35 protein-coding genes are annotated in these 40579 nt (G+C 64.1%); 23 read left to right on the top strand and 12 right to left on the bottom strand.

The genetic code is table 11. From position 1 onward, the window contains the following. Positions 1–8 precede the first annotated feature (8 nt). Positions 9–842, bottom strand: a complete 834-nt coding sequence (locus tag RCH06_RS15595; RefSeq protein ID WP_327082383.1) for an enoyl-CoA hydratase — start codon at positions 840–842, stop codon at positions 9–11. Positions 843–952: 110 nt separating this feature from the next. Between RCH06_RS15595 and RCH06_RS15590 the strand changes: the two genes are divergently transcribed. The 15 genes from RCH06_RS15590 (at position 953) to RCH06_RS15520 (ending at position 18001) form a co-directional block, all read left to right on the top strand. Then, the gene (locus tag RCH06_RS15590; RefSeq protein ID WP_327082382.1) at positions 953–1459 is read left to right on the top strand and encodes a MaoC/PaaZ C-terminal domain-containing protein; all 507 of its coding nucleotides are present in this window, start codon (positions 953–955) and stop codon (positions 1457–1459) included. Between the two features lie 90 nt (positions 1460–1549). Then, positions 1550–2329 carry an SDR family oxidoreductase gene (locus RCH06_RS15585; protein WP_327082381.1) on the top strand — a complete coding sequence of 260 codons (780 nt, stop codon included), beginning with the start codon at positions 1550–1552 and terminating at the stop codon, positions 2327–2329. 53 nt (positions 2330–2382) lie between these two features. Next, positions 2383–3378 carry a Zn-ribbon domain-containing OB-fold protein gene (locus RCH06_RS15580; protein WP_327082380.1) on the top strand — a complete coding sequence of 332 codons (996 nt, stop codon included), beginning with the start codon at positions 2383–2385 and terminating at the stop codon, positions 3376–3378. Beyond that, positions 3375–4544, top strand: a complete 1170-nt coding sequence (locus tag RCH06_RS15575; protein ID WP_327082379.1) for an acyl-CoA dehydrogenase family protein — start codon at positions 3375–3377, stop codon at positions 4542–4544. The genes RCH06_RS15580 and RCH06_RS15575 overlap by 4 nt, the downstream gene beginning before the upstream one ends. Beyond that, the gene (locus tag RCH06_RS15570; protein ID WP_327082378.1) at positions 4531–4935 is read left to right on the top strand and encodes a MaoC family dehydratase; all 405 of its coding nucleotides are present in this window, start codon (positions 4531–4533) and stop codon (positions 4933–4935) included. The genes RCH06_RS15575 and RCH06_RS15570 overlap by 14 nt, the downstream gene beginning before the upstream one ends. 28 nt (positions 4936–4963) lie before the next feature. After that, entirely contained in the window at positions 4964–6142 is a 1179-nt protein-coding gene (locus tag RCH06_RS15565) for a lipid-transfer protein (protein ID WP_327082377.1), read from the top strand. 23 nt (positions 6143–6165) lie between these two features. Further along, complete coding sequence (locus tag RCH06_RS15560; protein WP_327082376.1) at positions 6166–7347, top strand: acyl-CoA dehydrogenase family protein; 1182 nt, start codon at positions 6166–6168, stop codon at positions 7345–7347. 44 nt (positions 7348–7391) lie between these two features. Next, positions 7392–9230, top strand: a complete 1839-nt coding sequence (locus RCH06_RS15555) for a long-chain-acyl-CoA synthetase (protein WP_327082375.1) — start codon at positions 7392–7394, stop codon at positions 9228–9230. After that, positions 9227–10348 carry an MBL fold metallo-hydrolase gene (locus RCH06_RS15550; protein WP_327082374.1) on the top strand — a complete coding sequence of 374 codons (1122 nt, stop codon included), beginning with the start codon at positions 9227–9229 and terminating at the stop codon, positions 10346–10348. The genes RCH06_RS15555 and RCH06_RS15550 overlap by 4 nt, the downstream gene beginning before the upstream one ends. Beyond that, complete coding sequence (locus RCH06_RS15545) at positions 10335–11522, top strand: acyl-CoA dehydrogenase family protein (protein ID WP_327082373.1); 1188 nt, start codon at positions 10335–10337, stop codon at positions 11520–11522. Before RCH06_RS15550 ends, RCH06_RS15545 begins: the two co-directional genes overlap by 14 nt. Positions 11523–11566: 44 nt before the next feature. Then, the gene (locus RCH06_RS15540) at positions 11567–12712 is read left to right on the top strand and encodes an acyl-CoA dehydrogenase family protein (RefSeq protein ID WP_327082372.1); all 1146 of its coding nucleotides are present in this window, start codon (positions 11567–11569) and stop codon (positions 12710–12712) included. Between the two features lie 5 nt (positions 12713–12717). Then, on the top strand, positions 12718–14454 hold the full coding sequence (locus RCH06_RS15535) for a class I adenylate-forming enzyme family protein (RefSeq protein ID WP_327082371.1): 1737 nt from the start codon (positions 12718–12720) through the stop codon (positions 14452–14454). A gap of 240 nt (positions 14455–14694) precedes the next feature. Continuing rightward, on the top strand, positions 14695–14946 hold the full coding sequence (locus tag RCH06_RS15530; RefSeq protein WP_327082370.1) for a hypothetical protein: 252 nt from the start codon (positions 14695–14697) through the stop codon (positions 14944–14946). A gap of 124 nt (positions 14947–15070) precedes the next feature. Next, positions 15071–16444, top strand: coding sequence for a DUF1329 domain-containing protein (locus RCH06_RS15525; RefSeq protein WP_327082369.1), 1374 nt, complete (start codon positions 15071–15073; stop codon positions 16442–16444). A 30-nt stretch (positions 16445–16474) separates the two neighbouring features. Next, the gene (locus RCH06_RS15520) at positions 16475–18001 is read left to right on the top strand and encodes a DUF1302 domain-containing protein (RefSeq protein WP_327082368.1); all 1527 of its coding nucleotides are present in this window, start codon (positions 16475–16477) and stop codon (positions 17999–18001) included. Between the two features lie 305 nt (positions 18002–18306). Here the strand turns inward: RCH06_RS15520 and RCH06_RS15515 are convergent, their stop codons facing one another. Beyond that, positions 18307–18681, bottom strand: a complete 375-nt coding sequence (locus tag RCH06_RS15515) for a nuclear transport factor 2 family protein (protein ID WP_327082367.1) — start codon at positions 18679–18681, stop codon at positions 18307–18309. Between the two features lie 16 nt (positions 18682–18697). Beyond that, positions 18698–19471, bottom strand: coding sequence for an SDR family oxidoreductase (locus RCH06_RS15510; protein ID WP_327082366.1), 774 nt, complete (start codon positions 19469–19471; stop codon positions 18698–18700). Positions 19472–19950: 479 nt separating this feature from the next. Here RCH06_RS15510 and RCH06_RS15505 point away from each other — a divergent pair, with 479 nt between their 5' ends. The 3 genes from RCH06_RS15505 to RCH06_RS15495 all read left to right on the top strand — a co-directional run bounded on the left by RCH06_RS15505 (position 19951) and on the right by RCH06_RS15495 (position 25195). Further along, a complete protein-coding gene (locus RCH06_RS15505) occupies positions 19951–21396 on the top strand; it encodes a DUF1254 domain-containing protein (protein ID WP_327082365.1) in 1446 nt (481 codons plus the stop codon). Between the two features lie 139 nt (positions 21397–21535). Next, on the top strand, positions 21536–23005 hold the full coding sequence (locus RCH06_RS15500) for an MBL fold metallo-hydrolase (RefSeq protein WP_327082364.1): 1470 nt from the start codon (positions 21536–21538) through the stop codon (positions 23003–23005). A gap of 93 nt (positions 23006–23098) precedes the next feature. Next, the gene (locus RCH06_RS15495) at positions 23099–25195 is read left to right on the top strand and encodes a PQQ-dependent dehydrogenase, methanol/ethanol family (protein ID WP_327082363.1); all 2097 of its coding nucleotides are present in this window, start codon (positions 23099–23101) and stop codon (positions 25193–25195) included. A gap of 184 nt (positions 25196–25379) precedes the next feature. Here RCH06_RS15495 and RCH06_RS15490 read toward each other — a convergent pair whose 3' ends face one another. Then, the gene (locus RCH06_RS15490; protein ID WP_327082362.1) at positions 25380–26324 is read right to left on the bottom strand and encodes an electron transfer flavoprotein subunit alpha/FixB family protein; all 945 of its coding nucleotides are present in this window, start codon (positions 26322–26324) and stop codon (positions 25380–25382) included. Between the two features lie 33 nt (positions 26325–26357). Then, the gene (locus tag RCH06_RS15485) at positions 26358–27107 is read right to left on the bottom strand and encodes an electron transfer flavoprotein subunit beta/FixA family protein (RefSeq protein ID WP_327082361.1); all 750 of its coding nucleotides are present in this window, start codon (positions 27105–27107) and stop codon (positions 26358–26360) included. A gap of 170 nt (positions 27108–27277) precedes the next feature. On the opposite strand from RCH06_RS15485, the gene RCH06_RS15480 reads away from it, so the two are divergent. Further along, positions 27278–29398: an oxidoreductase gene (locus RCH06_RS15480; RefSeq protein WP_327082360.1), complete on the top strand. Its 2121-nt coding sequence runs from the start codon at positions 27278–27280 to the stop codon at positions 29396–29398. A gap of 384 nt (positions 29399–29782) precedes the next feature. Here RCH06_RS15480 and RCH06_RS15475 read toward each other — a convergent pair whose 3' ends face one another. Together RCH06_RS15475 and RCH06_RS15470 are read right to left on the bottom strand one after the other, a co-directional pair. Further along, entirely contained in the window at positions 29783–30553 is a 771-nt protein-coding gene (locus RCH06_RS15475) for an SDR family NAD(P)-dependent oxidoreductase (protein WP_327082359.1), read from the bottom strand. Positions 30554–30620: 67 nt separating this feature from the next. Beyond that, positions 30621–32054, bottom strand: coding sequence for a coniferyl aldehyde dehydrogenase (locus RCH06_RS15470; protein WP_327082358.1), 1434 nt, complete (start codon positions 32052–32054; stop codon positions 30621–30623). A gap of 121 nt (positions 32055–32175) precedes the next feature. Between RCH06_RS15470 and RCH06_RS15465 the strand changes: the two genes are divergently transcribed. The 4 genes from RCH06_RS15465 to RCH06_RS15450 all read left to right on the top strand — a co-directional run bounded on the left by RCH06_RS15465 (position 32176) and on the right by RCH06_RS15450 (position 36082). Continuing rightward, complete coding sequence (locus RCH06_RS15465) at positions 32176–33516, top strand: spinster family MFS transporter (protein WP_327082357.1); 1341 nt, start codon at positions 32176–32178, stop codon at positions 33514–33516. Between the two features lie 21 nt (positions 33517–33537). Further along, complete coding sequence (locus RCH06_RS15460; protein WP_327082356.1) at positions 33538–34377, top strand: SDR family NAD(P)-dependent oxidoreductase; 840 nt, start codon at positions 33538–33540, stop codon at positions 34375–34377. Continuing rightward, entirely contained in the window at positions 34374–34667 is a 294-nt protein-coding gene (locus RCH06_RS15455; RefSeq protein ID WP_327082355.1) for a hypothetical protein, read from the top strand. The genes RCH06_RS15460 and RCH06_RS15455 overlap by 4 nt, the downstream gene beginning before the upstream one ends. Before the next feature lie 308 nt (positions 34668–34975). After that, positions 34976–36082 (top strand): Rieske 2Fe-2S domain-containing protein, encoded by a 1107-nt coding sequence (locus RCH06_RS15450; RefSeq protein ID WP_327082354.1) that lies wholly within the window; start codon positions 34976–34978, stop codon positions 36080–36082. A gap of 88 nt (positions 36083–36170) precedes the next feature. Here the strand turns inward: RCH06_RS15450 and RCH06_RS15445 are convergent, their stop codons facing one another. The 5 genes from RCH06_RS15445 to RCH06_RS15425 all read right to left on the bottom strand — a co-directional run bounded on the left by RCH06_RS15445 (position 36171) and on the right by RCH06_RS15425 (position 40474). Next, positions 36171–36890: an EthD domain-containing protein gene (locus tag RCH06_RS15445; RefSeq protein WP_327082353.1), complete on the bottom strand. Its 720-nt coding sequence runs from the start codon at positions 36888–36890 to the stop codon at positions 36171–36173. A gap of 141 nt (positions 36891–37031) precedes the next feature. Further along, positions 37032–37913, bottom strand: a complete 882-nt coding sequence (locus tag RCH06_RS15440; RefSeq protein ID WP_327082352.1) for an SDR family NAD(P)-dependent oxidoreductase — start codon at positions 37911–37913, stop codon at positions 37032–37034. Next, positions 37910–39214, bottom strand: a complete 1305-nt coding sequence (locus RCH06_RS15435; RefSeq protein WP_327082351.1) for an MFS transporter — start codon at positions 39212–39214, stop codon at positions 37910–37912. The genes RCH06_RS15440 and RCH06_RS15435 overlap by 4 nt, the downstream gene beginning before the upstream one ends. Beyond that, a complete protein-coding gene (locus RCH06_RS15430) occupies positions 39211–39552 on the bottom strand; it encodes a hypothetical protein (RefSeq protein ID WP_327082350.1) in 342 nt (113 codons plus the stop codon). The genes RCH06_RS15435 and RCH06_RS15430 overlap by 4 nt, the downstream gene beginning before the upstream one ends. 436 nt (positions 39553–39988) lie before the next feature. Next, complete coding sequence (locus RCH06_RS15425; RefSeq protein ID WP_327082384.1) at positions 39989–40474, bottom strand: SDR family NAD(P)-dependent oxidoreductase; 486 nt, start codon at positions 40472–40474, stop codon at positions 39989–39991. Positions 40475–40579 lie beyond the last annotated feature (105 nt).

Genomic DNA, 40579 nt, shown 5'->3' with positions numbered 1-40579 from the left:
TTGGGCTTTCAGCGCCCCTCAAACTTCGGCTTGCGCTTTTCAATAAAGGCCTGCATGCCTTCCTTCTGGTCGCGGGTGGCGAACAGCAACTGGTTCGCCTTGCGTTCCAGCATCAATGCGGTTTCTAGCGAGGCATCGACGCCGGCCAGCACGACTTCCTTGATTTGCATCACGGCCAGCGGCGGCATGGCGGCGATCAGGCTGGCCATTTTTAGCGCCTCGGGCAGCACCTGGTCGTCGGCAAAAACCTGGCTGACCAGGCCCATGGTGTGTGCTTCCGTGCTGCTCACGGGTTTGCCGGTCAACAGCATGCGCATGGCGTTGAACTTGCCCACGGCGCGCACCAGGCGCTGCGTGCCGCCGATGCCGGGCATGATGCCGATGCGGATTTCGGGCTGCGAAAAGCTGGCGCTTTCGCCGGCCAGGATGATGTCGCAGTGCATCGCCAGCTCGGCACCGCCGCCAAAGGCGTAGCCGCAAACCGCCGCAATAATGGGCTTGGGGCAGCGCTCGATCGGTGCCCAGACGCGCTCGGTGTGGCGCTGCATGATTTCAATCGGGCCGGCACCTTCCAGGCTTTTGATGTCGCCGCCGGCGGCAAACACTTTTTCGCCGCCCGTCAGCACGATGACGCGCACTTGCGGGTCAGCCGTCAGTTGCGTGAAGGCGCTTGACAGCAGCGCTTGCAGGTTCAGGCTGAGCGCGTTGGTGGCCTGCGGGCGGTTCATGCGCACCACGGCCACGCCGTCGCCGGGGTAGTCAATCAGCAGTTCGCTGGCGGCTGCCTCCGTGGCGTGGGCGGGTGAAGCTGGGGCAGTGGGCAAAGAAGGTTCGAGACGCATGCGCAAATCCTGCAAGTGATGAAGCTGTCCGATGATGGTTTTGCCAGCGCGGCGTTACATCGTCTCTTTGGACGTATCTGGCGGGCCTGCCGGTGCCTAAATTGGACGGCATGAACCCTCAAAGCGAATCAACCCAATACGCTCCGCCGGTCAACGGCACCTCTATCCACTACTGGGAAGACATTGCGCTGGGCCAGCCCAAGGAATCAACCCAGACTTTTTTATTGACGGCGCAGGCCATCAAGGAGTTTGCCCTGGTGTGGGATCCGTTCGGGCCGCACATCGACGAGGCGGCCGCTGCGCGCTCGCCCATCGGCGAATTGTTTGCCGCTGGCGTGCATCTGCTGTCGATTTTGATTCGTCTGAGCCACACCGTTCCGCATGAAGAAAGCGCGTCGATTGCGGCGCGTGGCTGGGACGAGGTTCGCTTTCACCGGCCTGCGGTGGCGGGCGACATCTTGCGCGCGCGTGTCACGCAACTGGAGCGCCGGGACGACCGCCGCCCTGAACGCGGGCTGATGGTGGCGCGCTTCGAGCTGCTGAACCAGCGCGATGAAGTGGTCGTTAGCCTTTTGAATAACGTCGTCATGCTGCGCCGGCCTGTGGTCAATGGCTAGTCACCCGCTTTGCAGTCGCCCTAGCCGCAGCAGCCGGTATCGTCCTTTTGGACGTATCTGCGTCGGGTGCCAATCCGTAAATTTGCACCCATGAACCAGAACAACGAATTTGACAAACGCGTGGTGCTCGTCACCGGCGGCACCAAGGGCATAGGGCGCGGCATTGCCGAGGGCTTTTTGGCCGAAGGCGCGACGGTGGTGGTGTGCGCCCGCAGCGCGCCCGACGCCTTGCCCACTGCCGGCGGGCGCAGCGCCGAATTTTTGCCGTGCGACGTACGCGAAGCCACGGCCGTGCAGGCGCTGGTGGCCGACATCGTGCAGCGCCACGGCCAGCTCGATGTGCTGGTGCACAACGCTGGCGGCAGCCCGCCGGTCGACTCGGCCACCGTGTCGCCGCGCTTTCATGAAGGCGTGATCCGGCTGAACTTCACGGCGGCGCTGCACATGGCGCAAGCCGCCAACGCCGCCATGCAGACGCAGGACGCGGGCGGCGTGGTTGTTTTTATCGGCAGCGTCAGCGCGCTGCGGCCTTCGCCCGGCACGGCGGCCTATGGCGCGGCCAAGGCGGCGGTGCTGAGTCTGGCGTCGTCGCTGGCCGTTGAGTGGGCACCCAAGGTGCGCGTGGTGGCGGTCAGCCCCGGCCTGGTGCGCACCGAGCAGTCGCATTTGCATTTTGGCGACGACGCGGGCATTGCCGCCGTCGGCGCGACGATTCCGGCTGGCCGCATGGCCGAGCCTTCTGATATTGCCCAGGCTTGCGTGTTCGTGGCGTCGCCGCGCGCTGCCTACCTGAGCGGAACCAATTTGCTGCTGCATGGCGGCGGCGAAAAGCCGGCTTTTTTGGCAGCGGCCAACGCGGGTAATCCCTGATGGCGACGGCAACGACGCCTGCGGGAACAACACAGATCAATCAACAAAGGAGCATGGCCTTGGCTGAAAACGAGTGGATGAAGGACGTACTGGCCCTGGTGGGCAAGGAATACGGGCGTATCTACGCCTGGGACAAAGTCAACGCGCCCATGATTCGCCAGTGGTGCGAAGTGATGGGCGTGGACGCCGCGCGCTACACCGCTGAAGGCGCCGTCACTGCGCCGCCGGCGATGCTGCAGGTCTGGTGCATGGAGGGCTTGACGCCCAACAACTACCCGCCCGGCTCGACCACTGAAAACCCCTACGAGGTGCTCAAGCTGCTGGAAGCGCAGGGCATGGCGTCGGTGGTGGCGGTGAATTCCGAACTCACCTTTGCACGCGATGTGACCGAGGGCGAGCGGCTGTACTACAGCACGCTCTTTGACGCCATCAGCCTTGAGAAAACCACGGCGCTGGGCACCGGCCACTTCGTCACGCTGGTGATGAGTTTCTTCTCGCAAAAACCCGAGGGCGACGAGCAAGTCGGTCAGCTGCTGTTTCGCGTTTTCAAGTTCAAGCCGGCCAACCCGGTCAAGAAGCCTGACGACGCCGCTGACAAGGCCAAAGCCGCAACGCCAGCACCGGCCAAGCGCCCCCTGCCCGGCATCAGCGACGACACGCGCTTTTTCTGGGAAGGCGCGCGCGCCGGCAAGCTGCTGATCCAGCGTTGCAAAGGCTGCGCAACCTTGCGCCATCCGCCCGGCCCGGTCTGCCCGAGCTGCCATTCGTTTGAGTGGGACACGGTCGAGGCCTCCGGGCGCGGCACGGTGTATTCCTTTGTGGTCATGCATTACCCCGAAGTCGCGCCGTTTGACCACCCGAACCCGATTGTGCTGGTCGAGCTGGAAGAGGGCACACGGCTGATTTCGCAAATCGTCGGCATTGCGCCCGGCGACGTGAAGATCGGCCAGGCGGTGCAGGTCGAGTTCAACACCTTCAACGACGGCGAGCTGGTGCTGCCGCAATTCAGGCCTGTGGCGAACGCTGCAGCCGAAGGAGTGACAGCATGAATTTTGATCTGACCGAAGACCAACGCGCTTTTGCCGACATGGCCCAAGGCCTGTTTGCCGACTTTTGCAGCGACGACCAGCTGCGCGACCACGATGCGTCCAGCTCGCCGTACATGCAGGAGTTGTGGCAGCAATGTGTGGCTGCTGGCCTGAACACCGTGATGGTTCCTGAAGCGCAGGGCGGTTTGGGACTGGGCATGACCGAGCTGATGGCGGTGCTGGAGCAGCAAGGTCGCGCCTTGGCGCTGGTGCCGCTGTGGGAGCCGCAGCTGACCGTGGCGGCACTGGCCAAGTTTGCACCGGCTGCTTTGCCGCAGGTGCTGGACGATGCGCTGTCAGGAGAAGCGCCGGTGGTGCTGTCGCTGCAATCGCTGTCGCAGTCACGCGGCCCGTCGCTGCAACTGGTGCGTGCCGCTGAAGGCTGGACTTTGAGTGGCCAGGCCAGCGCCGTGCCGCTGGGCGCGCAGGCCCGCCAGGCGTTGCTGGCGGCTGACGCCGAAGGCCAGATGCGCCTGGTGTTGGTGGACTTGACGCAAGCCGGCGTGCAGCGCACTGAAGGCCTCGACCAGCACCACCTCTCGGTGGCTGATCTGGAATTTGACGGCGTGGGTATTGCTGACGGTAACGTGCTGCCGGTCGAAGCCACGGGCTGGACTGAGCAGCGGGCGATTGCCTGCGTAGCCGCGCTGCAACTGGGCGTGACCGGGCAGCAACTGCTGCGCACCGTCGACTACATCAGCGAGCGCCAGCAGTTTGGCCGCGCCATTGGCACGTTCCAGTTGGTGGCCGGGCAGATGGCCGACGGCTACATCGCCCTTGAGGCGCTGCGCACCTCGGTGTGGCAGCTGGTCTACCGGGTTGATGCCAATCTGGGCGCTGCGCCGCAGGCCTGGGCCACGCGCGCGCTGGCCAACGACACCGGCCACCGCGCCGGCCACATGGCGCAGCACGTCCACGGCGGCATCGGTGTGGACATCACCTACCCGATTCACCGCTTTCTTTTCTGGAGCCGCGCCCTGAACGTGCTGCTGGGCGGCACTGAACACCATCTGGCCCGGCTGGGCGACTGGCTGGCCGACAACGACACCCTGGGATGGAAATATGACGCTGCCGAAGACGACAACCAAAACAACACCCGCAAGGAGCACAGCCATGCCGAAGTTTGACGACATTGCCGTGGGCACCGCGTTGCCCGCCCTGAGCGTGCCGGTCACGGTGGCGCTGATCAACGGCGGGGCGATTGCCACGCGCGACTACTTTCCCGGCCACCACGACCTGGACGCGGCGCGCGCGCTGGGCTCGCCGCACATCTTCATGAACATCCTGACCACCAACGGCCTGGTGCAGCGCTTCATCGACGACTGGAGCGGCCCCGAGGCGCGCATGCATAACCTGAAAATCAAGCTGGGCGCGCCCAACTATCCGGGCGACAGCATGACGATCAACGGCGCCGTCACCGACAAGCGCGACTCCGACCGTACGGTCGAAGTCACGCTCAAGGGCGCCAATTCCATGGGCAACCACGTCACCGGTACGGTGCGCGTTTCCCTGCCTTGATGCCGCATAGCCAGGAGCACACATTTTTATGAACGATCTCTCAATTTCCGGCCGCGCGTCCATCGTCGGCCTGGGCACCACCGAGTTTTCCAAGAACTCTGGCCGCACCGAACTGCGCCTGGCGATGGAAGCGACGCTGGCCGCGCTGGCCGACGCCGGCATCGACCCGAGCGAAGTCGATGGTTTCTCGTCCTACACCGTGGACAAGGTGCCTGAGTACGAAATCGCCCGCCTGCTGGGTGCCAAGGACGTGAAGTTCTTCTCGCAAGTGCCGCACGGCGGCGGCGCGGCCTGCGCGCCGGTGCTGCATGCGGCGATGGCCGTGGCCACCGGCATTGCCAAGACGGTGGTGGTGTACCGCGCCATGAACGAGCGCAGCTGGTACCGCTTTGGCAATGGCAACTACGGCTTTGGCTCGTCGCCGATCTTTGAAAATATCAACTACGGCTGGTACATGCCCTACGGCTTTCACACGCCGGCCTCCTGGGTCGGCATGTTTGCCCAGCGCTACATGCACACCTACGGCGCGACCAGCGAAGACTTTGGCCGCGTGGCCGTGGCGGCGCGCGACTTTGCCGCGACCAATCCGGCAGCGTTTTTCCACGGCAAGCCGATCACGCTCGAAGAGCACCAGGCGTCGCGCTGGATTTGCGAGCCGCTGCACCTGCTCGACTGCTGCCAGGAATCTGACGGCGCGGTGGCGATGATCATCACGTCCAGCGAGCGGGCGCGTGACCTCAAGCAAAAGCCCGTCATCATCAAGGGCGCGGCGCAGGGCATCAGCGACGGCCAGCAGATCATGACCTCGTACTTTCGCGACGACATCACCGGCCTGCCGGAAATGGGGCTGGTCGCCCAGCAGCTGTGGCAACAAAGTGGCCTGTCGGCGGAAGACATCCAGACGGCGGTGATCTATGACCACTTCACGCCGTTTGTCTTGCCGCAGCTCGAAGAGTTCGGTTTCGTCAAGCGTGGCGAGGCGAAAGACTTCATTCGCGCCGGCCACCATGCACGTGGCGGAAAGCTGCCCATCAATACCCACGGCGGTCAACTGGGCGAAGCCTACATCCACGGCATGAACGGCATTGCCGAGGGCGTGCGTCAGGTGCGCGGCAGCGCGGTCAACCAGGTTAACGACGTTCACAACGTGCTGGTCACAGCCGGCACCGGCGTGCCCACCAGCGGCCTGATTCTGGGCGAAGCCTGAAGCCAAGCAAGGAAAAACACACCATGTTCATTGATCTCACCCCCGAACAGCACGCCCTTCGCCTGAAGGTACGCGACTATTTCAACGACCTCATGACGCCCGAGTTGCGCATGGAGCTGCGTGGCGCTGAAGGCGGCGACACCTATCGCAACACCATTCGCCAGATGGGCCGCGACGGCTGGCTGGCCGTCGGCTGGCCCAAAGAGCACGGCGGCCAGGGCCTGAGCGCCACCGAGCAGCTGATCTTTTTTGAAGAAGCCAACATTGCCGGCGCGCCGCTGCCCTTCGTGACCATCAGCACCGTCGGCCCGGCGCTGATGGAAAACGGCACCGCCAAGCAAAAAGAGCAGTTTTTGCCGGGCATTGCTTCTGGCGAAACCATCTTTGCCATTGGTTACTCCGAGCAGCAGGCCGGCTCCGACCTGGCCACGCTCAAAACACAGGCGCGCCTGGAAGGCGACCTGGAAACGGGTCACTTCGTGGTCAACGGTGCCAAGCTGTGGACGTCCGGTATCGAAGCTGCCGACCACGTCTGGCTGGCGGCCCGGACCAGCCCCGATCTGGAGCGCCACAGGGGCATCTCGATCATGATTCTCGACACCGACGCGCCGGGCTTTTCGCACACGCTGATCAAGACCGTGGGCAACTTCACGTCGGCTACCTACTACGACAACGTCGAAGTGCCTGCCGACCGGCTGGTGGGCCAGCTGAACGGCGGCTGGAAACTCATCACCGCGCAGCTCAACCACGAGCGGCTAGGCCTGGGCTCCTGGTCTGACAAGGTGTTTGGCCCCTTCACCCGCGTGCTGCAGTGGGCCAAGGCGCGCGACGAGCAGGGCCGCCGCGCCATTGACCAGCCCTGGGTGCGGCGCTCGCTGGCCGAGTGTTACGCGCGCATGGAAGCCATGCGGCTGATCAACTTTCGCATTGCTTCTGACCTGGAAGCGGGCGGCATGGACGTGGCGCTGGCCTCGACCACCAAGGTCTATGGCTCGGAAAGCGTGCTGGAGATTTTGCGCAAGCTGATCGACATCGTCGGCGCCAGTGCCCTGGTGCGCGCCGGCTCCAGCGCCGCGCTGATGCTGGGCGAGCTGGAATACGAAGTACGCGCCAGCACGCTGCTGACCTTTGGCGGCGGCACCAACGAAATCCAGCGCGAGCTGATTGCGCAGTTCGGCCTGAAGATGCCGCGCCCGGTGCGCTAACGCGCCGCGTTCACATTCAACTTAATGATGCATAGGAAGACGGCGTGAATAAACCACCCATCGTGCCGCGCGAAGTCACGCAGGCCAAGCTCGACAACCGGTCGCGGGCGAGTCAGCGCCACCGGGCCTCACAAACCTACACCACTGCCGAGCGCATCGAGGAAAGTGCCGAGCGCTTTGCCGCGCGGCCTTGCCTGCTGTATGGCAACGAGCACTACAGCTACGAGCAGACCAACCGGCGCATCAACCAGGTGGCACATGCCGCGTACGCGCGCGGTGTGCGCTGCGGCGACGTGGTGGCCTTGTGCATGGAAAACCGTCCGGCCTTCCTGTTTGCGTGGATGGGTCTGGCCAAGCTGGGCGTGCGGGTGGCGTTTTTGAACACCAACGTCACCGGCAAGCCGCTGCTGCATGCGCTGCAGGCTACCGGGGCCAAACACATCGTGGTGGGTGAAGAATGCCTGGCGCTGTTTGACACGGCCGAGTTGCCGGGCGACCTGTGCTACTGGCTCTGGCCCGACGCCGAACGGCCCGCCGCAGCGGCGCTGCACGCGCGCTGTGTGCTTGACCTGGCGCAGGCTGCCGACCAGTCGCTGGAAACCAATCCGCCCGCCGAATGGCGCGCCGGGCTGGTGGCGGGCGATGCGGCCCTGTACATTTTCACGTCGGGCACCACCGGCCTGCCCAAGGCGGCGCTCATCAGCCACGCCCGCTGGCTGCTGACCGGCGACGTGATGGTGGCCACCATGGACGTGACGCAGGACGATTGTTTTTATTGCTTTTTGCCGCTTTACCACGGCGCTGCCGCGCTGTCGGCAGGTGCGACAGCGTTTACCTCGGGCGCGAGCCTGCTGCTGCGCCGCAAGTTCAGCCGCAGCGAGTTCTGGCCTGACGTGCGCCGCCACAACGTGACGATTTGCCAGTACGTGGGTGAGATCTGCCGCTTTTTGCTGACCGTGCCGCCGCAGCCCGACGACCACGCGCACCCGCTGCGCAAGATGGTCGGCGCGGGCATGGCGCCCGAAGTCTGGTATCAGTGGATACGGCGTTTTGGCGACCAGTTCCAGATCTACGAAGGCTGGGGCTCGACCGAGTCCAACACCAACACCATCAACGTCGACAACCGGGTCGGTTCGTGCGGTCGCATTCCGTTCTGGGAAAAGACCAACCTGCGGCTCGCGCGCTACGACACCGACGCCGACACCTATGTGCGCGATGAAAACGGGTTTCTGCAGCATTGCGAGGTGGGCGAAGTAGGCGAAGCCATCGGCATGATCATCGACATTCCCGACGTGGTCGGCGGGCGTTTTGAGGGCTATACCTCGCCCGAGGCGACCGAGAAGAAAATTTTGCGCAACGTCTTCAAGCAAGGCGATGCCTGGTGGTCGTCAGGCGATCTTCTGCGCTACGACGCAGACGGCTACTGCTGGTTTGTCGACCGGATGGGGGACACGTTTCGCTGGAACAGTGAGAACGTCTCGACCACCGAGGTCACCGATGCGCTGGGTGATTTCCCGGGGCTGGACGCCATTACGGTCTATGGCGTGAAGGTAGAGGGTGCCGAAGGCCGCGCCGGCATGGCGGCACTGGTGTTTCAGCCAGACATGCCGTTCGATGCCAAAGCGTTTTATGACTTTGCGCTGGAGCGCCTGCCGCGTTACGCTGCGCCGCACTACCTGCGCATTGCCCCCACCACCGACATGACCGGCAACTACAAACTGCGCAAGGTGGACTTGCAGCGTCAAGGCTATGACCGCGTGCAGACAAGCGACCCCCTGTTTGTGCGCGACGACAAGGCCCAGACCTATGTCGTGCTGGACGACTCCAATGCGATGCTGCCCTCGGGTTCGAGCGCAGTGTCTGCACAGAAAGCGCTGACATGAGCCGGCTGCATGCCAAGGCGGTGCTGGACTACCCGTTTACCGCGCCGGCGACCGACGGCTCGGTGGTGGAAGTTGCGCCCGGCATCTTGTGGGTGCGCATGCCCATGCCGATGGCGCTGGACCATATCAACATCTACCTGCTGCGCGGCATTGAGGGCTGGACGCTGATTGACACCGGCCTGAATACCGAACTCACGCGCGAGCGCTGGGAGCACATCGCTGCCACCCACCTGCAGGGCCTGCCCATCGTGCGCTTGGTCTGCACCCACATGCACTACGACCACGCGGGGCTGGCAAGCTGGCTGTGCGAGCGTTTCAACATTCCGCTGTACATGACGCACGGCGAGTACTACATGATGCGCACGCTGGCCGAGCCTATGCCCGACCCGCTGCCGCAAGCCCAGTCCGAGTTTTACCAGCGCGCCGGCATGCCGCAAGAGCGGGTTGATCGCATGTGGAAAGCCATGCGCAAAGACCCGTTTTTGCCGCCGCAGCCGCATTCGTTCACCCGCATGCGCGGTGGCGACGAGATTGAGCTGGGCGGGCGCATCTGGCGCGTGGTGATTGGCGAAGGCCACTCGCCCGAACACGCCTGCCTGTACTGCGAGCAGGACGAAATTTTGATTGCCGGCGACCAGTTGCTGCCGCGCATCAGCTCCAACGTGCTGGTCACCGGCATCGAGCCCGAGGCCAATCCGCTGCAGCTGTGGCTGGCGTCTTTGATACGGCTGGAGCAGCTCGCGCCCGGCACGCTGGTGCTGCCGTCGCATGAACGCGTGTTTCGTGGGCTGCATCCACGCACGCAAGAGCTGCGCGAACACCACGAGTACCAGTTTGTGCTGCTGCGCGCCTACCTGACCGAGCACGCCAGCTGCAGCGCCTTTGAAGCCATGCTGTGCCTGTTTCCGCGTTTGCGCGGCCCGGTCGATGACATGCTGGCGCTGGGCGAGACGGTGGCCCACCTGTCCTGGCTGCGCTATGAAGGCGTGCTGCGGCGCGTGCTTGACGAAGACGGCGTGTACCGATTTGCGCTGGCCGACCCGTCGTTTGCCCTGACACTTCCTCACTCTGACGCGACCCCCAGCCCCGAACAAGAAGAAAGCCATGCAAGACACTGAAAATTTTCGCGCCGACACCCGCGCCTGGCTGGAAGCCAACTGCCCGCCGGCCATGCGCCAGCCGCTGACGCAAGAGCAAATCGTCTGGAGCGGCTCCACGGTCAAGTTTGCCAACGACGACCAGCGCGTCTGGTTCGAGCGCATGCGTGACCGGGGCTGGTTTGCCCCCGACTGGCCGACCGAGCTGGGCGGTGGCGGCTTGACTCCGAAGCAAGCACGCATCGTCGAGCAGGAAATGCTGCGCCTGACGTGCCGCCCGCCGCAGTTCAACCTGGGCGTGTGGATGCTTGGGCCGGTGCTGCTCGAACTCGGCACCGAAGCGCAAAAACGCGAACACTTGATCCCCATGATGGAAGGCCGTATGCGCTGGTGCCAGGGTTTCAGTGAGCCCAACGCCGGCTCTGACCTGGCCAGCCTGAAGACCTCTGCGCGCCAGGACGAAAACGGCGACTTCGTCGTCAATGGCTCGAAAATCTGGACGTCTTACGGCGACGCGGCTGACTGGATGTACGCCCTGGTGCGCACCGACACCACCGTCAAGAAGCAGCAGGGCATCAGTTTCATTCTGATCGACATGAAAAGCCCGGGCGTCACCGTCAAGCCGATTGAATTGATCAGCGGCAAGTCGAGCTTTTGCGAGGTGTTTTTTGACGACGTGCGGGTGCCTGCGCGCCAGCTGGTCGGCGCGCTCAACGACGGCTGGACAGTCGGTAAAAAGCTGCTGCAGCACGAGCGCGCCGCCATGTCGAAGTTCAGCGAAGGCGCAGCGCCCTCGCACGACGCACTGGCGGTGGCACGGCCTTATCTGTATGACGAAGACGGCACGCTGCTGGAGCCGGTGTGGCGCGACCGGCTGGCCGCGCTGCTGATGGACTCGCACGCGTTTTCGCTGACGCACCAGCGTGTCAAGGAAGAAGCCATGGCGCGCATCGACATCAGCGGGCCGTCGTCCATCATGAAACTGGTGCAAACCGAGCAGGAAGTGGCCAAGTACGAGCTGTTGATGCAGCTGATGGGCCAGCGCGGCCTGAGCTGGGAGGGCGATGAGTTCAGCCGCGACGAGCACGACATTTGCCGCCTGTGGTTGCTGGCCAAGACCTACACCATCTCGGGCGGCAGCAGCGAGGTGCAGCTCAACATCATTGCCAAGCGCGTGCTCGGCCTGCCGGGCTGAAGGCGCGCCGCGATGCACACGACACAAATACCGGAGACACAGGCATGAGTTTTTTGCTGAACGATGAACAGCGCCAGCTGGGCGACAGCGCCACGGAGTTTTTGAACGCGCAGTCGCCTATCAGCCTGCAGCGCCGCCTGCGCGACGAGCGCGCGACGCTGGGCTTTGAGCCCGCGCTGTGGCAACAGGTGGTGGAACTGGGCTGGCCAGCCGCCGTTTTCCCCGAAGCCTATGACGGGCTGGGCGTGGGCTACCCCGGCCTGGGCGCGGTGTTCGAGGCGATGGGCCGCACGCTGGCGGCGCTGCCGCTACTGTCGTCGGTAGTGTTGTGCGGCGAGCTGCTGCTGGCCGCCGGCAGCGAAGCCCAGCGCCAGCGCTGGTTGCCCGGTCTGGTGGACGGCCAGCAGCGCCTGGCCTTGGGGCTGGACGAGCAGGGCCGCCACCATCCCGAGCGCATCAAGACCCGTGCCCGGCGCAATGCGCAAGGCAACGGCTGGGTGCTGGACGGCGAGAAATGGTTTGTCATTGACGGCATCGGCGCATCCTGGCTGATCGTCGTGGCTAAGGTGCTGGACGCACAGGGCGCTGATGAAGGCATCGGCCTGTTCATGGTCGAAGCCGCGCAAACCGGCGTCACCCTACAGCCGACGCTGCTGGCCGACAGCCGCAACCACGCGCGCTTGACGCTCACAAACGTTGAAGTCGCCGACGACCAGCGCCTGAGCGCCGCCCTTGACACTGCACAGGCACTGGACGGCGCGCTCGACCGCGCCCGCATCTGCCTGGCTGCCGAAGGGCTGGGGCTAATGCGTGAGGCGTTCGAGCGCACCAATGCTTATCTGAAGGAACGCGTGCAGTTCGACGTGCCGATTGGCTCGTTCCAGGCGCTGCAGCACCGCATGGCGCGGCTCTACACCGAGCTGGAAATGCTGCAAAGCTGCGTGCGCGCTGCGTTGTCGGCCATCGACACGCAGGACGCCGAGCTGGCGCTGCTGGCCAGCCTGGCCAAGGCACGCGCCAGTGACCTGTGCGAAAAGCTGATGAACGAGGCGGTGCAACTGCACGGCGGCATCGGCGTCACAGACGAATTTGATTTGGGGCTGATGGTCAAGCGCGCCCGCGTGCTGCAACACAGCCTGGGCGACGGGGTGTTTCACCGCGACCGCTATGCACGACTGAAAGGATTTTGAGCGCCATGACTTCTGTTGCAACACCCCCGGCTACTACCCCGGCTGCCGAACCTGATTTGCTGACCCAGGTCGCCCGCTGCCACGCGCAGCTCACCGCGCCGGGCGCGCCGTTCGAGTTGACCGAGCTGAGCGTCAACGGCCAGACGCTGCCGGCTTACCGCAACGCGTTTGCTTCGCTGCCGGCGCTGCTGGATGCGGGCCGTGTGCATGGCGCGCGCGAATTTATGGTTTATGAAGGCGACCGCTGGACTTTTGACCGTTTTTATCAGGCAGTGGACGCGCTGGCTGGCCGCTTGCAGGCCGAGCACGGCGTCAAGGCCGGCGACCGCATCGCCATTGCCATGCGCAACCGGCCCGAGTGGGCGGTGGCGTTTGTCGCCGCAGCGCTGCTGGGCGCGGTGCCCGCGCCGCTCAACAGCTTTGGTCTGCAGGGTGAGTTGCTGGCTAATTTGCGCGACATCAAGCCGCGCTGGTTGATTTGTGATGTTGAGCGCTTTGTCCGTGTAGAAGCTGACCTGGCCGCGCTTGACTGCCGCGCCGTGGTGGTTGAGGGCGCGCCCGGTCAGGGCGACGCCGACTGGGCCGACATGATTGCACCCGGCGCGCCTGCCGTGCAGCCGCCTGCGCTTGAGCCCGGCGACGATGCGTTGATTCTTTTCACCTCGGGCGCGAGCAGCCAGGCCAAGGGCGTGCTCTCCTGCCAGCGCGCGGTGTGTCAGGCGCTGCACAACATCGACTACATCGGCACCATCACCGCCATGACCTCGCCCGCCATGATCCAGGCCATGATGGCGCGCGGCCTGCAGCCGACCACGCTGACGGCCGTGCCGCTGTTTCACGTCAGCGGCCTGCATGCGCAGCTGCTGGCGTCGCTGCGCCACGGGCGCCGGCTGGTGTTCATGCACCGCTGGGGGCCAACGCAGGCGCTGCAATTGATCCAGAAAGAAAAAATCACCCAGTTCAACGGCGCGCCGTCGATGGTGATGCAGCTGCTGGCTGAACCCGGCTTTGACGACCCGGCCATCACCGGCAGCCTGGGCGGCGTCGGCTTTGGCGGCGCGGGCTTGCCGCAGCGCCTGATCGACGACGTGCTAAACCGGCGCGGCGACGCCATGTCGGGCACCGGCTTTGGCCTGACCGAAACCAACGGCGTGGGCGCGGCGTCTTCGGGCCGGCTGTTCCAGCTCAAACCGCAGTGCTCGGGACTGGTCTCGCCCATCATCGAGCTGCGCGTGGCCGACTATGACGGCACGCCGATGCCCACTGGCGAGTCCGGCGAAGTGTGGCTGCGCGGCGTGACCGTGATGCAGGATTACTGTGCCCAGAGCGCCACCAGCGCCCAAGCGCTGGAAGACGACGGCTGGTTTCGCACCGGCGATATTGGCCTGATGGACGCTGACGGGTTTTTGCGCATCGTGGACCGCATCAAGGACGTGATCAACCGCGCCGGCGAAAAAATCGCCGCTGCTGAGGTCGAGTCCTGCCTGCTGCAGCACCCCGGGCTGGTGGAGGCGGCAGTGTTTTCGCAGCCTGACGACCAGACTGGCGAAGCGGTGGTTGCCGTGGTCGTGCTGGCGCATGGCGAGTGGCTGACGCCCGCGCAGGTGCAGGCGCATGTGGCGGGCCGGCTGGCGGCCTACAAGGTGCCGCTGCACGTGCATGTGCGCCATGACAGCCTGCCGCGCAACCCGGCCGGGAAAATGCTCAAGTCCACCCTCAAGCGCGAATACCCGCCCGCCTGAGCGCGCTGCTCCCGTGACGCCCGTTGCAGCATCGCACGGGCGTTGCGAACCCATTCATGCGCAACGCCGGCTGCATTGAGTTTTCTGGCGATGTCAGTGCCAGCGCGCCTGCGTTTTGACGCGCAAACGACTGATTCGGCATCAAACAGGCTGCTTGCGCATGCTGCATGGGCGCAAGCAGCTATGAATACCGTAGCAAAAATCCAGCTTTCCTGACGACTGAACCACGCACGCCATCGCATGCTGGCGCGTCCCTTTATTGGCGCGCGAGAAGTTGTCCAGGTGCTTTTACGGCACACCTTTAATTTCAATAAAAAGCGCATTTCGCGCTTTGCGGCAGCGCGCCTGCAGCAATTGATTCGCCAGCAATCAGCGGCGATTTTCTTGCTCGTGGCGTCACTGCTTTGCCAGTGTGCAACACGCGGCCATGCCTCTCTCATCAGTTCGGGTCACAACCTAGTCTCATCAGACGATGGAGATAATTTGCGCTGAACCAACAATTCCTACCGGGATGGTTGGGCGTTGAAATTATTTCCCCACTCGTCTGTTTTGCCCACCACGCGCTTGCGTGGCGACCTGGATTACAACTCCCTGAACAAGGGAAAAGGAGACTTTGATGAAAGCAACGATGACCCTGATACCTCTTGCCGTGAGCCTGCTCATGGCCGGTAGCGCGATGGCAAAAGTGAGCGCCGCCGAGGCCGAAAAACTGGGCAAAGAGCTGACCTGTGTCGGTGCCGAGAAAGCCGGCACCAAGGACGGCGTACCCGAGTTCACCGGCAAGTGGCTCGGTACCCCGCCCGGCGTGCAGTACACGCCTCATGTCGGCCAACACCCGGTGGACCCGTATGCCAGCGAAAAGCCGGTGTTGACCATCACGGCCGAAAACCAGGCGCAGTACGCGTCCAAACTGTCCGACGGACAAAAGGCCTTGTTCGCCAAGTTCCCCAAGACGTTTCGCATGGAGGTTTATCCGGGCCACCGCGATTTCCGCTACCCCGATTCGGTCTGTGAAGTCGCCAAGAAAAATGCGCTGAATGCCGAGATTTCCGATGGCGGCCTGGGCATCGCGGGCGCGTCCATCGGTGCCATTCCTTTCCCGATTCCAAAGACGGGTCAGGAAGCCTTGATGAACAACATGTTCCCCAACCGGGCTTTCAACGAGGACAAGACCACCGACTTTGCCAACGTGCTGTCAGACGGCGCCATCTCCTGGGGCCGCCAGCGCAACACCAACTTGGGCATGGTGGGTCTGCCGTCCGAGGTGGGTAAGCCGCTTGAAGGCACGATGGCCTACAGCAAGACCGCAACGCTGCTGCCCGAGCGTGAAAAAGGCGGCGTCACGGTGTCGTCCGAACCCATTAACTTTGCCAAAGGCAAACGCCTGGCCTGGAGCTACGACCCCGGTACGCGCCGTGTTCGTCAGGTGCCTGAATACGGCTTTGACCAGCCGCTGGGCGGCTCTGGCGGCAAGATGACCATTGACTCGGACCGCCTGTTCAACGGCTCGCCCGAGCGCTACAACTGGAAGCTGCTGGGCAAGCGCGAGATGTACATCCCCGCCAACGCCTACAAGCTTCACGGCAAGAACGTCAAGTACGCCGACTTGCTCAAGCCGGGCGTACCCAATGCGGACTTCATTCGCTGGGAACTGCACCGCGTCTGGGCCGTCGAGGGTACCTTGAAAGACGGTTACCGCCACCTGTACGGCAAGCGCGTGTTGTTCCTTGATGAAGACAACGGCATGGCTGTGATGTCTGACATGTATGACGCGCGTGGCTCGCTGTGGCAGTACGCCTTGCTCAACTACTACTACGCCTTTGACACCAGCGCATGGCAGGCAGGCACCGCGTTTTATTTTGACCTGAACTCCGGTGGCTACATTGCCTACAACCTGTTCCAGGAGCGTCCAACCGGGCCGATATTGAACAAGGGCAACCTGAACCCGTCGATGTACACGCCAGAAGCCGCACGCAACGCTGGCAACTAAGCGCTTTTGAAAAAAACAAGGAAAACAAAAATGAAAACAAATCGGGGACTCAAACCAGTGGCCATGGCCGTTTTGGCACTGGTGGTTGCCGGGGGCGCGCAGGCCGGTGAAACCATTACTTTTGAAAATGGTGTCAATCTGGACTGGCGCTTTACCACCAACTACACGCTGTCGCAGCGCATGCGCAGCGCCGACGCCATGCTGGCGCGCAATGCCGGCGCCAATGACGGCGACAACAACTTTGCCAAAAACGCACTGACGGCCAACCGTATTTCAGAGCTGTTCGAGGGCAAGATCTCCAAGGGCGACAGCGGCTTCGTGTTGTCGGGCAGCACGTTTTATGACGACGTTTACCACCGCAGCAACGACAACACCGGCCTGGTCAACAAGCCCGGTGCGGTCAACGAGTTCTCAGATGCGGCCAGGCGTTACCACGGGGGTTACAGCCGCTTTCTTGACGCCTACGGCTACACGTCGTTTGAACTGGGTGAATCCAGCCGCGCCACCGTGCGCTTTGGCCGGCAGGCGGTCAACTGGGGCGAGTCGGTGTACTTTCCCAACATAGCGCAGGCACAAGGCCCGTTTGACGGCACCAAAACCGGCATACCGGGCACGGAAACCAAAGACGTGATCCTGCCCGAAGACCAGCTGGTCGCCTCCATTGAGGTGACGCCGCGCCTGACCTTGCTGGGTCAGTACCAGTTCGGCTTTCACCCGACCATCGCGCCAGCGCCGGGTTCATTCCTGAGCGCATCGGACGGCGTGGGCCCGGGCGGTACTTGTCTGCAACCTTATAGGGGTAACAAGTGCAGCTTTGGCCTGCGCGGGAACGATATCCTGCCCAGCAAAAGCGGCCAGTGGGGCATAGGCTCGCGCTACCGTGTGACCGACGAGACCGAGGCGGGCCTGTACTACCTCAACTACAACGACCGCACGCCGCTGCCGATCACCAGTCTGGCGACCAGCTCGTACCAGGTGCGTTACTTTGACAAGATCAAGCTGTATGGCGGAACCGTCAGCACGAAGGTCACCAACAACACCTCGGGCTACGGTGAGTTCACCTATCGCGACGGCGTGCCGGTTTTGGTGGGTGCGCTGGGCACCCCAACCCGCGCCAAGGCCATGCAGCTCAACCTGGGCACCTTTACCAACTTTGGACGCACGCCGATTGCCGATTCGGTCATCCTGCTGGGCGAAGTCTCGGCGGTGAGATACAGTGGTTACGACGGCCCCGCCAGCAACCTGACGTTCAAGACCGACTCTGGCGTGGCATTTTCGGGCACCCTGGTGCTGGGCTACCCCGGCATTTTTGAAGGCTGGGATCTCAACGTTCCCATCAGCTACTCGCAGCAGCTCAAGGGCCGCACCTTGTTGGGCGGCGTGGGCGGCAAGGGCGACATCCGCTACAGCCTGGGCGCTTCGTTCACCCGCCGGGGTAATTTCTCGGTGGGCGTGACCTACAACGGTTATGCCGGCGGCGCTTCGCTCGACTCGATTGACAACCGTCTGCTGGCCGACCGCGACCAGCTGTCGCTGAACATGAAATACACGTTCTGATACTGCAGGCTGCTTGACTTGAAAAGCCCGGATTTATCCGGGCTTTTTTGATGGTGCAGGGCAGTTTTGTGTCGCTGCACTGGTTTTTGGCGGGGCGGGGCTGGTCACTGCGCGCAGTGTGGCGATTTGTCTTTGACAAGGCGCAGAGCCGGATGGCCGCACTTGAAATGCACGTTGGCGGCCGCCTGAAGCGCTATCGATTAAATAGCTGTATGCGACCGGCCTGTATGCGCAAGACGCTTAAAAAGCTTGAAAACTGCCACCGCGCCGGCATGGGCGGGCGGCAAGGAGACGCAGGTGCAGGTTCAGCCCGCGCTGATGTTGGCAGGCCCGAAAAAAGCGCGCATCTGCACGATGCGGCCGGCCTCGTCAAAGCGAAACACGTCAATCGGCCGGATGGTGGTTTTGCGGCCTTGCACCTCAAACGACACGCTGAAGGCAAAGGCCGCTTCGTTCGCCACGGCGCGAACGCTGCCTTCGAGTTCGACGTGCAGTTTCATCCTGAGTGAGCCTGCATAAAAGGCGCGAATCTCTTCCAGGCCTCGCTTGGGCGTGGAGCCGACCGGGTCTTCAACCAGCGCGTCCTCGGCGTACAGCGCGACGATGGCGTCAAGGTCGGCGGCGTTCAGTGCGCGCACATACGTCTCGACAACGGCTTGCATGTGTTCGGGGGTGGGCATGAGTACCTTTGCTGGTTTAAAACTGGGTAGGGCGCGTCACCGCGTCAATGCCGCCGTCCACATAGAACTGCGCGCCATGCACAAAACTGGCGGCATCGCTCATCAAAAACGTCACCACCGACGCCATCTCGCGCGGCTCGGCACGCCGGGCAATCGGGGCCACGAAGTTTTTGATGGCTTCGCCGTAGCGCGGGTCTTGCAGGCCAGCCTGCAGCAGCGGCGTTTCAGTGGCGCCGGGCGCCAGCGTGTTCAGGCGCACGCCGGCTTGACCCCAAGCGGCGGCACGCTTGCGCACGGCCACGGTGAGCGCGTTTTTAGAGCCGGCATAGGCCAGGTTGCCGCCTTGCGCGCCCGCGCCCATGACGATGGCGCTGACGCTGGCTTCATCGCCCGCCTCGCAGGCGGCAGCCAGCGGGTTTTTATCCCACGGCAGCATGGCCGAGGCGACCGACGAGATCACCACCGCCGAGGGATTCGTGCCTTTTTGCAGCGCCGGCAGCAGGGCGTCCAGCAATTCGACTGCGCCAAAGTAGTTGACTGACGTGATAAGCGATGCCGGCTGCACCTGCGCGCCCAGGCCGGCGCACAGCACCAAGCCGTCGAGCGTACCGCCCGAGCGCGCCAAAGCCTGCGCAATGACGGCCTGGCGACCTGCGGCGGTGGACAAGTCACCGGTGATGTCGGCGTTGCGCAAGTCCACGCCAATGATGGTGTGGCCGGCGGCCTTGAGGGCCTCAGCGGTGGCGGCACCAATGCCGGAGGCAGAGCCGGTAACGAGGGTAAGAGGCATGTTGTTGATCCTTGGGTTGGGTGGAGGGCAAATGGAAGAAGCGTTCAAGGCATGCGTCCTGCTTTTGCAGGGGGGTCGGGGCAAGGTGTCTGAGGCGTACCCGTCACCAGGCGCAAATAGTCGCACTGCACGGCGTCTTGCCTTCAAGGGCAGCGCTTTCAAACGCACCCCCAACCACTTGTGTTTGCATGCCTGCGCATTGGCGACTTTTCGCCCCGCTTTGGCGGTACGCACACCATGATAAAGGTGCATTTTTTGTTTGACTTAGTCTGAAAAGACGATGGCGCGCCAGCCACTGCGCGGCGACCATCCGGCGTGAATTTGCGCGCACGCCTTTTTGCTTCAACCTCTACGGAACGGGTTAAGGCACAGCGGCAAGGCATTGCACCAGCCTGGCCCGGCAGTCGGCGGCAAACGCCAGACCGCTCGATGCCGCAGCTCAACCGCTCACCCATCACAACCCAAAAAAGGAAGCCTTGATGCCTAAAACCTTCACCACTTCTACCACTTTCTGGTCAGGACTCAAGCGCCTCGCCGCGCTAACGCTGCTCACGTCTTGCGCCCTGGCGATGGCGCAGCAGCCCGCCGCGCCGGTGTCTGTTGCCGCGCCGGCTGAGGGCGCCGCGCTGGACGGCCTGATTCGTGAGGCGATGCTGTACGCCTATCCCTACCAGGAGTTCATGCAGATGCGCTACAGCGCGCTGAACGATCCGGCCTCAACGACCTCCACCCAACGCAATCAGTTTCGCCATTCCCGAAAAACGGCGACGCCCAACGACCGCTGGGCCAACGGCCCCATCGTTGACACGCTGTACTCGACCGGCTGGCTCGATGTGGGCCCTGCGCCCGTGGTGCTGTCGGTGCCGAATACAGCAGGGCGTTACTACGTGGTCGCGCTCATCGGTGCCGATCTGGACACCTTTGGTTATGTAGGCCAGCGCGCCAGCGGCACGGTGGCCAGGCGCATTGCCATCGTCGCACCCGACTGGCAGGGCCAGCTACCCAAGGTCGATCAGATCATCCGCGCGCCCACACGCGATGTGTATCTCAATCTGCGCGTGCTGGTTGATAGCCCCAAGGATCTGGATGCTGCCTATCGCGTGCAGGACGCTTTCACCACCGTCCCCGTGAACGCTGCCGCGCGTGCCGACGAACCCCGGCTGGCACCGCAACGCGGCGACTGGGCACGTTTCGTCGATGTGGCCAACGAGGCGATTGCACGCAATCCACCGCCCGCGCGAGAGACAGCGACGCTGCAGCGCTACCGCGAAGTCGGCATTTGCGGCGCGGAATGTAGTTGGGCGCTTCTTTCACCCCAGCTGCAAGCGCGCTGGCAAGCTCTGGCGCCAGAGATCGAGAAAGAGTTGAAGAGCGCGCTGAGCGCCGATCGCCGCTCGGCGGCAGTCAGCCGAAAAAATGGCTGGCTGCCGTTTCGCCTGCCCACCACCTTTGGCAGCAACTACCGCCTGCGTGCGGGCTCGGCTGCGATGTCGGGCGGCATCCTTGGTCTGGAGGAAGCCGAAGCGGTTTACTTCTTCGCCAGCGTCGATGGCAACGCCCAACCGCTGGGCGGCGGCGCGCGCTACCGGCTGCATCTGCCGCAGGGCAGGCTGCCAGCCGATGCGTTCTGGTCCATCACGCTGTACGAGTTTCCGAAGGACGGCCCGCCGGGCGGCCACTACGTGATGGACAACCCGCTCAATCGCTATTCAATCGGCGACCGCACCCGTGGGCTGCAGCGCAATGCCGATGGCAGTCTGGACCTCCTGATCCAGCCGGAAGACCCGGGCCCGGCCAAGCGCAGCAACTGGCTGCCCAGCCCCGGCAGCAACCGCTTTGTGCTCAATGCCCGGCTGTACCAGCCGTGGCCGTTGGCACGCGATCCGTCCTGGAGTCCGGAGCCGATTGAAAAGCTCGCGCCCTGAACCTGAAGCTGGTAACCAGACTGCCGGGGGCATCACTTGCCAGTTGTGGCCGGGATGACTGGCCCCGGCTGGCAGCCTTGTGAGGACGGGGTTTGCCACGCGACATGACCACTTGCAACTCAACCGAAAGGCCTCCCGGATGAATCCCGTTCAAAAAGCAACGCCCCGCTTGACCCGTTTGTGCGCCGCGCTGGCCTGCTGTGTGGCCGGGGCTGCGTTCAGCCCACTGGCCGCCGCGCATGACGACAGCACGCCAAAGACTGACATCCCTCAGGTGGCGGCAGCCCGCGCCCAGGTCTACAAGGCCAACCCCGAGCTGGTCAAGTCCATCATGCGCGGCGGCGGCTTTGGCACCGAGCTGTCGTATGCCATTGCCAACCACATGTACAGCCGCACCAACGCGCCGGCCATTGCCGACGCGCGCGCCAAGCTCAAGATCGAGCCGCTGGCTGAACGCACCTGGCTGCTGCGCTTTCCCATCGTCAACGTCGTTGTCTTCGAGACTGACGAAGGCCTGGTGCTGATTGACAGCGGCTACGCTCCGGCCGGCCCCGCGCTGGTCGATGCGCTCAAGCAAATCAGCAACAAGCCGGTGCATACCGTCGTCTTGACCCACTTTCACGCCGACCACGCTTTTGGTGCCTGGGCACTGCTGGCGGCCGGCATGAAGCCGCGCATCATCACCGAGGAGCGCTTCGTCGAGCAGATGGAAGAAGACATGCGCACCCACGGCCTGATTGCCAGAAACAACCAGCAGCCGCTGACCGAGGTGCCGCGCACCTGGGCCGATGCCGTCAAGCCCACCGAGACCTTTCACCGCAAGACCACGCTCAAGATTGGCGGCGAAGACTTTGTGCTGACGCATGCACGCGGCGAAACCGAAGACCAGATCTGGGTCTCGGTGCCGGGACGCAAGATCGTTGTGTCGGCCGACTATTTCCAGGGCTTTTTGCCCAACGCCGGCAACGGTAAACGGCGTCAGCGCTACCCAGAGGAATGGGCCCAGGCGCTGCTCGACATGGCCGCGCTCAAGCCTCAACTGCTGCTGCCCATGCACGGCCCGGCGCTGACGCAGGCAGCCGAGATACAAGACCGGCTGGGCGCGCAGGCGCAGATGCTGCAAAGCATATCCAAACAGGTGGTGGACGGCCTGAACGCGGGCGAGCGCCGCGATTTGGTAATTGACCGCGTCGCTTTGCCGCCAGAGCTGGCCAAACGTGACGATGCGCGCGAACTCTACGTCAGCGCGCGCGACATTGGCCGCATGGTGGTGCAAGAGCACAGCGGCTGGTGGGACGACATTCCTTCGCACTGGGCACCCGCGCCGCTGATAGCGCAGGCGCGCGAACTGGCGGCGCTGGCCGGCGGGCCGCACGCACTGATGACACGCGCCTTGGCCCTGGCGGACCAGAGCCCGGCTTTGGCTGCCAACCTGGCCGACTGGGCCTGGCTGGCCAGCGAGCAAGACCCCGCCATCGTTCAGGGTGCATTGCAGGTCTACGCCAAGCGCGTGGCCAAGCCATTGCCGACGCAGGAAGCACTGGTCTATGCCGAACACATGGGACGCCTGCAGTTCACCCTGAACCAGCTTGATGCGAACAAGCCATAAAGACGGTGGCTGCTGCGGGCTGCAAACAGGGCGCAGTCATGACGCTGTAGCCCGCCCTACAACTAAAAATTTTGCTGAATGGATGGAAAACGCATGCACTCCTTGACTTCCCGATTTCTGCGCCGCGCCCTGGCTGCAGCTGCCCTGGGGCTGGCCGCTTTCGGAACGGGCCATGCCGCCCCTTTGAGGAACGAACCCTGGCCCCAGCATGGCCGCGACGCCGGCGAGCAGCGCTTCAGCCCGCTGGCGCAGGTAGACCGCGCCAATGTCGGCCAGCTGGGGCTGGCCTGGACTTACCAATTTCGCCAGCCGCGCGGCGTGGAGGCGACGCCCCTCGTGGTGGACGGCGTGATGTATGTCACCGGGTCGTGGAGCACGGTGTATGCGCTCGATGCACGCACGGGCCGCGAGCTGTGGGTTTATGACCCCAAGGTGCCGGGCGAGAAAGCCGCGCATGCCTGCTGCGACGTGATCAACCGGGGTGTGGCCGTGCAGGACGGGCGCGTTTTTGTTGGCACGCTCGATGGCCGGCTGGTGGCGCTGGATGCCAAAACCGGCCGTCCGCAGTGGTCGCAGCGCACCTTTCCCATCGAAGAGGCACGCACCATCACCGGCGCGCCGCGCGTGGCCAACGGCGTGGTGGTGATTGGCCACGGCGGGGCCGAATACGGCGTGCGCGGTTTTGTCGCGGGCTACGACGCGCGCACCGGCCAGCGGCGCTGGCGCTTCTACACCGTGCCGGGCAACCCGGCCAGCGGCCTTGATCACGAGGTGTCGGACGCCCCGCTGCGCGACATTGCCGCCAAAACCTGGAACGGCGAATGGTGGAAGTACGGCGGTGGCGGCACCGTCTGGGACTCGATGGCCTACGACCCAGAACTCGATTTGCTCTACGTCGGCGTGGGCAACGGCTCGCCGCACAACGCCAACATCCGCAGCCCCGGCGGTGGCGACAACCTGTTTTTGTCGTCCATCGTGGCGCTGCGCCCACGCACCGGCGAGTACGTCTGGCACTACCAGACCACGCCCGGCGACGCCTGGGACTACACCGCCACCCAGCCCATCATGCTGGCTGAACTCAATATCGACGGCAAACCGCGCAAGGTGCTGATGCAGGCGCCCAAGAACGGTTTTTTCTACGTGCTCGACCGCGCCACGGGCCAGCTGATTTCGGCTGAAAAATACACCGCCGTCAACTGGGCCAGCCATGTGGACAAAGCCACGGGCCGGCCGCAAGTGGCAGAAGGCGCGCGCTATGAAAAAGCCCCCGCGCTGATCCAGCCCTCGCAACTCGGCGGGCACAACTGGCAGCCCATGGCCTACGACCCGCAGGTCGGGCTGGTCTTTATTCCCGCCATGGAAAGCACCGCCTACATGGTGGCCGACCCGGCGTTTCGCTTTCAACCCGGTGTCTGGAACACCGGCGTGGCAGACCCGGCCATGCCGGCTGACCCCAAGCTCATCGCGCAGGCCAAACAGGCTTACCAGGGCTTTTTGCTGGCCTGGGATCCGGTCAAGCAGCGCGAGGCGTGGCGCGTGGCGCATCCCGGCCCGTGGAACGGTGGCGTGCTGGCGACAGCGGGCGGGCTGGTTTTCCAGGGGAATAACGGCGGCACTTTCAACGCCTATGACGCGGCCAACGGCAAGCCGCTGTGGTCGGCGCCGATTCGCCTGCACGCGCTGGGCGGCCCCATCACCTATGCCATCGGCGGCGAGCAGTATGTGGCCGTGGCAGCGGGTTTTGGCTCGTCGCTGCACCTGAACGGCGGCATGCTGATGCCAAAAACCAACGCGCCCGAGCGCGGCCGCGTGCTGGTGTTCAAGCTGGGCGCGCACCAGCCGTTGCCCGTCGCCACCGAAGCCATGCGCCCGGTGGTGTTGCCGCCGGTGGGCGAGTTGAATCCTGAAGCCGTGGTGCGCGGCGGCGCGCAGTTTGCCCGCTACTGCGCGCAATGCCACGGCGGCGGCGGCGTATCGGCTGGCGTGTTGCCCGACCTGCGCAGCTCGCCTTATCTGCAAAGCGCCGAGCTGTTTCGCCTGCCGCCCCTCGAAGGCATTTTGAAAAAGCGCGGTATGCCGGATTTCAGTGCTTACCTAAAAGCGGACGACATCGACGCTATTCGCAGCTACCTGATCGGCATGAGCCGGGCCACGCTGCCCGGTGCTGGCGCCACGGCAGTCGTGCCGTGAGCTGAAGGCGCACGCCTTTTACGGCGCACGATTCGCGGTGGTGATGAACCCACCGCCATCGCGGGGCTGAATTTCCGCGCTTGCTTGCCATGACGATGCCTCTGAGCTGGCTTTTTCATCGGCAGCCGGCCATAAAAAAAGCGCTCCGAAGGGCGCTCCTGGCGTGGCATGCGCCCAGTGTGCTTTACAGTGCGGCCACCAGCTCAGGCACGGCGGTAAAGAGGTCGGCCTCCAGCCCATAGTCAGCAACGCCAAAGATCGGCGCTTCGGCGTCCTTGTTGATCGCCACTATGACCTTGGAGTCCTTCATGCCGGCCAAATGCTGGATCGCTCCGGAAATGCCCACGGCTACGTACAGCTGCGGCGCGACGATCTTGCCGGTTTGGCCGACTTGCCAGTCGTTCGGTGCGTAACCGGCATCCACGGCGGCGCGCGAAGCACCCAGTGCCGCGCCCAGCTTGTCGGCCAGCGGCGTCATCACTTCGGTGAACTTCTCGTTTGAGCCCAGCGCGCGGCCACCCGAAACGATGACCTTGGCCGCCGTCAGTTCAGGCCGGTCGTTTTTGGCGATTTCGCTGCTGACGAAACGGGTCTTGCCGCTGTCGGCGACGGCGCTGATGGCTTCGATCAGCGCGCTGCCGCCGCTGGCGGGTGCCGCGTCAAAGCCGGTCGTGCGCACGGTGATCACCTTGATCGCGTCCTGGCTCTGCATGGTCGCCATTGCATTGCCGGCGTAGATGGGCCGCTCGAAGGTGTCCAGCGCATCGACGCGGGTGATGTCGCTGATCTGCGCCACGTCCAGCAGCGCCGCCACCCGGGGCGCGACGTTCTTGCCGCTGGCGGTGGCCGCGAACAAAATGTGGCTGTAGCCACCGGCCAGTGCCAGCACCTGCGCAGCCATGTTTTCGGCCAGGCCGTGGGCCAGGGCCGCGCCGTCGGCATGAATGACCTTGGCAATGCCGGCAATGTGCGTGGCGGCTTCTGCCGCCTGGTGCGCGCCCTGGCCCATGACCAGCAGATGCACCTGGCCGTCAGCAAACAGGCTGATGTGGCTGGCGGCGGTGACGGTGTTGAGCGTGGCGCTCTTGATGCTGTTGTTGTCGTGTTCAGCAATGACTAAAAAGGTCATGGGGTGTTATTTTCCGTTCGGTCAGTGAAAGGGTTAGATGACTTTGGCTTCGTTCCTGAGCTTGTCGACCAGGGTGGCGACGTCGGCCACCTTGATGCCGGCGCTGCGCTTGGGCGGCTCGCTGACTTTGAGGGTCTTGATACGCGGGGCGACATCAACGCCCAAGTCAGCCGGCTTGACGTTATCGAGCTGCTTTTTCTTGGCTTTCATGATGTTCGGGAGCGTGACGTAGCGCGGCTCGTTGAGGCGCAGGTCGGTCGTGACGATGGCGGGCAGCGTGAGGTTGAGCGTCTCTGAGCCGCCGTCGACTTCACGCGTGACATTGACTTTGCCCTCAAGCACTTCCACTTTGGACGCGAAAGTCGCCTGGCCCCAGCCCAAAAGCGCCGCCAGCATCTGGCCGGTCTGGTTGCAATCGTCATCAATTGCCTGCTTGCCGAGAATAACGAGCTGCGGTTGTTCTTTGTCGACCAGCGCCTTGAGCAGCTTGGCGACCGCCAGCGGCTGTAATTCTTCTGCGGTTTCAACCAGGATGGCGCGGTCAGCACCAATCGCCATGGCGGTGCGAAGGGTTTCCTGGCACTGCAGCACGCCGCAGGACACGGCGATCACTTCAGTCGCCACGCCTTTTTCTCTCAAGCGCACGGCTTCTTCGATAGCGATCTCGTCGAACGGATTCATGCTCATCTTGACGTTGGCGATGTCAACGCCGCTGCCATCAGACTTGACGCGGACTTTGACGTTGTAATCGACGACGCGCTTGACGGGGACCAGAATTTTCATGGGGCAGGGTTCCTGTGAATGTCTTTTGAAGCGAAAAATGAAAGGGCTGATGATCAATCTTCCCTACTGTGGCGCAACCTGGCGCGCCAGTCAGCGTCCGAATGGACGATGTTTGTCAGCCTGCGGCTCTCACAATGGCAGCAGTTTTTACTGCAAGGCACACCCCTCCCATGAGCAATCCTTACGCTTCACTGCTCCAGCCCGGCCGCATCGGCACGCTGGAAATTCGCAACCGCATCGTCATGGCCCCAATGGGCTCGAACTTTGCCGAAACCGACGGCACTTGCGGTGAACGCATCCAGGCCTACTACGAGGCGCGCGCCAAGGGCGGCGCGGGCCTGTTGACGATGGGCGTGTGTTCCATCGCCTACCCGCATGGCACGGGCGAGCCGTTCCAGGTCGGCGTGTCGCGTGACGACTTCATTCCCGGCCTGGCCGCCGTGGCCGAGCGCGTGCACCGCCATGGCGCCAAGATCGCCATGCAGCTGCAGCACAGCGGCAAGACCGCCGCGCTGGACCGGGCGCAGGGCCGCGAGATCTGGGTGCCGTCGATTCCGAAGATGGTCAATAACAACATCATGTCGGCCATCACGCCCGAAGAGCTGTCCACCTTCATCGGCATTGGCCCGCACCCGGTGCGCATGCGCGTGATGGACAAGGCCGACATTGCGCAGATGGTCGAATGGTTTGCCGCCGCCGCGCTGCGCGCCAAGCAAGCGGGTTTTGACGCCGTGGAACTGCATGGCGCGCACACCTACATCCTGGCCGGTTTTCTGTCGTCCTACTACAACCAGCGCGACGACGAATACGGCGGCCCGCTGGAAAACCGCGCCCGCTTGCTGCTGGAGACGCTGCGCGCGGTCAAGGCCCGTGTGGGCGCTGATTTTCCGGTCTGGGTGCGCCTGGACAGCGAGGAAATGCACACGCCTGGCGGCATCACGCTGGCAGACGCCATTGCCACGGCCAAGTTGTGCGAGGCAGCTGGAGCCGACGCCATCAGTGTCTCGGCCTATGCCACCATGACCAGCGGCGTCGCCTTTACCGAAGCGCCAATTCCACAAAAACCGGCGGCCTATGTGTCGAATGCCGCCGCCATCAAGCAGGCCGTAAAGATTCCCATCATTACCGCTGGCCGTATCGAGCCTGAATTGGCGGCCAAAGCCATTGCCGAAGGACAGTTCGACTTTGTCGCGATGGCGCGCAAGATGCTGGCCGACCCGGAAATCCCGATCAAGCTGGAGCGCAACCGCCCGCAAGATATTCGGCCCTGCGTGTATTGCTACGCCTGCGTCAGCGAGATTTTCATCAACAAGCGCGTCAAATGTGCCGTCAATGCGCAGACCGGCCATGAGTTCGAGGCCCCGATCATTCCCGCCGCTAACCCCGGCCATGTGCTGGTGGTCGGCGGTGGCCCCGGCGGCATGGAGGCCGCGCGCGTGGCGGCGCTGCGCGGCCATCGCGTCACGCTGGTCGAGCGCAGCGACCGGCTGGGCGGCACGCTGTTTTTTGCCGCGCTGGCCTATCCGGAAAACGGCAAGCTCCTGGACTACCTGGTCGAGCAGGTCAAGCAGTCGCCGATTGACGTGAAGCTGTCCACCGAAGCCGATGCGGCGCTGGTGGCCCGGCTCAAGCCCGACACCATCGTTGTCGCCACCGGCGCACGGCGTGCGGCCCCGGCCATCAAAGGCGCCGAGCAAAAGCATGTCTGGAGCGGCGACGAGCTGCGCCGCCTGATGACCGGCGACCGTGCCGACGAGATTGCCAAAGCCAAACTGGGCCTGGCCGAGCGCGCCATGTTCAAGGCTGGCGGCATGCTGCGCGTGACCGACAGCACGCAGGCGCTGCAAAGCCTGTCCAAGCTGTGGATGCCGCTGGGCAAAAAAGTGCTCATCGTCGGCGGCGGGCTGGTCGGGCTGGAGCTGGCTGAATTTCTGTTGGCGCGTGGCCGCCAGGTCACGGTGTTAGAGCCGGGCAACCGCGCCGGGCGTGAACTGTCCATCGTACGGCGCTGGCGCGTGCTGGACGCCGTCACGTCGCACGGCACGTTGCACCTCAATGCGACAGTGCAGGAAATCACCCGCGACGCCGTGCTATGGACGGACGCCGAAGGCGCAGCCCAGCGCACGCCGGTCGATTCGGTGGTGCTGGCGATTGGCGCAGAAGCCGACGACCGCGTGGCGACGGCGCTGGCCGCGACGGGCGTGCCGGTGCAGCGCATCGGCGACTGCGCTGGCGTCAACTACATCGAAGGCGCAATGCACGACGGCAACCGGGCTGGACGCACGGTCTGAAGCGCACGGCTGGAGCCTGAAGCAGGCCCCGGTTTTCAAGATTTTTAGCCCTTTCAGGCCTATAGCGCAGGTTCAGCGGGCGTGATGCGCTATTGAAGAAGTAGCGGTTCGGTCGCTGTCCGGCATCGGCTGTCTGCCTTGATTCGCGCAAGATCAGCAACGGGTGGTGCGTATCGCTGCCAAGATTGGTGGCCGAGCAACAAGCCGAATTTCAAGCGTGGGCGAGCAACGGGCCGGACTGGAAGCGCTGGGTTGAGCGGCCAAAGAAAAGCCGCTCGGTGCAGCGGCTTTCTTTTTGCAGGTATTCCAGGCGTTATTGGCCTATAGTCCAATAAATACGGGCGCTTGCAGCTATGGAATCAATAGCTGCAAGCGCCCATTTTGTCAAAAGTTGGGTGCTTCAACGCCACCGTCCACACCCAGGATGCGGCCGGTGATCCAGCTTGAGGCGGGTGAAACCAGGAACAGTGCGGCGTTGGCGATGTCTTCGGGCTGGCCCAGGCGGCCCAGCGGGGTGCTGGACTCCATGCGTGCCTTGCGCTCAGGCGTCAGGTAGGGTGCCAGGGCGTCGGTCATGATGGTGCCAGGCTCGATGGCGTTGATGCGCACCGCAGGGCCGTAGTCTTGCGCCAGGTTGCGTGTCATCTGGTTCAGCGCTGCCTTGGCCGCACCGTAGGCGCTGAAATGCTTTTGCGCGTAGCGCGCCGCCACCGACGAGATGTTGACCACCGCGCCGCCGCCGGCGTCTTTCATCGCCTGCGCGGTTTTCTGGATGAGCAGGTAGGCCGGCGTGACGTTCCAGGCCAGCACGGCACTGAACTCGTCGCCGCCCATTTTCATCGGGCTGTTGGGGCCGGCGCCGCCGGCGTTGTTGATCAGGATCGTCACCTTGCCGAGTTCGGCCACGGTGCGCGCCACCAGCGTGTCGAGGTTGGCTTCATCGCTGACATCGCCGGCCACCGTGATGGCGCGCCGGCCCAGTGCGCGGATTTCGGCTGCCACGGCGTCCAGGTCGGCCTGCGTGCGTGCGGCCAGCGCCACGTCAGCGCCGGCCTGCGCCAGTGCCAGGGCGCAGGCGCGGCCGATGCCCTTGCCGGCACCGGTCACGATGGCCACCTGGCCGGTCAGGGAGAAAAGAGGCGAAAGAGGGTTCATGGTCGGGTTCTGGAAAAATTGAAAAAAGGCCGGGGTGGGTCAGGGTGATTCAGCAGATAGGCACGATTCAAGGCGTGACCGCGCTGCGGATCATTTGCACGAAGCCTTCGTTGTACGGCGGCAGCATGCCCCACTCGCGGCGCGGGTCGTGGCCGCCTGCGCTGTACACACTGCGCGCATGGCTGAACTCCAGAAAGCCTTCATGGCCGTGGTAGTGGCCCATGCCCGATGCGCCGACGCCGCCAAACGGCGCGTCGTGCAGGGCTGGGTGCATGGTCACGTCGTTGATCGACACGCCGCCCGACAGTGTGTGGTCTAGCACCCACTGCTGCTCGGCCGCATCGGTGCCAAAGTAATACAGCGCCAGCGGACGCTCGCCCGCGTTGATTTCGGCTACTGCATCTGGCAGTTCGCTGTAAGTGCGCAGCACCAGCGCCGGGCCAAAGATTTCATGGCGGGCAATTTCGCTGTCGGCGGGCGGGTTGATGACGATGCGCAGCGGCATGCGGCGCTCGGCCACCGCTTGCTCGCAGGGCCATTCGCCGGCCATCACCACGCGCGCGCCGCGTGCGCCGGCGTCGGCCACATACGACTCGACACGGGCAAAATGCCGCTCGTTCACGACGGGCGTCACGTCCGGGTTACCGGCCAGCGTCGGGAACTGGTCGCTGTAAAACGCTTTGAGCCTGTCAATCAATGCATCAAGCTGCGACGCATGCACCCACACCGTGTCGGGCGAGACGCACAGCTGGCCCGAATTGGCCCCCTTGCCGATGGCAATGCGCTCGGCGGCGTTGCCGATGTCGGCGTTGCGGCCAATCAAGACCGGCGACTTGCCGCCCAGCTCCAGCGTGACCGGCACCAGGTTCTCGGCGGCGGCTTTCATGATGAGCTTGCCGACGCTGGTGGAGCCGGTGAACACCAGGTGGTTCCAGGGCTGGCGCGAAAACTCGGCGGCCACATCGGGCCCGCCGTTGACCACGGCCAGCACTTCGGGGTCAAAAAATTCAGCCACGGCGCGCGCCATGACTTCGGCGGTGCGCGGCGCGATTTCAGACGGCTTGAGAATCGCCCGATTGCCTGCCGCAAAGGCGCAGGCCAGTGGCGACAGCAGCGTAAACACCGGCGCGTTCCAGGTGCCGATGATGCCGACCACGCCCTTGGGCTGATAGCGCACCCAGGCCGTCGCGCCAAAGTTGTCGAACGGCGCGACGCTGGGGCGCGGCTGGTCGGGCAGCCAATTGGCCAGGTGGTCGCGCGCATGCTTGAGCGAGCCGAGCGAGCCGGCCACGTCGTTCATCATTGAAAACACGGCGGCGCGGCCGCCAAAGTCTGCGCCCATCGCGTCGCACAGCGCGTCGTTGTGCGCCACCAGCATGTCGATCACGCACTGCAGGCGGGCCTGGCGCGTGGCGGCGCTGACCGGGCCTTCGGCGCGAAAAGCCGCCTGTTGCGCCGCAAGCAGTGCGGACAGGGAAGGGGGGGCAACGGACTCAAGCATGCGGTCTCCTGATTTATTTGGGTTGATAGCGGGCAAGCGGTACATGCTAACGGGCATGGTTTTCCCTCGCTTAGTCTGAAAAGACGATGGCGCGGCAGGCCTTGAGCGCTGAATATGCGGCATGAACTTGCAAGACACCCCACGCGTCAACTGGCGCACCCACCTGAGTCTGGCGCTGCTGGCGCTGGTTTATATCTTTTCGTATATCGACCGCCAGGTCATCGCCATCCTGATCGAGCCGATCAAAAACGAGTTTGGTGCCAGCGATACGCAAATGGGGCTGCTGACGGGGCTGGCCTTTGGTCTGCTGTATGCCGCCTTGGGCGTGCCGGTGGGCAAGCTGGCTGACCGTAAAAGCCGCCGCACCATCGTGGCCGTGGCTTGCGGGCTGTGGAGCCTGGCGACGATGGCCTGCGGCTTTGCAGGGCATTTCTGGCAACTGCTGCTGGCGCGCATGTCGGTAGCGGTGGGCGAGGCGGGCGGCATGGCACCGTCGATTTCACTGGTGTCTGACTTGTATCCGCCCAAGCAGCGCTCGTTCATGATCAGCCTGTTCATGATGGGCCCGCACCTAGGCGTGCTGATCGGTCTGGCGCTGGGCGGCTGGATTGCGCAGCACTACGGCTGGCGCGCCACCTTTATCTGGTTTGGCGCGCCGGGGCTGCTGCTGGCAGCGCTGGTATTTTTGCTGGTGCGCGAGCCGCGCCGGGGCGGCTTTGATACGCCAGTGGCGCTGGCGCAGATGCAGCAGCAGCCGGCTGAATCCCTGTTTACACAGGTGCGCCGCCTGCTTGCCATCACCGCGTTTCGCCGGCTGGCGTTTGCTTGCGGCTTTGCCGGTCTGGCCGGTTATGGCTATGGCATCTGGACGCCGAGCTTTCTGGTGCGCACGCATGGCATGAACATGGCCCAGGCGGGCTTGCTGTTTGGCGTGGCCAGTGGCGTGGGCGCGGTGGGCGGCGCGCTGTTCAGTGGCTGGTTGTGTGACCGCATGGTGGCGCGTGACGTGCGCTGGCAGCTGGCTTTGCCGATGCTGGCAGTGATCGTGTCCATTCCGTGCGCCATCGCCTTCTTTTTGTGGCCCACCAGCGGTCACTGGATGCTCGGCTCGATACGCGCGCCGCACGCGCTGGTGTTTGCTTTTCTGTTTGCCTTTTTTGCCAGCTGGTGGCCTTCGCTGTCGTACAGCGCGACCAGCCACATGGTCGGCTCGAACGAGCGCAGCGTAGCAGCGGCCTTGCTGAACTTTTTTGTCACGCTGTTTGGCGTTGGCGCAGGCCCGCTGGTCACCGGCATGGTTAGCGACCTGCTGACGCCGATGATGGGCGTGCAGGCACTGCGCTGGTCGCTGGTCAGCGTGATGCTGTTGATGATTCCCACCGCCGTGCTGATGGCGATGGCGCTCAACCCTTACCGTGCGCGGCTGGCGCAGATGTCGGCCCTTAAACCCCGCAGCGCCTGAAGCGGCTGGAAAGGAAAACCCTTGACGTCTTCATCTTCTCCGGTTGTTTTCATCACCGGCGCCAGCCGTGGCATTGGCGCGGCCACGGCTGAGGCGTTTGGCCGCGCCGGCTGGCGCGTGGCGATTGCCGCGCGCACCCACGCCGACAGCCAGCCGCTGGCGCACCAGCTGCGCCGCCCGGACGGCCAGTTGCTGGCCGGCAGCCTGGCTACCACTGCAGCGACGGTGCAAGCCAGCGGCGCTGAAGTGTTTGCACATGCGATGGACTTGATGGACAGCGCCTCGATGGACACGGCGCTGGATGCCGTGCTGGCGCATTTTGGCCGTATCGACCTCTTGATCAACAACGCCGTTTACCAGGACCGCGAGATCAACGCCATGCTGCTTGACCTGGACGACGCGGCGCTGGAACGCACGTTGCTGGGCAACGTGGTCGCGCCGTTTCACCTGGCGCGCCGGCTGCTGCCGACGCTGCTGGCGCAGGGCGGCGGGCAAATCATCAATGTTTGCTCGGGCGCTGGCCAGAACGACCCGCCGGTCGCTGCCAACCAGGGCGGCTGGGGCTTTGCCTATGGCGCGTCAAAAGCCGGCCTGGCGCGGCTGGCCGGCTGCATCAACCGCGAACACGGCAAGCAGGGTGTGCGCGCCTTCAGCGTCAATCCGGGGCTGGTCACCACCGAAGCCGTGGCCGCCACGCTGGGCGACGACGGCGCGCTGGCCCAGCGCTACGGCGCCGTAGCACCCAGCGCCATTGCCGCCAGCCTGCTGTGGCTGGCGACCGATGCGCGCGCCGCCGCGCTGGCCCGAAAACCGGCGCTCATCGAGCTGCAGGCGCTGGTGCGCGACTACCAGCTGACATGAAATCGCAGAGCCAGCCGCTGCCCGGCCTGCACCTGACCCGAGCCCAGTGGCGCTGCCTGCGCGTGGTCAGCGAGGTGCGCGACATTGCCCATGCCGCGCGCAAGCTGCACTGGTCGCAGGCGCTGCTGAAGTCGGCGCTGGCCGATTTGCATGCGTGCGTAGGCGGGCAGCACATCGCGCTGTCCGATAAGCAGGTGCAGCTTTCGCCCACGCTGAAACATTTGATTGACAAGCAGCCTGTTTGTGGTCGGTCGGGCGCTCTGGCACGGCCTGACGGCTTGAACGGGTGAAATGCCGCCTGGCGGCCAGCCGTGCAGTCGTTTTGAGCCAAAAAACAGATTTTTTATATAAAAAATGCCTGTAGCGCTTGCTGCACCTGCGCTAACAGCTATTAATAAAATAGCAAAAAGCGGGTTTTTACAGGCACACATTGCGCTCAAGCGAACTTTGCGCCAGGTCGCCGGTTGCCACTGGCTTAACTTCGCACAGTTTGCGCTGGATCAGCCCATGCGCACCCATCGTCCAAACAGGGTATGCCAGCAGGCCGGCACAAATCCATCATTGCCGCCTACCTATTACTGCTTTGTCTGGAGACTTTATGGCCACTTCCAAAGACTATCGACTCGGTGAATTTACCTTCCCACGGGGCTGGTTCATGATCGCCGATGCCGAAGAACTCAACACGCACAAGCCGCTGGCGGTGCGTTTTTTCGGCAAGGATTTCGCCCTCTACCGCGGCCGCGCCACCGGCAAGATTGTGTTGCTTGACGCCTACTGCCCGCACATGAAGACGCACCTGGCGGCGCCCAACCACACGTCATATGTCGTCATCGACGGCGGCGGCAGCAACATTGAAGGCGACAACATCCGCTGTCCGTACCACGCCTGGCGCTTTGGCCCGGATGGCAAGTGCGACGACATTCCGTACCACAGCGGCCCGATTCCGGCGGCCGCCTGCGTCAAGAGCTGGACCGTGGTCGAGAGCCTGGGCGCCATCTTTGTCTGGCATGACCCCGAGGGTGGCGAGCCCGAGTGGGCGCATCCCAGCATGCCGCAGTGGGACGACGCCGCATGGGTGCGCGGTCATTGGGATCACCTGGGCATGCTGAACCAGCACCCGCAGGAAATCATCGACAACATTGCCGACTACGGCCACCTGAGCCCGATTCACGGCTCGACCGTTGAGCGCTACGAAAACGAATTCAAGGGCCACCACGCGATCCAGCGCCAGTGCGGCGGCCACCGCACGCTGGTGTCGGCCGACGGCAGCAATGCCATCCTGCACACCGACACCGTCTACCACGGCCCGGGCGTGCTAATTTCCATGCTAACCGGCATGTTCGAGACGGTGCTGCTGATCATGCACACGCCGGTCGATGACGGCTCTATCAAGGTCTGGCATTCGCTGATCGTCAAGCCCATGGGTGACAAAGCCCAGACTACCGCCGCCGATTTGGTGGCTGCACGCCAGTTCCAGGAGTCAAGCCGCCTGGCTTTTGCGCAGGATTTCGAGGTCTGGACCAACAAGGGCCCGTGCCTGAACGGCCTGTTCATTCCCAGCGATGGCCCGTTCATGAAGGCACGCGTCTGGTACAAGCAGTTCTACAACCCGCGCGCCAACAAAAACGAGTACCTGGAGCAGTGCGAGGGAATGTACGTGCCGCGCGGCGCTACGCCTTACACGGCCGTTGCTGAAGTGGCTTGATGCAGGTTGGCACCCTCTAAAGGTCGCCAGTTTTCAGCCGCATGGCCCGTCATTTCGACGGGATTTTTTTGGACCACCCGCAGCGTCGCTACGGACGGCTGTGGGTGACGTGCGTGAACATGAAGACCGCGTTGGCAAGATTGCCAACCGCCGCGTAGGCCGATGGCAATTGCGTACGGATGTCGCGTCCCGCGAAAGCGGCGCGGGCCGCGTCGGCCGAGGCAAACCACCATTCGGCGATGCCGTCGTAATCGTAGCCTTCGGGCGGCGTTTGCACTACGCTGTTGTGGATTACGCGCAGCGCGCCTTGCAGTGCCGGGGCTGCCAGCCAAGGCTCAATGGGGCCGTCAGCCCAGGCAGCATCGAATTCAATTTTTGAAATGCCGGGGCTGCGGCGCACAAAGCCAAACACCGCCACTGCGCCGCGCGGCCCATCACGCAGCACGCGCTCACGGCAGACCAGCGTGAAGTCACGCACATAGGTCGAGAACACGCGCGGCTCGTCGGGCCGCATGATGGCCAGTGTCTCGGGGTCGTTCCAGAGGTCGGTGGCTACGGTCAGGTCGCGCAGCTGCAGCAGGTTGACGCCGTCGTAATCAGTGCTGGCGCCGCGCAGGCCGCCGTCTTCGGCTGTGTCGCGCAGCCGCGTGCACTGCGTCACGCCCAGCACCTTATCCTGCACGTTACGGCACTGGCGGCCCAGCGCCGAATGCTCGCGCCAAGCCTGCGCAAAGTCGCCAGCGGCCAGCGCCGGGTTGCGCCGGGCGAGGTAAATCATTTTCCATCGTACGGGGTCTTGCGTCGTCATGGCGAGCGCAGCGCGGCCATCCAGCCCGGCGCTTGATTCGACGATGGATCGCCACGGTCTTCGGCCTCTCGATGACGGTGCCGGGTCAAGGACTCAAGCTGCAAAAAACTATCGCATTGAAAGAGAAATAGCATCAGGGGGTTACTCCACAATCGCGCGGCTGTAGACCGGCGGCGCGCCCAGGACGCTGCGGTAGCTGGGCGGCTGGCGGCCGTCGATGTCGCACACGTTCAGTTCCAGCGCCAGTTCGGCGTCAATGCAGACTTGGCCGCTGCGCGCCATCAGCGCCGGATCGTCGAGCAGCGCAGCAATCACGCGGCCCGGAAACTGTGGCGACTCCATGTGCGGCACGCTGGCGGCGTACTTGCGCGCCATTTCGGGGTCTTGCAGCGCGCGCTCGGTGCGTTCGGTGCGCAGCAGGCCCATCCACAGTGACACCACCGCCACACCGTGCGGTCGCAAATCAAACGCCATGTCGTGCGCCATTTTGTCGACTGCTGCCTTGCCCGCACCATAAGCCGGGCCGTGCATGTAGCAGACCGAGCCATAAGACGAGGTGTGCACGATCAGCCCGCTGCCCTGCGCCGCCATCAGCCGTGCGGCGTGCCAGCTGGCGACGTAGTGCGAGCGCATGCCGACGTTCAGCAAGTCGAGCATGTGCAGCGGCTTTTGCCAGAACGGGCCGGGCTGCGTCAATTCGTCGGGAATCGAACAGGCGTTGTTGACCAGCAGATCGAGCCGGCTTTGCTCACGCTGCACGCGCGCGAACAGCGCCGCCACCTGGGCGTCGTCGGCGTGGTCGCAGATGACGGCAATGCCGTGTCCGCCGGCCTGCGTGACCGCATCAGCCGTGGCCTGCACGCTGCCGGGCAGGGCGGCGTCGCCCTCGCGCTGGCTGCGGCCGGTGCCATAGACCGTCAGGCCTGCGGTGCCCAGCGCCAGCGCAATGCCTTTGCCCGCACCCCGGCTGGCCCCGGTGACCACGGCTACGCGGGAAGTAGTGGAAGGGGATGTATTTTTCATGGTGTGGTTACTGTGGCAGGCAAAGGTTGCAGGGCGATACGGTGCGCTGCCGGATAGGCTTGCAAAGCGCGGCCAAACGCCAGCATGCCCGGCAGCAGCATGCCGACCATGCCCATCAGCGCATAGCGCAGGCCGTCGCCGCCCAGGCTGGCGTTCAGTACGTCACTGAGCCAGCCGGTCAGAATCGGCCCCAGGCCGTTGCCGACGATGGCACCCGCCAGCAGCACCATGGCGTTGGCCGTGGCGCGGCGCTGGCTGGGCACGACCAGACTGATGGCCGCATAGGTGGGGGCCACCCACCAGGGCAAAAAGAAGGCAAACGCCACCATCAGCGCCGTGGCGGCGGTCAACGCGCCGGCGGGCAGCAGCAAATAAGCCATGCCGCACACCAGCGACAGCCCCACGCCCAGCATCGGCACGCCGAGCTGCCAACGCAAATCGCGGCGCGCCAGCCGGTCGGTCAGCGCGCCAGAGGTCAAACCGCCGATCACCGAGGTCAGCGCCGCCGCACCCGAGATCCAGCCCGCTTGCTGCAGCGACATGCCGTGGTGGCGCACCATCAGCGCGATATTCCAGGTGCCAAAAGAGTAAGCCGCCAGCAGCGTGAAGGCCGCGCCCACGATCAGCCAGCGCGTGATGGGCTGGTGCCAGATAGCCGCCACCGCGCCACTCTGGCGCGCGCCGGGAGCGGCTTGCGCCGCGTGCGCCGTGACCACGCGCAGCGGCTCGCGTACGCTCCAGTGCAGCAGCAGCGCCAGCAGCATCGAGCCGCTGCCCGCCACCACCACCGTGATGCGCCAGCCGTAGTGCGCCGCCAGCCACGAGCCCAGCACCAGCGCCATCAGCGCGCCCAGGCTGCCACCGGTGCTGATCACGCTCATGGCGCGCGAACGCTGCGCTGGCGGGTACAGATCGGCCAGCATCGACATCGACGCGGGCGTGCCGCCGGCGTCACTCAGCGCACCGCCGGCGCGCGACAACATCAGCGTCCAAAAGCCCATTGAAGCGCCGCCCAGCGCGCCCAGCAGCCCGCCAATGCCACGGCACCAGGCAATCAGGGTGCGCCGTTCGCGCCGGTCGGCCAGCCGGCCCAGCGGCACGCCCAGCAGGCTGAAGGTGAAGGCAAAACCCAGCCCCGTGACCAGGCCGATTTGCAGGTCACTCAAGCCAAACTCCAGCTTGACCGGCTGGATCAGCACCGACAGGATTTGCCGGTCCATGAAGGCCAGCGCTGACATCATCGTCAGCAACCCCAGAACATAGCCGGGCCGGGTGGCGGGAGGGGTATTAAGTGTTGTCATGAGGCAGTGGCCGCCAGCAGCGCAGCAGGCCGGGGCCTTGATGCAAGCGTCAAGCGCTCGACTGCGTAAGGGCCGAGCGTACAGATGAATGCCAGCATCCCCAGCAGAAAACACGCGCCCGTCGTCAGGACTAACGCCCAGCGCAGCGCTTCGTTGCCATATTGCGGCACCAGGAAGTCGCTCAGCATGCCCATAGCGGTATCAGACACGCCGAACTCCTGCTTGATGGGCTGCACCAGAATACCCATGATTTTCCAGTCAATGAAGCTCATGGTGTGGACGAACAGCAGCATCAGCAGGGCGTAGTGGCTGCGCCAGCTGTGGGCGGGTTGGGTCATGGAAAATTTCCTTGAGGTGAAACTGGGGCGTGGCAAGCGGGCATGTCAACAAGCCGGGCCTGGCGTTCGTGGCGCGTATCCGTTGCGGGTTCAACGGCAGGGCTTACCTGCATTTTTTGGCGTGCGCCAAAGCCAGTCATCGTCCGCTCAGACGATGGCGTCAGCACAAGCCGACGCCGCGCAAGCATTGCAGCCACCACAGGCCTGATTTATAGCGATATAGGCCTTATGTGCTTATGCAGCGTGCATAAGCAGCTATATTTTCAGGAGTAAACGAACTGCATCAGCGCCAACCTGGTGCGGCCATGCTGCGCCCGGTTTTAGCAGGCGATAACCCGGCACGGCATGCGTCCAGAGATCGCTGGCAAACGAAACAGCGTCCTGGCCATGTATCCGTTTGACACTCAAGCACCATCGCCGACCCGACCAAGGCGTATCAGGCGGTGCAAGACCCGCCGTTCAGCGCAATCACCTGGCCGCTCATCCAGCTCGCTTCGCTGGACACCAGATACACCACCGCTGCGCCCACGTCGTCGGCGGTGCCGGCGCGCCCGAAGGCGGTGTTGCGCTTGGCGATTTCGTCGTAGCCAAAATTGTTCATCGCGCCCAGCGACAGTGCATTGGCCGTCACGCCCTGACGGCCCACCTCGTGCGCCAAGTGGCGCATGAAGCCCAGCGCCGCCGACTTGGCCGCCGCGTAGTTCGACAGCCCCATGGCCATGCCGTTGCGCCAGGACTCCGACGTGATGATGACGATGCGGCCAAAGCCGCGCTCGCACATGCCGTCCACCACCAGCCGCGTCAGGCCCAAAATGGCGCGCAGGTTCAAATCCAGCTGGCGCTCGAAGTCTTCGTCGCCCAAATCCTTGAAGGTGCGCAGCGAGTTCGGCATGCCGGGCGGCACCCCGGCGTTGTTGACCAGGATGTCGATCTGTGGTGGTCAAGTTATTTCGGACAGTTCGATAAGTTTGATAGTTGCCGATTGATGCTCGAAAGCAATAGGTGACAAGTTGCCCAGAGTTGAATG

It is taken from the genome of Polaromonas sp. CG_9.5 (assembly GCF_035984465.1).
Taxonomy (GTDB): Bacteria; Pseudomonadota; Gammaproteobacteria; order Burkholderiales; family Burkholderiaceae_C; genus Polaromonas.
This window is presented reverse-complemented; position numbering and strand designations above follow the sequence as displayed.

Coding starts and splice junctions, on each gene's coding strand:
- RCH06_RS15595 (WP_327082383.1), bottom strand. CDS start 842: ATGCGTCTCGAACCTTCTTTGCCCACTGCCCCAGCTTCACCCGCCCAC.
- RCH06_RS15590 (WP_327082382.1), top strand. CDS start 953: ATGAACCCTCAAAGCGAATCAACCCAATACGCTCCGCCGGTCAACGGC.
- RCH06_RS15585 (WP_327082381.1), top strand. CDS start 1,550: ATGAACCAGAACAACGAATTTGACAAACGCGTGGTGCTCGTCACCGGC.
- RCH06_RS15580 (WP_327082380.1), top strand. CDS start 2,383: ATGGCCTTGGCTGAAAACGAGTGGATGAAGGACGTACTGGCCCTGGTG.
- RCH06_RS15575 (WP_327082379.1), top strand. CDS start 3,375: ATGAATTTTGATCTGACCGAAGACCAACGCGCTTTTGCCGACATGGCC.
- RCH06_RS15570 (WP_327082378.1), top strand. CDS start 4,531: ATGCCGAAGTTTGACGACATTGCCGTGGGCACCGCGTTGCCCGCCCTG.
- RCH06_RS15565 (WP_327082377.1), top strand. CDS start 4,964: ATGAACGATCTCTCAATTTCCGGCCGCGCGTCCATCGTCGGCCTGGGC.
- RCH06_RS15560 (WP_327082376.1), top strand. CDS start 6,166: ATGTTCATTGATCTCACCCCCGAACAGCACGCCCTTCGCCTGAAGGTA.
- RCH06_RS15550 (WP_327082374.1), top strand. CDS start 9,227: ATGAGCCGGCTGCATGCCAAGGCGGTGCTGGACTACCCGTTTACCGCG.
- RCH06_RS15545 (WP_327082373.1), top strand. CDS start 10,335: ATGCAAGACACTGAAAATTTTCGCGCCGACACCCGCGCCTGGCTGGAA.
- RCH06_RS15540 (WP_327082372.1), top strand. CDS start 11,567: ATGAGTTTTTTGCTGAACGATGAACAGCGCCAGCTGGGCGACAGCGCC.
- RCH06_RS15535 (WP_327082371.1), top strand. CDS start 12,718: ATGACTTCTGTTGCAACACCCCCGGCTACTACCCCGGCTGCCGAACCT.
- RCH06_RS15530 (WP_327082370.1), top strand. CDS start 14,695: ATGCTGGCGCGTCCCTTTATTGGCGCGCGAGAAGTTGTCCAGGTGCTT.
- RCH06_RS15525 (WP_327082369.1), top strand. CDS start 15,071: ATGAAAGCAACGATGACCCTGATACCTCTTGCCGTGAGCCTGCTCATG.
- RCH06_RS15520 (WP_327082368.1), top strand. CDS start 16,475: ATGAAAACAAATCGGGGACTCAAACCAGTGGCCATGGCCGTTTTGGCA.
- RCH06_RS15515 (WP_327082367.1), bottom strand. CDS start 18,681: ATGCCCACCCCCGAACACATGCAAGCCGTTGTCGAGACGTATGTGCGC.
- RCH06_RS15510 (WP_327082366.1), bottom strand. CDS start 19,471: ATGCCTCTTACCCTCGTTACCGGCTCTGCCTCCGGCATTGGTGCCGCC.
- RCH06_RS15505 (WP_327082365.1), top strand. CDS start 19,951: ATGCCTAAAACCTTCACCACTTCTACCACTTTCTGGTCAGGACTCAAG.
- RCH06_RS15500 (WP_327082364.1), top strand. CDS start 21,536: ATGAATCCCGTTCAAAAAGCAACGCCCCGCTTGACCCGTTTGTGCGCC.
- RCH06_RS15495 (WP_327082363.1), top strand. CDS start 23,099: ATGCACTCCTTGACTTCCCGATTTCTGCGCCGCGCCCTGGCTGCAGCT.
- RCH06_RS15490 (WP_327082362.1), bottom strand. CDS start 26,324: ATGACCTTTTTAGTCATTGCTGAACACGACAACAACAGCATCAAGAGC.
- RCH06_RS15485 (WP_327082361.1), bottom strand. CDS start 27,107: ATGAAAATTCTGGTCCCCGTCAAGCGCGTCGTCGATTACAACGTCAAA.
- RCH06_RS15480 (WP_327082360.1), top strand. CDS start 27,278: ATGAGCAATCCTTACGCTTCACTGCTCCAGCCCGGCCGCATCGGCACG.
- RCH06_RS15475 (WP_327082359.1), bottom strand. CDS start 30,553: ATGAACCCTCTTTCGCCTCTTTTCTCCCTGACCGGCCAGGTGGCCATC.
- RCH06_RS15470 (WP_327082358.1), bottom strand. CDS start 32,054: ATGCTTGAGTCCGTTGCCCCCCCTTCCCTGTCCGCACTGCTTGCGGCG.
- RCH06_RS15465 (WP_327082357.1), top strand. CDS start 32,176: ATGAACTTGCAAGACACCCCACGCGTCAACTGGCGCACCCACCTGAGT.
- RCH06_RS15455 (WP_327082355.1), top strand. CDS start 34,374: ATGAAATCGCAGAGCCAGCCGCTGCCCGGCCTGCACCTGACCCGAGCC.
- RCH06_RS15450 (WP_327082354.1), top strand. CDS start 34,976: ATGGCCACTTCCAAAGACTATCGACTCGGTGAATTTACCTTCCCACGG.
- RCH06_RS15445 (WP_327082353.1), bottom strand. CDS start 36,890: ATGACGACGCAAGACCCCGTACGATGGAAAATGATTTACCTCGCCCGG.
- RCH06_RS15440 (WP_327082352.1), bottom strand. CDS start 37,913: ATGAAAAATACATCCCCTTCCACTACTTCCCGCGTAGCCGTGGTCACC.
- RCH06_RS15435 (WP_327082351.1), bottom strand. CDS start 39,214: ATGACAACACTTAATACCCCTCCCGCCACCCGGCCCGGCTATGTTCTG.
- RCH06_RS15430 (WP_327082350.1), bottom strand. CDS start 39,552: ATGACCCAACCCGCCCACAGCTGGCGCAGCCACTACGCCCTGCTGATG.